Here is a 57,671-nt window from a genome sequence, read left to right on the forward strand (position 1 = left end):
TGGTTAAATTGGTTCTTAGTTTTTTTTTAGGCTTGAAATCAAATAGTACTGAATCGAATAGAAATAGACACAACATATCCACTTATTGGATTGAGTAGTCTTGAAAAAAAATAGATTCCATTAAAATAGGAATACCGTTCTCAAATATAAGGATTTTTTTAAAAATCATTTTGTCTTACATCTCCATTCTCGAAGTGAATTTAGAAGGACTTTGACTTTTTATATCCCCCCTAAACAGCTACTAACATTGGAAATTAATGCTATTTACATCAAAAGGCCAGTTTGACTAAAATTTTAGACACAAACAACAGTCTCGATGTAAGCCTGTTACATACTTTTTTTGTAAATAAATACTTAAACAGGTAAATATTTGATCTGAATTGCTATTTTTGCATCGAATTCTAAAGGCAGTATCTTCAAAAAAGGAGATTGTTTTTTTAATAAACGGGCGTAGTTCAAGGGTAGAATAGCGGTCTCCAAAACCGTTGATGGGGGTTCGAATCCCTCCGCCCGTGCGAATAAAGTATTTCACAATATTCGGATTGGAGTTTTAAAAACATAAGATCAAGATCAATATACTGATAAAAGACTTAAGTAAAATTCAGAAATACTAGCACATAGAAGAGACTGTTCGAAAAGTAATTTTCGGACAGTTTTTTTTTGCTCCTTAATTTGCTTTTCAATACCCACAACCACCTACGTTAATACCTACATAGCCTAATATTCACCTAATTGGAATTATCAACTCACACCTTTTTCATTGCATTTAATGATTTAATCTCAAGAATCATTTGACTAATTTCAGAGACAACACCTTTGACCTCATTGGTCCTTTCGGGTACACTAGCACAATCTAAAGCTAGCCTAAGATTGAGTTAATAGCCCAAAACATTACTTAGAACAGGAACACTTCATCATAGCATCAAAAGCGATTAAGAACCTTTTTTAAGTTCCAATAAAGTACTGCGAATCCACTATTCTTTAAAACAAAAAGAGGCTGTCTTTTCAGACAACCTCTTCTTAATATATAACAAGATAAAATTAGATTTTAAATCTTTTTCTATCAGTTTCTGTCAAGTAAATTTTTCTTAAACGAATAGATTTTGGAGTAACCTCTACATATTCATCTTTTTGAATGTACTCTAAAGCTTCCTCTAAAGAGAAAATAATCGGAGGGATAATTCTCGCTTTTTCATCATTTCCAGAAGAACGAACGTTAGATTGTTTTTTCTCTTTCGTTACGTTTACACACATATCATCACCACGAGAGTTTTCTCCAATTACCTGACCTTCATAAATTTCAGCATTTGGCTCAACAAAAAACTTACCACGATCTTGTAATTTATCAATAGAATAAGGAATAGCTTTTCCTTTTTCCATAGAAATCAATGAACCTTTGTTACGTCCAGCAATTTCTCCTTTGTAAGGCTCATATCCGATGAAACGGTGTGACATAATCGCTTCACCAGCAGTAGCTGTAAGCAATTGATTACGCAATCCAATAATTCCACGAGATGGAATGTTGAATTTAATAATCATACGTTCACCTTTAGTTTCCATACTCAACATTTCACCTTTACGAAGTGTTACGAACTCAACCGCTCTACCTGAAAGATTTTCTGGTAAATCGATTGTTAATTCCTCAATTGGCTCACATTTTTTACCATCAATTTCTTTGATGATAACTTGCGGCTGACCAATTTGTAACTCATACCCTTCTCTTCTCATTGTTTCAATAAGAACAGACAAGTGAAGTACTCCACGACCAAAAACCATGAATTTATCTGCAGAATCAGTTTCACCTAACTTCATCGCTAAGTTTTTCTCTAATTCTTTTGTCAATCTTTCTCTAATATGACGAGAAGTTACAAATTTACCTTCTTTACCAAAGAAAGGAGAGTCATTAATTGTAAACAACATACTCATTGTAGGCTCATCAATAGCAATAGAAGCTAATGCTTCAGGGTTTTCGTTATCAGCAATAGTATCACCGATTTCAAAACCTTCAACACCAATAATTGCACAAATATCTCCAGCAATTACTTGTTCTACTTTTTTACGACCTAAACCTTCAAAAGTATGTAATTCTTTAATACGTGATTTTATAACTTTACCATCTCTTTTTACCAAAGAAATTGCCATACCTTCTTTCAATACACCTCTTTCAAGACGACCAATAGCGATACGACCTGTAAAAGCAGAGAAATCCAAAGATGTAATTAACATTTGAGGTGTTCCTTCTGATACTTTAGGTGCAGGTACATTAGCAATTACCATATCTAATAAAGGCTCAATGTTATCCGTTTGGTTTCTAAAGTCATCAGACATCCAGTTGTTTTTAGCAGAACCATAAACAGTTGGGAAATCTAATTGTTCTTCTGAAGCACCTAATTCAAACATTAAGTCAAAAACTTTCTCATGAACTTCTTCAGGAGTACAGTTTTCTTTATCAACTTTGTTGATAACAACACAAGGTTTTAAACCTAAGTCAATAGCTTTTTGTAATACAAAACGTGTTTGAGGCATCGGCCCTTCAAAAGCATCCACTAGTAAACATACACCATCGGCCATGTTTAATACACGTTCTACTTCACCTCCAAAATCCGCGTGGCCAGGAGTGTCAATAATATTGATTTTTGTTCCTTTATATTGAACAGAAACGTTCTTAGAAGTAATAGTAATACCTCTCTCACGCTCTAAATCGTTATTATCAAGAATTAAATCACCTGTGTTTTCGTTATCGCGAAATAACTGACAGTGATACATAATTTTATCAACCAAAGTGGTTTTACCGTGATCGACGTGGGCAATAATTGCAATATTTCTAATAGATTCCATCTGAGATTTTTAATGGCTGCAAAGGTACACTTTTTTTTGATATAAAATACGTTTCTGCGATAGTTTGCGTATATACAACCAATTAGTTAATTCCCAAACCCTAAATTCCCAGCTCAAAATGACCTTGTTTATTGCTTAATTATAGTTAATTTAACTATATTTGAGTGATGAAAAGTAAAACGCTCCAAATTACTCTAATATATATTATCATATCGCTGTTTTTGGCAATAATTTGTCATAAATTGCTCGTTAACTACTTCTCAAAAGAAGACTATTTCTATTTATTCCTTGCAAAAGACATTCTTTTTATCCTTATCACAGGGCTCGTTTTCAAATACATACTATCCAATAACGAGAAAAGAAACATTTCTGTTTTCGAAAAACTAAAACAAACCAACGAAGAAATCAAAGAATCGAACGAAAAATATGATATCGTAGCAAAAGCAACAAGCGATACTATATGGGATTGGAAAATTCAAGAAGACAGTATTGGATGGAACAAAGGAATCGAAAATGTTTTTGGCTACAACCCTGCAGAAGTTGGGAAAACTTCAAAATGGTGGTTTGACAAAATTCACCCAGAGGACAGCATTAGAATGTCCATCAAACTCTATTCGTTTATTGAACAAAAAACTGAAAAATGGCAAGATCAATATCGCTTTAGATGCGCTAACGGAACTTACAAATACGTTTTAGATCGTGGTTTTTTACTTACTGATGAAAACGGAAGAGCCATCAGAATGATTGGAGCCATTCAAGACATTACCAAACAAAAAGAAGAGGAACAGCGTTTAAAACTTCTAGAGACCGTAATTACACAATCCAAGGATTCTATTTTAATTACAGAAGCCAATTCCGTCAACGGAAAAATCCCAAAAATAGTCTATGTAAACCCTTCTTTCTCACAAATGTCAGGATATCAATCCAGTGAAATAATTGGAAAATCTCCCAACATCTTCAAAGGACCTAAATCGGATTCAGAGGAACTAAAAAAACTCTTAAGGGCAATAAAAAACAAAGAAGAGTGCCTAATTGAAATCATTAGCTATACCAAACAAAAAGAAGAATACTGGGTCCGTTTTGCTATGATCCCTATTTTCAATAGCGAAGGTATAATTTCACACTGGATCTCCATACAACGAGACATTACCGAAGAAAAAAAATTAGAAACTGAAAAAGAACATCTTATTCGAGAACTGACCCAAAACAATAAGGACCTTAAACAATTCTCATACATTACATCACACAACTTAAGAGCCCCCTTATCTAATTTAATTGGACTTTTAAACCTCATAGAAGACATTCCGATTGAAAACACCGAACTCAAAGAAATATTAACCGGATTCACTAAATCAACACATCTCTTAAACGAAACAATCAACGATCTTGTAAAAGTCATTATCATTAAGGATAATCCTTCTATGCAAAAAGAAGAAGTCTCCCTAAAAGAAGTATTCGAAAATGTCTTTAGCCAATTATCATTTCAAATCGAATTACACAAACCGATCATTAAACTAAAATTCGACAGAGTCCCTTTACTCAACACAAACAAAGCTTATATGGAAAGTATTTTACTGAACCTATTAACTAACTCCATAAAATACAAATCTGAGAATCGAAAATTAAAAATCTCCATTACTGCAGAACAAATTGACCATAAAGCTGTCTTAACCTTCAAAGACAACGGAATCGGCATTGACCTAGAAAGAAATCGCGATAAGGTCTTTGGACTATACCAAAGATTCCACAATTACCCTGACTCAAAAGGACTAGGTTTATACCTAGTAAAATCTCAAGTAGAAACTATGGGCGGCACCATTAGCATCGACAGCCAAGTCAATATAGGAACCACATTTACCATAACGTTTAAAAATTAAGACCATGCTAGAGCAAATCCTATGCATCGATGACGATCCCATCACCTTGATGCTAAGCAAAAAAGTAATTCAAAGATCATCCTTTTCAAAAGAAATCATCACCGCTCAAAATGGCGAAGAAGCCTTACACCACTTCAACACCCTAAAATACACCAACAATAAAAACAAGGTGAATAAAAAACCAGAATTGATTTTTTTAGATCTCAACATGCCCGTAATGGGAGGCTGGGAATTCTTAGACCATTTCACTTCTCCAGATTACGCTGATTTCAACAATGCTTATGTGATCGTATTATCCTCAACCATTGACCCAGAAGACCTGATCAAAGCTAAAAAATACCCCATAATCATCGACTTCTTATCCAAACCTATCACACAATCTATGTTAGAATACCTTAAAAACAAAATAGATATTTAACCCCAGAAAACAAAAACAATAAAAAAAACACCAATCTGAAAGTTTCAAATTGGTGTTTTTTTTTACCTCACCCACGCTCCTTTTCCAAGGCAACTGATCCAAACCCACAACCCTCCAGCACAAAGCGCAGCTAAATAATAAACAAAAAAAAAAGACCCTCTTTAGAGGGTCTTTATATATTTAGGAAATTGTAATTAATTACAATTTAGCAACATGTTTCGTTAATTTAGACTTCAAGTTAGAAGCTTTATTATCATGAATGATGTTCTTTTTAGCTAACTTATCAATCATAGAAATTACAGTTGATAATTTTGAAGCAGCATCAGCTTTATCAGTAGCTATTCTTAATGCTTTAATAGCATTACGAGTAGTTTTGTGTTGATATCTGTTAAGAACTCTTCTTTTTTCGTTGCTTCTAATTCTTTTTAATGCTGACTTATGATTTGCCATTTTTTTTAATTTTAGATGTAATAATTATTATAGATACTAGTTAAAAAAGAAAAACCTCCCACAATTGCAAAAACAATCACTTTGGTTTTAACTAATAAAATAAACACCGAGACACCAGTCCTTATTTTACAAAACTTATTCACAACTAATTTTAGTAGTCCGTAAGGGAATCGAACCCCTGTTACCAGGACGAAAGCCTGGAGTCCTAACCCCTAGACGAACGGACCATTATCGTTCTAAGTTTTTCTATATTTAAATAGAGGTATTATTGTAGCCCGTAGCGGAATCGAACCGCTCTTACATGGATGAAAACCATGCGTCCTAACCGATAGACGAACGGGCCATTTTAATTCTCAATATTTCAAGAAAATTTCGCAATAAAAGTAGTAGCCCGTAGCGGAATCGAACCGCTCTTACATGGATGAAAACCATGCGTCCTAACCGATAGACGAACGGGCCTGCTTTGTTATTGCGGTTGCAAAGATACAACTCTTTTTAAGATGCGCAATACCTAAAGCAAAAAAAAGTTATTTTTTTTAATAAGCCTTAGCAAAAAGAACTCTTTTTGAAGAAGGATTCCCAGTAAACACGCAGGTTCCCGCCTCCTCCACTGCATCCAAAGGAATACAACGAATGGTCGCTTTTGTCAAGTCTTTTATCTTCTCTTCAGTAGCAGCTGTACCGTCCCAATGAGCCGACACAAACCCTCCTTTTCCATCTAAAACTTCCTTAAACTCCTCAAAGCTATTTACTTCCGTAATATGTGTATTTCGATACGTTAATGCTTTATCAAATAATTCCTTTTGAATCTGTTCTAACAACTCATTCACATAATTCACAATTCCGTCAGCAGAAACAACCTCTTTTGTCAAAGTATCACGTCTTGCCACCTCAAAAGTTCCATTTTCTAAATCTTTTGGACCAACAGCAATTCGAACAGGAACCCCCTTCAATTCCCATTCAGCAAATTTAAATCCTGGCTTCTGAGTCGTACGATCATCATATTTAACTGAAATTTTAAGCTTTCTCAATTTCACAGTCAATTCATTAACCGCAGCAGTAATAGCAGCAAATTGCTCATCCGACTTATAAATCGGAACAATCACTACTTGTATAGGCGCTAAATTCGGAGGTAAAACCAATCCTTGATCATCGGAGTGCGTCATCACTAAAGCCCCCATTAAACGAGTCGAAACTCCCCATGAAGTCCCCCATACATATTCCTGTTTTCCTTCAGCATTAGCAAACTTAACATCAAAGGCTTTCGCAAAGTTTTGTCCTAAAAAGTGAGACGTACCTGCTTGCAAAGCTTTTCCATCTTGCATCAAAGCTTCTATACAATAAGTTTCATCAGCACCGGCAAAACGTTCCGTTTCGGTCTTTAAACCTTTCACCACAGGAATTGCCATGAAATTCTCAGCAAAATCCGCATAAACGTTCATCATCTTTTCAGATTCCTCTATAGCCTCCGCTTTGGTAGCATGAGCAGTATGCCCCTCCTGCCATAAGAATTCAGCAGTTCTCAAAAACAAACGCGTGCGCATTTCCCAACGCACCACATTCGCCCATTGATTAATTAACAAAGGTAAATCTCTATAAGACTGCACCCATCCTTTATATGTTGACCAAATAATTGCCTCACTTGTTGGACGAACAATAAGCTCTTCCTCCAACTTAGCATTTGGATCCACCATTAACTTTCCAGGTTTGTCTGGATCGTTTTTTAATCTATAATGTGTTACGATAGCACACTCTTTTGCAAATCCTTCCGCATTTTTCTCTTCAGCCTCAAACATGCTCTTAGGCACAAATAAAGGGAAGTACGCATTTTGATGTCCTGTTTCCTTAAACATTCTATCTAACTCAGCTTGCATTTTTTCCCAAATAGCATATCCGTACGGCTTAATCACCATACATCCTCTAACTCCTGAATTTTCGGCTAGATCCGCCTTTACAACCAGCTCGTTATACCATTTTGAATAATCTTCTGATCTTGTAGTGAGGTTCTTACTCATATTGAATAGTTTGGCACAAATTTTGTTTTAATAATTTTAACTAAATAGTTTGACAAAACTAACTATTTTTGTAATGTGCAACAATAAAAAACACCACAGATATGAAAACTAATATTTCTCTTCGCCGAAATTCAGCCCATTTTTACCTAATTGGATTACTGAGTTTTTTAGCAGCATCGTGTGGTTCATACCAAAACACTTCTTATCATGACAATGATGGAGTATATGGCAATACAACCACCGTATATGCTCGATCCAACAATAATAACAACAATAATAATCAATATAAGGATTACTTTAGATCATTACAAGATGACAACCAACCAACTGAAATCTTTACAGACGTAGACAGCTATGGCAATTACGCAGATAATGACAGCATACAAACTGCCTCTACAGCTTATCCAGCTTGGGGGAGCAGTAATTCTGAAGTAGCCGTTACTTTTTACACCAACCCAACTTGGTCTTTAGGCTTTGGTTTTGGCTTTGGATACCCTTATTATGGATGGGGTGGTTATGGAGGTTATTGGGACTATCCTTATTATGGATGGGGCTATCCTGGATGGGGTTACCCTAGTTGGGGCTACCCAGGTTGGGGAAGACCTAATTACGGATACAACAACTACAGCTATAACTATGGAAGAAGAGGTTCTGCAGCGTATTACGGAGGCAGAAATTATACTTCAAACAGAAACTATACTTCAAGTAGAGACTACTCCAATAGAAATAGCACCAATAGAAATTATACAAACAGAAATTACACCAACAGAAGCTACAGCACTACAGGTAGACAAAACAACTACTCCGATTACAGAAGAAGCTCTTCTACAAACGGACGAACCTATAACTCTAGCCCAAATTTCACAAACAGAAGAAGTGCTACTCAAAACAACAGTAATAATTACAACTACAGAAGAGGCAATTCAACAACTACAAACAGAAGCTACAATAACAGCAATAACAGCACCCCTTCGAGAAGCTACACACCTAGCCCATCCCGTTCATACAATAATACGGGAGGCGGAAGCATGAGATCATCATCATCTAGCAGCGGTAGCAGCAGCGGTGGCGGTGGCGGAAGATCATATAGCGGCGGTGGCGGTGGCGGAAGAAGATAATTCCTTCTTCCACCTATCAAAAGATTCACATTAAAACTTATCTAAATGAAAAAAATATTCTTCCTATTTATTACAGGATTAACTTTTAGCGCCTCGTATTCTCAAGAAGTTTCTGATGCTGTCCGTTATTCACAAGACAATCTGACTGGAACAGCCCGATTTAGAGCAATGAGTGGCGCATTTGGAGCAGTTGGAGGAGACTTATCATCATTAACTGTCAATCCAGCAGGGTCAGCTATATTTTCAAACAATCAAATGAGCGTTACTTTTAGTAATCAAGACACTAAAAACAACTCCAACTATTTCGGTACACAAACTAGTGACAAAGACAACACCTTTACACTAAACCAAGCAGGTGCCGTTTTTGTTTTTCATGACCGCAATCCAAATAACAATTGGAAAAAAATTGCCGTTGGAGCAACATTTGAAAACACCAACAATTTCAATAACAATATTTTCTCAGCTGGGACAAACCCAACAAACTCTATAGACGGTTATTTTCTAGCTTACGCTAACGGAATCAGCCTTGGAGATATTACCAAAATAGCCTACAAAGATCAATTTTTTGACGAGCAACAAGCTCACATGGGGTATTATGGTCACGTAATTAATCCCGTTAGCGACACTGATGGCAACACACAGTACACTAGCAACGTTCCTGCCGGCGGTAACTACTACCATGAAAATGAAATCCACACTACTGGATACAACAGTAAATTAAGTTTCAATATCGCGACATCATACAAAGACCGAATTTATTTAGGAGCCAACCTAAACGTTCATATTACCGACTTTAGAAGATACCACAGCTTCTATGAAGACAATGCAAATCCTTTACAAGCCAGCGAAACCATATCGAGCTTACGTTTTAACAACGACCTCTATACCTATGGAAATGGATTTTCTTTCCAACTTGGAGCCATTGCAAAAGTAACAGAATCATTCCGACTTGGTTTAGCTTATGAATCAAATACTTGGTACGAGCTTTACGACGAAACATCTCAAAGCTTAAACTCGACAAGACAAGCCAATGGAGGCGAACTAATTAACGCCGTGGTCAATCCAAAAATCGTAAACGTATACGATTCTTATACTTTGCAAACACCCGGAAAAACTACTTTTAGTGCAGCTTATATCTTTGGAAAATCAGGATTAATCAGCGTTGATTACGCAATTAAAGATTACGGAAACAGCACATACAAACCAACAACCGATGCTGGTTTTAGCGCATTAAACAATGATATTAGCAACCAATTAACCAACAACGGAGAGCTGCGAATTGGTGCGGAATACAAAATAAATCAACTAAGCTTACGTGGTGGATACCGTTACGAAGGAAGCCCTTATAAAAACGGAACAACAATTGGAGATTTAACCAGTTATTCTGGTGGTTTAGGTTATAGTTTCGGAGGAACTAAACTAGACCTTGCCTATTCTTATCTAGAAAGAGAATCAAATCAAGGTTTTTTTAATACTGGATTTACCGACGGCGCGAACATTACATCAAAACTAAACAACGTCACACTTACTCTATTATTTGAATTGTAATTAGAAACAAATAGATCAATGAAGATTTCCGTTATGCTTTGCCTAACGGATTTTTTTTACCCAATCTAAAGCAATACCTTTTTTACCACAGCCTTCTTTACAATATCCAGCACTAACCACAGCATTAGCTTCATAAAAAACACCTAAAAGAAACCGAAACAAGCGGTGTTTGAATAAAAAAGCGTAATTTTGCACTCCAATTTATAAAAGTATGAGAACCAAGTCTTTAAAAAAGAACAAAATTAACGTAATCACTCTTGGATGTTCTAAGAATGTGTATGATAGCGAAGTATTGATGGGACAACTTCGTGCCAATGGAAAAGAAGTAACACATGAAGCACCAGCAGCAGAGGAAGGAAACATTATCGTAATCAACACTTGTGGTTTTATTGATAATGCAAAGGCAGAATCAGTAAACATGATTTTGGAATATGCTGATAAAAAAGAGAAAGGGTTAGTTGATAAAGTTTTCGTAACAGGATGTCTATCCGAGCGTTACAGACCTGATTTAGAAAAAGAAATTCCCAATGTAGATCAATATTTTGGTACAACAGAGTTGCCTCAATTATTGAAAGCGCTAGGGGCAGATTATAAACATGAATTACTAGGAGAACGTTTAACCACCACTCCAAAAAACTATGCTTACTTAAAAATTGCAGAAGGTTGCGACAGACCTTGTAGTTTTTGTGCTATTCCACTTATGCGTGGAAAACACGTTTCACAAACTATTGAAAAATTAGTTAAAGAAACAGAAGGCTTAGCTAAAAACGGTGTTAAAGAATTAATTCTTATCGCTCAAGATTTAACCTATTATGGTCTTGACATTTACAAAAAGAGAAATCTTGCAGAACTTCTAGAAGCTTTGGTAAAAGTAGAAGGAATTGAATGGATTCGTTTGCATTATGCCTTCCCTACTGGATTCCCGATGGATGTACTAGAAGTAATGAAACGCGAGCCTAAAATTTGTAACTACATTGACATTCCATTACAACATATTTCGGATGCTATCCTAAAATCAATGCGTCGTGGTACTACCCAAGCCAAAACAACTCAATTATTAAAAGATTTCCGTGCTGCTGTTCCTGGAATGGCTATCAGAACAACTTTAATTGTTGGATACCCTGGTGAAACTCAAGAAGATTTTGAAATTTTGAAAGATTTTGTTCAAGAAATGAAATTTGACAGAATGGGATGTTTTGCTTATTCTCACGAAGAAAACACTCATGCTTATTTACTTGAAGATGATGTTCCAGACGATGTTAAACAAGCTAGAGCTAATGAGATTATGGAATTGCAATCGCAAATTTCATGGGATCTTAATCAAGAAAAAGTAGGCCAAGTTTTCAAATGCATCATTGACAGAAAAGAAGGTGCCCATTTTGTTGGTAGAACAGAATTTGATAGCCCAGATGTTGATAATGAGGTTTTAATCGACGCTTCTAAGCATTATGTAAAAACAGGAGAGTTTGTTAATATTAAAATAATTGAAGCAACAGAATTTGATTTATACGGAGAACCTGCTTAAATTTACGCTGAACTAGTATCCACTTTTGATAAAAATACTTTTATGAAACCTATTCCATCATTATTCCTTTTAGTTTTCACCTTATTATGTTTTAATACTGTTTCTGCCCAATACGGCTACGGGAACGGATATAACAACGGTTATGGCGGAGGCGGTTATGGAAGAAATGGCGGAATGGGCATGGATAGAAGTATGATGCAAGGTCAACAAAGCACCCCTAGCAAACCTAAAGAAGTTCCTGTTGAGGAAACAGCTGCTCTACTTGTAGAACAAATGAAACCAGTAGTGAATTTAGATGAACTTCAAGCTATTGCCGTAGCCAATGTCTTAGCAGATAGCATGAGAGAACAAGGTATCCTATTGAAAAACGAAAGTAGCAATCAAGAGCAAAAATTTGAACAAATAAAAGCCCTTAGAGAAAGCACTAATAAAAAAATAGCCGCCTTCTTGAACCCAGATCAAGTGGAGAAATACACCGCTTTTATGGCTGATTTTAAAGAAATAAAAAAAACGAAGTCAAAAAAGAAAAGAGATTCTAAAGAAGAAGTGAAAAAAGAAGAAGTAAAAAAAGAAACTGAAGCAATAAAAGCACAACAATAATTGTTTTAACTTCATTCCATACACCTCTAACCAACTAAACATGGCTAAAAAAACTTTTTGTTATCTAATTCTAGCAATCATTGTTGCCTCTTGCTCGACTAATCCTTACAAATCAACCGAAAAAGTTTACGATCAACAACTTAAAACTTTTGAAACCCAAATTACCAGCAAGCAACCTCAACCAATTCCAGCAATTAGTCCTGTAGTTATTGATACGTCTTATGCACAGCAATTGGGTATTATAAAAGATTCTATATCAAAAACAGGATCAACAGCTTTACAAAATGGTATCAATACAGAATGGATTGGCACGGTTAATTTCAACCTAAGAAAACCTAGCTTTGTTATTATCCACCATACTGCTCAAGATTCTATACAACAAACAATCAATACGTTCACCAAGACCAGAACTCAAGTAAGCGCCCATTACATCATTTCCGAAAATGGAAAAGTTGTTCAGATGCTTAATGACTACTTAAGAGCTTGGCATGCTGGGAATGCCTCTTGGGGTAAAAACACAGATTTAAACTCCTGCTCTATTGGAATAGAACTAGACAACAACGGCTTTAAACCCTTTACTGAATCACAAATCAGCAGCTTAGTAGCCCTTTTAACTAAACTAAAAAAAGACTACAATATTCCGACTCAGAACTTTCTAGGTCATGCTGATATTGCACCAGGAAGAAAACAAGACCCTAGCGCTTTATTTCCTTGGAAAACACTAGCTGAAAAAGGATTCGGAATTTGGCAGGATGAATATTTAGAAGAAGCTCCATTTGATTTTAAAATCGAGCCTGCTTTGAGAATTATCGGATACAACACTAAGAATCTTTCGGCGGCGATAATGGCTTTTAAACTACATTACATTCAAACCGATACCAGTGCTCTTTTAGATCGGAAAACAATAGATACCATCTATTCCATTTACAAAAAACAGATTCAATAGCAACATCGAATCTTACTTATACTTAAAAACGCGTTTCCTATATCTTTAGAAACGCGTTTTTTATTGGTCGTCTTTTCCAAGACTCTCCCGTAGGCAAGACTCTTTACTTCAGCATCAAATAACAGCAAGCCAACCACTGCTCAGCCTAAAAGACATCATCGCTAGTTACCAATAGAGCCCCATCAATATAATGCCTTTGCTCTTTAAACAAAAAACTGCCGAAATACCAATGTATTTCGACAGTTCCAAAAAAAAAAAATATCAATCTTAATTTCTAGAAAGAATAGGTGGTCGCAATTAAGCCAAAGAATGACCCAGCTGTTGCTAATGTGTTTTTATTCAAAAAGATGTCTTCCGAAGCAGCGTCGTATCTTAATTCAGGAATTATGGTCAATTTCCCTACTTTATAATTTAGTGATATCGTATTGGCAAAAACATTTGACCCAGCTAGAGTACCTAAACTTGATGCTGCATCTTTAGCATCAAAATACTCCATTCTATACGCTAAACTTAAAGAGGGTTTAAAGGCGTAATTAGCATAGCCAACTAAAGCAAACCACTCTCCGTCGTCCAGATTTGAAAGATCATTCTTTGTTTTAGCATAAGTAGCATTAAATCCAAGTCCGAAACGATCATTGATCGCTTTCGAAGCAACTAAATCAAACTGGGTTTTATTCTCTAAAGAAGAGGGATTACTACTCCCTGAAGTAAAGTTTAAATAAGCACTACCCGTTTCTCCTATATACCCAACTTGCCCTATATAGGTCTTCTGACTCGAGCCCGCATCCATGGCCGATTTAAAATCCGTCGGATTAGTAACACCCAACATAGCGGTAAATTTCCCAGAAGTATACTGTGCTTTCACCCCAGTATTAAAAAAGGGACCATATGAAAATGCATAAGACATACTGTAATTTTTATTATCGACTGCATCTAGTACTTCATAACCAATATGCGTCCCAAAACTACCTGCCACCACTTTAAATTTATCCGTAATCTGGTAGGTAAAAAACAACTGTTTAATTAAGAATTTCGAGTTAACATCTTTATCCGATGTTTCGTTATAAGAAAACTCTCCAGCTCTTTTTCCGAATCCTAAATCTACAAAAACTGACGCTTTCCCAAATGTATGACTCGCTTCAATCGAGGCCATCCCTAACTCAAAAGAATCCTGTGAGTTCGTAAAGCTTGTTAATCCATTCATTTGTTTGGAAAAATCATATTTATAATAGACATCTGCGGATCCTCCCCAAGTAGTCGCTGGCGAAACCGAAGCCTCTTTATCATCTTGAGCAAAAACAAAAGAGCTCGTTAACATCGCAGCTAAAATGTGTACTACTTTTTTCATGTTTTAATTGGTTTTTAGTTATTAATTGATTTTGGTTAGTTAATCTTTTATATCGCTATTGAACAGCATAAGTCTTTTCTAAAATCTACAATCCCCCCTTAAACCTCTTCATTTTCTTAAGCGAATTTATTAACTTTTATACGAGCAAAAGAATTCAAATACACTTATTTAATGTTTTACACGAAGAATTATGGATTACAAAAATTAACTCCACTATAATCTTAATTTGATATTTATCGATATTCGTTTTTAAAAATACAATAATGGTATTACCCCCTAAAAAATACAATCAAAATAAAAATTACACACAAAAAATCACCAACACAACAACAAAAACACAACAAATAAAAACTACACCCCTATTAAAACACACAGTAACAACCTAAATAAACAAAAATACAGTTTCAACATCCTAAAACAAAACATCCTAAAAGCTACAAAAACAAGCTGGCAAATTCCTACAAAAACAAAAAGCAAAAAGAAGCAACTAAGACCTATAATCACCTACTGTAAAATCAAAAGAAAACAAGATCATCTATTACTACCGACCCTTTACCTGACACCTCAATATGCCAGCTTCCCTTGCGCTGAACAGAACTACACTGCAGTGGATTCCTCCACTATAAACGTTAGTAATTGCGTATAAAAGAAAAAACATTAGCTAAGTACTCCGCACGCCCAGCCCAATCCTTTTAAATCGGCCAATCTTAGTATTATTTGGGCAAAAAAAAAGACGCACTAGTGCGTCTTTCTCTTTTGCTGTATTTTACTTTATCTTAGGATTTTTTCAATTTCATTTAATTCATCTGCTGTAAAATCCAAATTTTGCAAGCACTCAATATTATTATTTAATTGATTTACAGAACTTGCCCCGATTAAAACAGAAGTAATTCGTTTGTCTTTTTGCAACCAAGACAAAGCCATTTGTGCTAAAGATTGATTTCTATTTGTAGCAATATCATTCAACTGAATTAACTTCGAAATGCGCTCCTGCGTCACTTCATCTTCCTTTAAATGCCCATTTGGATTATGTGCTCTTGAATTCTCCGGTATTCCTTTCAGATATTTATCTGTTAAAAGACCTTGTGCTAATGGTGAAAATGCAATACAACCAACACCTTTCTCTTCCAGAACATCCAATAAACCATCTTCCACCCAGCGCTCTAACATGGAGTATTTGGCTTGATGAATTAAACAAGGTGTTCCCAACTGTTTTAAAACATCAACGGCTACTCTTGTTTGCTCTGCCGAATAATTACTAATCCCCACATACAAAGCTTTCCCAGATCGCACTGCATAATCTAATGCCATCATGGTTTCCTCAATAGGTGTTTCTGGATCAGGGCGGTGAGAATAAAAAATATCGACATAATCAACCTTCATTCTTTTCAAACTCTGGTCCAAACTTGACAATAAATACTTTCTAGATCCCCAATCTCCATAAGGTCCATCCCACATGGTATACCCTGCTTTGGTCGAAATAATAATTTCATCTCTGAGATTCCCCTGAAAGTTATGCCATAGAATTTTACCAAAATTAGTTTCAGCAGAACCCGGAACTGGCCCATAGTTATTGGCTAAGTCAAAATGAGTAATTCCTTTATCGAAAGCTTCGACTGCAATACTTTCTGCATTTTCAAAATTATCTACCGAACCGAAATTATGCCATAATCCTAAAGAAATCTGCGGTAACAATAAACCGCTCTTTCCGCATCTGTTGTATTTCATTATTGAAAATTAAATGTTTAAAATTAAATAAACCCAAGCGCTATAAAAGCACTCAGCTTTGAATATCGAAAGGTACTTATTTTTTCATTTCCTTTCCAAATTATAAACTCCAGTAGCTTGTCCATAAGGGAAGACATAGCTGCTTTCTTACTGAGAAACAAAACAAGAAGCTGGCAAATTGGCTTTGTTAAACAAATCCGATTGCAAGGTATTGCTCCAAGCAAAACGAGCTCTGAATGGCTCATCCACCTTTTCACTAGTCAAAATCACTTGTTCATCTTCAATACTAGCCGCTGCTAAGTAAAAAACACCATCCCTCCCCGCCAATTCAAACTGGGTTGATTTCCCACCTTTAAAATACAGTCCATCACTATAATCAAATGAAATAATAGCTTTGTTCTGATCTATTACCATACCCGAAAAAAGCGGACTATTTACTAAATCAGTTATGGCTTTATACTTATGCACTAAAGCCAAACTAGCCAACCGAATACCGACTGACTTTTTATCCTTCGGGTGAATATCTACCGTATCAGAAACATCACTGATCACTATCATTTCGGTATTGGAAACTGCTGCAAGTACTTTACGCTGTGCATCCCTTATCAAAGCATTAGCAACATTATTACGTCCTGTTTTACAAGGAGCAATTTGAACAAAATAAAACGGAAAATCGTCTTCCCAAACCCTCCTCCAAGATCGAATCAAAGCCGCTAAGGTTTTATCGTACACTAATGATCCAACATTGGATTCTCCTTGATACCAAAGTACACCCGCCACACTAAACCCTACCAAAGGATAAATCATTGCATTATAAGCACGTCCTGGTTGCCGTGGTTCATATTCTTGCCCATTGAGTTTAATGGCACTTTCTAATAAAACAGCATCCTGCTTTACAACTTCTTCGGGTATCCATATTTCAGCTGGCGTTCCTCCCCAGCTTGAAGAAATTAATCCCACTGGCACATCAATCAATTCTTCTCTTAAACGTTGGGCAAAAAAATACCCTACTGCGCTAAAATACTTCATGGTTTCCGGACTTGATTCGGTCCAATTCCCCAGTAGATTATCTTGAGGAGTTGAAGCCGTCAATTGTGGAACTGTAAAAAAACGAATAGCCGCAGCGGAGGCATTGTTCACTTCCTCCTCCGCATTATCGATTCCCCAACTTGCTGACATCTCCATATTGGACTGCCCAGAACAAACCCAAACTTCCCCAAGTAAAACATTATGAAGTATCACTTCGTTATTTCCCTTTATCCAAATAGTGTAAGGTCCCCCTGCATCAAGAGTTTTAATTTTTAACTCCCATTTTCCCCGATCATTAGCCTCCACTTTGTACTCCTGATGGTTCCAACTAGAAACCAATTTAATTTCCTCTGTTGGATTCGCCCATCCCCAAATTTTCACTTCAGAATTACGCTGTAAAACCATATTATCACCAAAAATATTGGGAAGAGAAACTTTTGCCATCATAGTACTGAAAATCATTAAATGAAAACAAACTTAAATATAATATTTTTCATTTAGTACTATTTAAATAGCAAACCAATTCATTATTCAAAACCTAAGCATTGGCCCGATTCAAGTACCGCATCCCCTTTAAGCACTTCAGGATCAAAACCAACTTCAGCCCAAAAAAGACATAAAAAAAACTCCAAATACATAATATACTTGGAGTTTCAACTTTATAACTAACCTAAACTTTTAAATCACCGTTCCTTTTAAGGTAAGTACCTTTGGAGTAGTTTCTGCGCTTGTTGTTACCGTAACTGTTTTACTAAACGCACCTTTATTTGCTGCATTATAAGTCGCTGTAATTTTCGCTGATTTACCAGGAAGAATTGGTTCTTTTGTATAATCTGTTGCAGTACATCCGCAAGATCCTTGAACAGTTGTAATCACCACTGCCGTTTTTCCCGTATTTTTAAATTCGTACACAATTGCTTTTGGCGTTCCTTGTGGAATCTGCCCTACATCAATGGTTTCTGCTTTCCATACAATAGTGGCAGCTGCTAGCTCCACTTTTGCATCTACTTTTGCATCTGCAGTTAAAGAGTTAACTGGAGCAATTGCTGAAAAAGACATTAAACCTAAAGCCAATGCCAGCATTGAAATTTTGATCATTTTCATAGTTATTTATTTTTAGTGATTTATGGTTCTTATTTTCTATTTCAAAACTAACTCAGATAAAATTAAATCGCTGTTAAGTGGTTTCAAATGTTTGTTAATGACTTGTTAATACATCATTATAACTATAAAATTGATTAATATTACACTTTAATAAATTCCTGTTTTTGAAAATAAACAAACTCAATAGTATCATTATTTTAGGACTAGTAGCCATTGTCAGTATATTGGTTGCGCAACTGCTTTGGACCAAAGAAGCCTTTACTTTAGAGCAAAAAAAACTAAGTCAGAAAACCCATATTGCCTTACTAGAAGTAGCTAGAAAATTATACGAAGGCACCAATCACGAACTTCCCGCTCAAAGCCCCATCCAGAAAATTGCCAACGATTATTATATTGTCAATGTCGATAATGACTTTGAACCGGATATTTTAGAATTCTATTTAAAAACGGAATTTAAAAAAATGAACATCTCAACTGACTTCGAGTATGCCATGTACAATTGTCAGAGTGACGAAATGGTTTATGGAAACTACGTCTCATTGTCGGACAAAGGAAAAGCAAAACAGTCCGTTCATTTTCCTAAGCACAAAAATTTAGTGTATTATTTTGCAATTCGCTTCCCTAATGAAACCTCCTATCTGTTCAGTTCAATGCGCTTTTGGTTTGTACTTTCGATCGCCTTGATCCTTATTCTTCTGATTTATGTTTATTCGATTTTTACACTTTTACAGCAAAAGAAATATTCTGAATTGCAACGTGACTTTATTAATAATATGACACATGAATTCAAAACACCCTTATCCTCTATATTAATTGCGTCCCAGTACTTAATTGAACAAAAACCGATTAAAGAAGACAAGAAGTTATATACCTATACCGATATTATCATTAATCAAAGCCATAAACTCAACAGCCATATTGAGAAGATTTTAAACATTGCAAAAGCAGATCACACTCCTTTGGAATTAAAAAAAGAAAGCGTTTTACTTGTTCCCATTATAGAAGAAACCATAAGAAACATCCAATTAAAATACCCTACAGCCAAAATCAACTTAACATCAGATTCAGCTCAGTATCAAATTCAAACAGATGTTTTTCATTTATCGAACTTGATTTACAATTTATTAGACAATGCTGTTAAATATTGTACCGAAGAACCTGAAATTACCGTAGCCATCACTGTTGAAAATCAAATTTTAAAACTAGCCTTTATTGATAATGGAATCGGAATACCCTCCAAAAACATTCCTTTTATCTTTGATAAATTCTATCGCATTCAAAACGAAAAAAGCAACGAAGTCACTGGTTTTGGGTTGGGCTTATATTACGTTAAAGAGATCTGCAACCTACAAAATTGGAAAATAAGCGCTCAAAGCAATCTAACAAGCGGCATTACTATAACCTTGTCAATTCCTTATAAAAAATGAAAAATTGCAAAATCCTTTATACAGAAGATGATGAAACCTTAGCGTTTCTTACCAAAGATAATTTAGAGCAAAACCATTATGAGGTTACACATTGTAGCGATGGAAAATCAGGGTTAGAAACCTTTAAAAAAGAGAATTTCGATATTTGTATTCTCGACATTATGATGCCCAAAATGGATGGCTTTGAGCTAGCAACACGAATAAGACAAAACAATAACGATATTCCCATTATTTTTCTATCTGCCAAAACATTAAAAGAAGATCGAATAAAAGGCCTGCGACTTGGCGCTGATGATTATCTGGTAAAGCCTTTTAGCATAGAAGAGTTACTTTTAAAAATAGAAATTTTCTTGAAGCGTTCGCAAAAAATTCTTCCAACAGAAAAATCATTTTATGAAATTGGCAAATACCAATTTGACATTAACAATTTCATTCTCTTCAATGAAAATGAAAAAATTACACTCACCCAACGCGAGTCCGAACTTTTAAAATTGTTTCTGGATAATAAAAATTCTGTTCTAAAAAGGGAACAAATTTTAACTTCACTTTGGGGCGATGATGATTATTTTATGGGACGCAGTTTGGATGTTTTTATTTCTCGTTTGCGTAAAATTCTAATTAACGAAGAAGGGATCTCCATAGAAAACTTACATGGAATCGGATTTCGATTTACCATTTAAACTATTGGCTTAAATCAATTCAAAAATTCGTATTTTTAATATCTAATTTTTCTTGATATGAAATTACACCATTTACGTAACGCTACTTTTGTTATTGAAACAGATCAGCATATGATTCTGGTCGATCCCATGTTAGGAAAGAGAAAAACACTCCCGCCTTTTACACTCTTTCGTTACAAACCCAAACGAAACCCACTTGTAGGTTTACCCAAAAACAGCAGGGAAATTTTGAGTCAAGTAACCCATTGTTTGATTACACACTTACATCCTGATCATATTGACAAAGCAGGCGAAATTTTTTTAAGACGAAAAAGCATTCCTGTTATTTGCAGTAGCAAAGATGAAAAAAGACTACAACAAAGAGGTTTACAAACCATTCAAGCTTTGAATTATTGGGAACCTCAAGCTTTTTTAGATGGGAAAATAACAGGAATTCCAGCGGTTCACGGTTATGGCTATATTGCTAAACCAATGGGAAATGTAATGGGATTTTACATCGAACTGCCAGAGGAAAAATCCATCTACATCAGTGCAGACACCATTTTTACACCAGCTGTAGAGAAAGTTTTAACGCAATTCAAACCACAAATTGCTGTGGTGGCTTGTGGCACCGCCAGATTAGATTTTGGCCAACCTTTATTGATGAGAATGAATGACATTTTGAAATTTGTTACCCTAGCTCCTGGTCAAGTATTCGCCAATCATTTAGAAGCCTTAAACCATTGCCCAACTACCCGATCCGAATTAAGAACCGCCCTTAATGAACAGCATCTTCTCTCAAAGGTATCCATCCCAGAAGATGGAGAAAGTGTTTTGTATTAGTTTTACAAAACCAACAAGCCAAATTCACGCAAAGTATTTATTGGTTTTGAATACCAAAACAATTCAAAATCCACTAAGGTTGTTTCAAAATCATTCTTTACTTCTTGGAACGTATAATTTTTAGCATTTGAAATCGTAATTTTTGTTAAGATTTCAAGTAACCATTCTCCTTCGTTTTTATTGGTTTGAATCGTAAAACTTTCTTTTTTGTCGTGGAAAGTAAAGGTCATCATTTCCCAACTTTGTCCTTTTTTAGATTTCGTAAAGTACTCCACTGAAGGTTTACCACCTAACCACACTACTTTTGCATTGGGCTTGGTATTAAAATCATTTCCTTCTTCTAGGGCATTAAAAATAAAATCGGGGTCAATTTTAGTCTTCGGGATCTTAAATTCAAACCAGTCTTGCAACTCATAGTCCAGACAAATTCCGTGCATAAAATTAAAGAGTGATTTTTTTAATCCGAAACTAAACTTATCATGATTGATACCAGTGGCATCCGTATACTCAATATCGTTATTAGCAAAAGTACCAATGGATTCTGTTGTTTTTTTAACCCCAAATTGCTCCGGATACAATCCCACAGGACTGTGAGCCGTCATGGCAAATTGATGCCAAAATCCAGATTGTAACGTTCCAGCCTCAAACAACTGACGCACCATTTCCAAACTATCTACGGTTTCTTGAATGGTTTGTGTGGGATAGCCATACATCAAATAGGCGTGAACCATGATTCCAGCCTCGGTGAAATTCCGAGTTACTTTAGCTACTTGTTCTACAGTTACTCCTTTATCAATTAACTTCAATAGTCGATCAGAGGCCACCTCTAAACCACCAGAAACAGCAATGCATCCAGAAGCTTTCAAGAGCAAGCATAAATCTTTACTAAAGCTTTTTTCAAAACGAATATTCGTCCACCAAGTCACGGCTAATTTTCGGCGTAAAATCTCCAATGCCAAAGCTCTCATTAAAGCTGGAGGCGCTGCTTCATCAACAAAATGAAAGCCATTTTGTCCGGTCTGCAACATCATTTCTTCCATTCGATCACAGAGCAAATTGGCGGCAACAGGTTCGTATACTTTGATATAATCCAATGAAATATCACAAAAAGTACATTTCCCCCAATAACAGCCATGAGCCATCGTAAGTTTATTCCAACGGCCATCACTCCACATTCGGTGCATAGGATTTACAATTTCGATCACCGAAATATAGTGATCCAAAGGCAAATCGGAATAATCTGGTGTACCTACTTGGGCTTGCTTATAATCTTGTTTTAAAGAGTTGTTTTTATACACTACCGCTCCGTTTTCCAGTAGAAACGTTCTTTTGTACTGCTTCTCTACTTCAGTAGAAGTCACCGCACGAATCAGTTCCTCTATTGGCACTTCACCATCATCTAAAGTGATGAAATCAAAAAACTCAAAAACGCGTGCATCGGAAAGCGAACGCAATTCGGTATTAGGGAAACCACCACCCATAGAAATTTTTACTTCTGGATAATGTTGTTTAACCCATTGTGCACATCGAAAGGCGCTATATAAATTCCCTGGAAAGGGAACGGAAATTAAGAAAAAGGTTGGCTTAACCACTTCTATCTTCGCTTTTAAAAGAGAAATTAAAATCGAATCGATATAGGTAGGTTTCTGCTGTAAGGCTCCATACAATTCATCGAAAGAATTAGCACTTCGTCCTAAACGTTCGGCATATCGGCTAAAACCAAAATTTTCATCGACACATTCCACAATGAAATCAGAAATATCTTCAAGATATAAAGTCGCCAAATGTTTGGCCTTATCCTGTGTCCCCATACTACCAAAAGCCCAATCAAGCTCTTCCAACTGTGCAAAGCGAGAAGCTTCAGGAAGAAAATCTTCTTGACAGATCTGTAAAGCTAGCGTTGGATTTTTTCCTTGTAAAAACTGGATTATGGCATCAATGGTTTTGATGTACTCCTCCTGTAAAGCAAAAATACGTTTGGAGTTATCTGATATTTCAGCAGCAGCACCTGAGGCAGAAATCCAAGTGGGCGAAGCAAAGCTCGCACTTGAAAACTCAAACAAATCAGTCAAACCTTTCTTGGAAAACAACTGTAAAATCACGTCAATACCCAAATCTGCCTGAACAGATTCGATATTTTTAGTATTCAAAAATCCTTTTATATAAGCCGTTGCTGGATACGGTGTATTCAGTTGCGTAAAAGGTGGTGTGACGATAAAGAGTTTGGTTTCCAAAAGAAATATTTTCTGCAAAAATAAGGCATATTTAGGGACTTTCTATGAAAAGATTCCACTGGCTCATTTAAGTTTTATTTTTTAGACCGTTACTTAAAAATCTACTCTGATTGAAATCTACACGACAAATCAAAGAAGACGCAAAAGCTTCAAACTAAAAAACAGTAGCAAAAAGGCTTTTGCTACTGTTTACTTATTTTAAATTTTATCCAAATTTGCATCACTTCTTTAGAAAGATACAAAAGAAATTGAGTACTAAAACTGATGTACTTTTTTAGAAATCACTAAAAATGAAACTAAAGATATTAAAGCCGCTGCAGTCAAATAAAACCCAACGTAACTCAAACCATAAGTAGTGGCCAACCAAATGGCAATCATTGGCGCAAATGCTGCACCTAAAATACCTGCCATATTAAAAGTCAATGAAGCTCCTGAGTAACGAACTGTGGTTGGAAATAACTCTGATAAGAAAGTCCCTAAGGGTCCGTAAGTAAAGCCCATCAATGACATGCCCATACAAACAAAAGCAGTCACCATTACTGGATTACCTGAATTAAGGAAATACGAAAAGAAAAATCCAAAAGCAGCAATAGCTGCAGTGGTAATAATTAATATTTTTCGACGACCAATTTTATCGGCAACCAAAGCCGATATCGGAATAAAAAGAGCAAAAAACAAAACCGAAAACAATTGGATTAACAAAGCATCTCTTTTGGTAAAACCTAAGTCAGATGTCGCCCAACTAAGGGTAAATACCGTCATGAGATAAAAAACCAAAAAGGTAGTGATAGCACATAAGGTTCCAAAAATCAATTGATTTTTATAGGATTTCAGTAAGGTAAAAAACGGAACTTTCACTTCTTCTTGTTCCATTTTAGAGTTTTCAAAAGCTGGAGTTTCACTTATTTTCAAACGAATATAAAAACCCACTAAAACTAAAAGAGAACTTGCTATAAATGGAATTCTCCATCCATAATCCATAAAAGCTTCAGCGCTCATACTGTCTGTTAAAATCAAGAAAGTACCACCCGAGAGCAATAAACCTATAGGTGCTCCTAATTGTGGAAACATTCCATACCAAGCACGTTTGTGCGGTGGTGCATTTTCAATAGCCAACAAAACAGCGCCACCCCATTCACCTCCTAAACCAACTCCTTGACCGAAGCGACACAACATCAACAAAATAGGTGCTGCAATTCCAATACTGGCATAACTCGGTAAAAAACCAATGGCTATAGTCGATAATCCCATGGTCAATAAGGCGACCACTAAAGTCACTTTACGTCCTATTTTATCTCCATAATGTCCGAAAACGGCAGAACCCAAGGGTCTCGATAAAAAGGCAATGGAAAAAGTAGCCAATGATTCAAGTGTCGAATTCGTACTATCGGCTCCAGGGAAAAACAATTGAGGAAAGACCAATACCGCAGCATTGGCATAAATATAAAAGTCGAAAAATTCAATAGTGGTACCGATTAGGGAACCAAAAAGAATATGTTTTAAGGAATTCTCCTGATTAGGTTTAGTCTTCATGTAAAATAGATATAACTTTTTTTTTTGCAAAAATAGAATTTCATTATTAATTAATCAGTTTTTCAATATTTAGTTTCCGAACCATAAGGCTTTTTAACAAATTATACTCATTTTCAATTTTTAAAAATTACTCCAAAACAAAAAACCATTAAAAACTTGGTTATAAGGCTTTTATAACAAAAATCATAAATCACATCATAAGCAATCGTTAAAACGATTTTTAACTCCATATTTTCCTTAAATTTACCACTATCAAAAAATAAATTTTAAATTATGCCTACAGACTGTATCAGCTATCAAACCTCAGGATATTTCTCTAAATTAATACAAGATTATTTAGATCAAAAACCAGAATTACAACCGCTGTACAATCATTTCCCAAGCTTGGAGAACTTTGAAAAACAAATCACGGAAAAGCAAGTAAACTTTGACCAGGCCAACCGAATCCCCTTGGTTGCCACCTTAAAAAAACAATACCAAGATCTTGATATCTCCGATTCGACAAAGCAAAATATCGAGCTTCTATCGCTTTCCAATACGTTTACTATAACCACTGGCCATCAACTAAATTTATTTAGTGGTCCCTTGTATTTCTTATATAAAATTATCTCAACGGTTAACCTAACCAAGGAATTAAAATTAAAATATCCCAGCTATAATTTTGTTCCCATTTATTGGATGGCAACCGAAGATCATGATTTTGAAGAGATCAATTATTTTAATTATAAAGGAAAAAAGTTCAGATGGAACCAAGACAGTACAGGTCCAGTTGGAAGGCTTTCCACAGAAGGTTTGGCTGATTTTTTTGAAATTTATTCTTTAGAACTAGGCTCAAGCACAAATGCCAACGCCTTAAAAAAATTATTCGAAGAAGCCTACCTAAAACACCCCAACCTAGCCGATGCTACTCGATTCTTAGCCAATCATTTATTTGCTAATAATGGCTTGGTCATTTTAGATGCGGATGATGCGAATTTGAAACGTGCCTTTATTCCCTATATCACAGAAGAATTAGAAAATCAATCGTCTTATAAAGCCGTTGAGCAAACCATTACAAAACTTAAGGATTACGCCATCCAAGTAAATCCTCGTGAAATCAATCTATTTTACATCGAAGATGAGCTACGTGAGCGCATCATTTTTGAAAACGGAAAATATAAAGTAAACAATACTCGAATTGAATTTGAAGGTAGAGCCATCTTCGACCTTTTAGAATCTAACCCAGAGAAATTCAGCCCCAATGTGATCATGCGTCCTTTGTACCAGGAAATTATTCTACCTAACTTATGTTACATCGGTGGAGGCGGAGAAATAGCTTATTGGTTGGAATTAAAATCGTTCTTTGACCAGGTAAACATCACCTTCCCCATGCTTTTAGTGCGAAACTCAGTTCTAATCAGCACTGAAAAACAAGCCAAAAAAGCAGACAAATTAGGATTGAGCTGGCAAGATCTGTTTACCAAACCCGCTGAACTAGCCAATGCTATCACCCATAAATTATCTTCATTTCCAATTGACTTAACACCTCAAAAAGAAATTTTAGCCAAACAATTTCAAGAGCTCTCAGCCCTAGCGTTAAAAACGGACAAATCCTTTATTGGCGCAGTAAAAGCACAAGAAGTCAAACAAATTAAAGGTTTAGAAAACTTAGAAAAACGTTTACTAAAAGCGCAAAAAAGGAAATTACAGGATGAACTTCAGCGCGTAGCTGATTTACAAGCTGAATTATTCCCGAACCAAAGCCTTCAAGAACGTCAAGCTAACTTTTCAGAATTTTATTTAGAAAAAGGCGAGCAATTGATTCCGCTACTATCGCAAAAATTAAAACCATTAGAAACGAACTTTAACATCATCACGATATAAAAAAAACAGCCTAGCATACCGTAATAATTTCAAGAATAAATAACCACTTGCTTCTTTAATTATTGCCTCTCTAAACCAAATAGTAACTTTTTAAAAACAAAAACTAACCTATTTTCAAAAATTATGACCAGAGAGCGCTTGATATCTTTAGATGTCTTCAGAGGATTAACGATTTTATTAATGACCATTGTGAACAATCCTGGAGACTGGGGATCTGTTTATCCCCCCTTACTCCACTCACCATGGCATGGCTGTACCCTCACCGACTTAGTATTTCCGTTCTTTATATTTATCATGGGCGTAGCCATCCCACTAGCGATGCCTACCAAAACCTACAACAACGCTACTTTTAATAAAATTGTGGTGCGTTCTTTACGCATGTTCTGTTTGGGTATTTTCTTTAACTATTTTGGCAAAATACAGCTCTTTGGATTGGAAGGCCTACCGCTTCTTATGGGGCGATTAGCCATAACCATAAGTGTTGGTTACGCCTTAATGGGAGATTTTAGCCCGAGGATAAAAAACGCATTAGCCTTTTCTATTCTTTTTATTTACCTGTTTTTAGCCTATAGTGGTATCGAAGCCTACCGAGATGTTCGCTTACCAGGAGTCTTACAACGAATTGCCATTGTCTATTTAGTGGTTTCACTTTTGTATTTAAAAACAACCCAAAAAACACAACTCCTAACAGGCGCTTTTCTGTTATTGGGATACTGGACCCTGATGACACTAATTCCTATACCGGGCATAGGAGCCCCAAATCTTGAAATAGCCACCAATTTAGGCGCATGGATCGATAGTGTTTTCCTTAAAGGTCATATGTACCATGCCACCATGACTTGGGACCCAGAAGGCATCCTAAGCACATTACCATCGATAGTAAATGGAATTATAGGGGTATTCATTGGACAAGTACTACAAGGGACAACAACAAAAACTCAAAAAGCTAAAAAAATGGTAATCCTTGGAGTTGCACTTATTGTTGTAGGCTTACTCTGGAATAGCGTTTTTCCAATCAACAAATCACTTTGGACCAGTAGCTATGTTTTATACACTACCGGCTTAGCCACTGTTTCTTTAGCCTTACTCTATTATGTAATTGACATCCAAGGTTACACTAAAGGATTCAAACTCTTTTTAATCTGGGGAGTTAACCCCATGATTGTATTTTTCTTTTCACAGATTATTCCCCAAGGATTGGTCATGATTCAAGTACAAAACCCAGCCAATCCAGCAGAACAAATCAACCTTCTAAGCTATCTATATCGCTTTGGAATCGCTCCATTCTTTTCCAACCCAATGACCGCTTCACTCGCCGGAGCCTTAGTTTATGTGGCGATCTGGACCTTCATTTTATGGATATTCTACAAAAACAAACTCATCTTTAAAGTGTAATTATCACTATTAAATGATCTAACTTTTACCAACAAAGACGCACAGTAGTGCGTCTTTGTCTTTTTAGAGGAAATGCTATATTTTTGATGTTTTGTAGCAAACAAGCATCAATTTCTAGTTTTCTTTACCATAACACCATTTCGTTCAGCTTAAATTATGAATTTATTAAAATCAATTCATAAAAAAAGTATACTTTTGCACCAAATTTAATAAAAACAAAATGGCAACTAATAGAACGTTTACAATGATTAAACCAGATGCAGTTCAAAACGGACACATCGGTAATATCTTAGCAATGATTACTAATGGAGGATTCAAAATCGTTTCATTAAAATTAACTCAATTAACTGTAGCTGATGCTAAAGCATTTTACGCAGTTCACGCAGAAAGACCTTTTTACGGTGAATTAGTTGAATTCATGTCTCGTGGACCAATTGTTGCTGCAATTTTAGAAAAAGAAAACGCAGTAGAAGATTTCAGAACTTTAATTGGCGCTACAAATCCTGCTGACGCTGCTGAAGGAACTATTCGTAAAGCATATGCAACTTCTATCGGAGAAAATGCAGTTCACGGTTCTGATAGCGATGAAAATGCAGCTATCGAAGGTGCATTCCATTTTGCTGGAAGAGAGCAATTCTAATTTAGACTTCTCATACTGCTAGCTTTTTAAACTAGTGGTTACTAAAAAAAGTAAAACCCACTTCAATGAAGTGGGTTTTGCTTTTTATACTATTTTTTAAATATTTCCGAACTCTCCTGTTTTGAGATCTACTTTTTCACACCTAAATCACGAACTTTTTCTTTTAAACTGGCTTTCAAACTATCAAAATTATTATGATAAAAGCTAGAAATACAACCTACTCTTTTTCCTTCTTCAAGTATAAAAAGATTCTCCGAAACACCCAGTCTCCCCGATTCGAATAAAGTGATATACCCCTCTAATTTACTAAAATCATATACTTTCGATTTCCCTAAACCAAAATAACGATTAACCTGTATACTATCCTTTGCAATTAGCACTCTATTTGCCCTTGTCTTTAACACAGTTAACCAAAAAAAAATAATTAACACTAAACATACAAAAGGTCCTACCCTATCTGTTTTTGGAGAATTAAAACTCATACACATTGCCAAAAGTGGAAAAAGCAGCAAAACAGTTGAAAAAACTATTAGCAAAATTGGAAAAATTTTAAACCTCGAGCTTATACCTATCATTTAACAACTATTAAGTCTAATACTCTATCTTAAAACCACTTCCTTCACAACTTCACGACCTAGCTCCTCATTAATCATCTTCACGATTTTAGATTTACCGTGACTTAATTCCTCTCTTAAAACAGCAGATCCAAGCTCAACGTATAATGTACTCCCCTTCAAAACTACATTTTTAGTATAGGTATTCACACCATTACCCATAAGCTGTCTCCAAGCCTCCTTAACATCAATCTGATCCATTCCGGCTCCTAACTTGTTCACGTGAATGATCTGTTGTAAAACCGCTCCTATCGTACTCTGATTATTTAATCTTTTCGCCATCGTTTCCTAAGTTTATTGGTCCTGCTTTTTTATAATGATATTCTTTATTCTCTTGATTTTTCACCACCATCTCCTGATCCGAAATTGAAATCAATTCCTCACTCCACTTGGCATAATCCGTTTTGTAATCGAGATAGACTTTTTCTCCTGTAAAACGAACAGTCACCTTTTCAAAAGAATCACTAGTGAGAAAAGTTCCGTCCAATTGTGGCATTACCTTTTTTCTGATTCCTTGATTGTCTTTCATTTTAAAGAAATCAAAACTCTCATTCATCTTATACTCTTTCTCTTCGCCTTTATCAAAAACCACTTTGGCGATTTCCCAGTATCCATTCAATTTGGCAATATCCGCCGGCTTAATCTCTTGTTTACAGCTTATCATCAAAAGAGATAAAACCAAAATCATAAAAGTTTTTTTCATCATATCTGTATTAAAATTTCGTTACTTTCTCACTGTTCTTAAAACAAGTAACAGCAGTTAGCAACACCCAAAAAATGCATCCCCTCTTGCTTGTAGTCCTTTTATTCTTGTCAGTAGAGAAGTCAGAAAAACACTACTACGCATTAGCACTACTAAAACAGATCATCATTAAGAATAGTTCACTTCTTACAAAGTTAACCTTATAAAGTTCAAAAGAAATAAAAATTCACAAAACAAAAAATAAGATTTTGATCAAGTTATAAACAAAGCCAAAAATAGCCTTGCACACTTGATAAAACCTTATGAGAAGAAAATTATTAAATTGTAATTGACTATTGTTTTGTACGCAATCTTTTTAGGATTCCCATAAAAAAGAAGATCAATCCTAAGACCAATAAAACGTAATAAAAAGACAAACTGTTATCTCGGATTAGATTTGCCAAAACAAAACACACCACGCTTCCAAAATAAAAGCTAAGTGGCGTTATATTTTTAAAAGAAGAAAAATTCATTTGATATTATTTAAAAAAACTATCTACAAATTCATATTTATTGAAAACCTGTAAATCCTCAATTCCTTCACCAACTCCAATATACTTTACTGGAATCTGAAACTGATCTGAAATACCAATGACAACACCACCTTTTGCAGTACCGTCTAATTTTGTTACCGCAAGTGAAGTTACCTCGGTAGCAGCAGTAAATTGCTTAGCTTGTTCAAAAGCATTTTGCCCTGTAGAACCATCTAAAACCAAAAGTACATCGTGAGGCGCATCAGTAACAACCTTTTGCATCACTCGTTTTACCTTTGTAAGTTCGTTCATCAGATTGACTTTATTATGCAAACGTCCAGCAGTATCTATAATCACCACATCAGCATTTTGAGCTACAGCTGACTGCAGGGTATCAAATGCTACCGAAGCAGGATCGCTACCCATATTTTGTCTTACAATTGGCACACCAACGCGATCTGCCCAAACTTGTAACTGATCGATAGCAGCAGCACGAAAAGTATCTGCAGCACCTAACACTACGTTATAGCCCGCTTTTTTAAACTGATAAGCTAATTTACCAATGGTAGTGGTTTTCCCTACTCCATTTACTCCAACCACCATTAAAACGTATGGTTTTTTATCTTTTGGGATTTCGAATTCAGTTGCCTCACCAGTATTGGTCTCAGACAACAAAGCTCCAATTTCTTCACGAAGAATTTGATTCAATTCATCAGTTCCTAAATATTTATCTTCAGCAACTCGTTTCTCAATTCTAGCAATAACTTTCAAGGTAGTATCTACGCCCACATCGGAAGCCACCAAAATTTCTTCTAGAGAATCTAATACATCCTCATCGACTTTAGATTTACCAGCGACAGCTTTGCTTAACTTTGAGAAAAAAGTAGTTTTTGATTTTTCAAGACCTTTGTCTAAAGTCTCTTTCTTATCAGAAGAAAATAATTTTTTAAAAAAACTCATTTTTATAGGTTGTTAGTTTTTAGGACCAGAAGACTTTTTGACGATCTACTTAATCCTACTATTTCAAGAAGCTTAATTATTACGCAATAAAACACTAAATATTGTGCTTCTTTAAAATTTTAGACAAATATAAAAATAAAAAAGCTACTTCCGAATGAAAGTAGCTTTTCTATATACTGTAATTGTTATTATTTCTTTTTCAAGAAAGTATCAACTTCTTCAGGAGCCATAATAGATTCTACGAATGTATATGCACCAGTTTTAGGAGATTTCACCATTTTGATGGCTTTTGATAATCTCTTTGAAGCTGTTTGTAACGATGCTACGGTTTTCTTTGCCATGACTTAATTATTTAATTTCTTTATGAACAGTTACACGTTTCAAGATTGGATTAAATTTCTTAATCTCTAATCTATCTGGAGTATTTTTTTTGTTCTTAGTTGTTATGTATCTTGAAGTTCCTGCAACACCAGTAGTCTTGTGCTCAGTACATTCTAAAATTACCTGGATTCTATTACCTTTCTTTGCCATCTTGCTATATATTTATTTAGGAAAGATTATTTGATAAATCCTTGTGACTGCGCTTTTTTCAAAACAGCAGAAATTCCATTTTTATTAATTGTTTTTATCGTAGATGCTGCTACTCTAAGAGTAATCCATCTATCTTCTTCTGGAAGATAAAAACGCTTTTTAACTAAGTTTACAGAAAATTTTCTCTTAGTTTTGTTCATAGCGTGAGAAACGTTATTTCCTACCATCGCTCTTTTACCTGTAAGGTCACAAACTCTTGACATTATACTTATCTTTTATCGTTATTCAAAATCAGGGTGCAAAGAAAAGAAAAATAAACGATTGAAACAAAAAATTAGCGCACATTTTTTAAAATTTCTTTCTGTAAAATTTCTAAACTCTTAATTGTGGCTCTATCTATCACTTTTTCACGTGGTTGGCCAAAATTAAATTCTTCAACAAATATTTCGTTTTCTGTAGCCAAAGCGATAAAAACAGTTCCAATTTCCGCATTTGACTCTCCTTTTGACGGTCCGGCGTTCCCAGTTGTGGCAATTGCATAGTCTGTCTTAAGTATCTCTTTCGCCTTCAAAGCCATAGCCGAAGCAACTTCTGCACTTACGACCGAATATTGATCTATTAAATCTTGCGAGACGCCTAAAACATTAACCTTAACCTCGCTTGAGTAGGCAACCACACCACCTTTAAAATATTTCGAAGCACCAGGAATAGCTCCTAAAAGCGAAGCAATTTTTCCCCCGGTACAACTTTCCGCTGTCGCAATGGTTTTATTCTGCCTAGTAAGCAGTTTAGCAATGGCATACTCAATTGTTTCTTCTTCTTCGTAACCCACTATAATATCATGAATAATAGCATCTAAGGACCGAACGTTAGCTTCAATAGCCGCTTCCAACATCGCCTTATCGGTTCCTCGGGCAGATAAGCGCAAACGCACTCTTCCTGGATTCGGCAAATAAGCCAACTTAATAAAATCAGGCAAATTATTCTCCCAATCCTCTATACGCTCTGCCACTAAGCTCTCTCCTTGACCATAAGTTAAAATGGTCTTATGAATAATATACGGGCGTTTGTATTGCTGAACTATTTTAGGAATTACCTCATTTTCGACCAAATACTTCATCTCATAAGGCACTCCCGGCAGTGAAATAAAAACAGTATTTTCCTTCTTCATCCACATTCCTGGCGCAGTCCCTACCTGATTATGAAGCACCGTACAAGTGGAAGGCACTAAAGCCTGGTCTTTATTCAGTTGCGAAATAGGTTTCTTGTAAAAACCTTCAATGATCTCAGTTACATGAGCCAAAACAACTGGATCAACCACTAAATGATCATCAAAATATTCGCAGAAGGTTTTTTTAGTCACATCATCTTTGGTCGGGCCTAAGCCTCCCGTTACAATGACCACATCTACTTTATTCTGCAAAAGCAAAAAGGTATCTAAAATGTGTTTTTTGTCATCACTTATCGAAATCATCTCATTGATTTCAACTCCTATTCTATCGAGTGATTTTGCAATAAAACCTGAATTGGTATCTACAATTTGACCAATTAAAATCTCATCTCCAATAGTAATTATGGTTGCTTTCATATCAGTACACTATTTCGCTTACAAGACCGTAAGCCATTATTAGAAAGGAAGTTATTCTTACATTCATTTTGCCCGAACCAAGCATAAAAATCGTTCCTTTGAATAAAAGAACGATTGGTCGCACAAATTTTTTTGTCCTCGTAGCCATAAAGGACTCCACTAGTATATAAAAAATAGATCTAAAAAAACAGACCCAATTCTAGCCTTACGAATAAAGACGAAGAATTGGGTCAGCTGTATATCTTACAAATCAAAGTCTTTCTTAATTTCTTTGACTGCTTCTTTAACTTGGTTTTTTATGCTCTTAAAAGTCTCCTCTATAGCCTTCTTCTTGCCTTCAGCCTTTGTCCAAGCCTCCACCTGAAGAATCTCTTCAAAAGCGACATTAAGTCCCAACAAATCAAGCGTTGGTTTTATTTTATGAGCATACGCATACGCATGTTTATAATCTTTCTTTTTAATCCCCTCTTTGATTTCTTTTATATCTTCAGGAACTTCGGTTACAAATAATTTCAGAATCTCATTCACAAATTCCGGATCATTGTCTGAAAGTGCATAGACTTTCGAAAGGTTGTATTTTAAAGCCATTATTTTACTTGTATTCTGAATAATTTTTTATCTTCTAAGAAGCCTTCCAAAACATCATTTGGTTTAACTGCAGCAACTCCTGCTGGAGTTCCTGTAAAAATAATATCACCAATTTTTAAGGTAAAATATTGCGACACATAAGAAATAAGCTCGTCAATATTCCAAAGCATTAAACTGGTATTGCCTTTCTGAACCACCTCAGCATTACTTCTTAACTCAAATGTAAGATTTTCCACAGAAACAAAATCACTTTTAGGTAAAAAATCTCCCACAACGGCCGAACCATCAAAGGCTTTTGCTATCTCCCAAGGCAATCCTTTAGCCTTCAATTTTGCTTGTAAATCTCTAGCAGTGAAATCAATACCTACACTTATTTCCTCATAATATTTATGAGCAAACTTAGGTTCAATATATTTTCCAACCTTGTTAATTTTAACAATTACCTCTAATTCATGATGAATTTCCTGAGAAAACTCAGGAATCACAAAAGGATGTTGCTTCAACAGCACTGCCGAATCCGGCTTCATAAAAACCACGGGCTCAGTTGGTCGCTCGTTTTTTAATTCTTCAATATGATTGGCATAATTTCTGCCGATACAGATTATTTTCATGCTTTATTTAAGTTGCTAAGCCAAACCACCATCTAATTTAAGAAATCCGGCACGAAAATACCAAACTCCTAAACTCATGACTTGTTTGTACTTTATTTGGTATTTAACTTTCTTAGTTTAATAGCCGTTAACACTTTTTTAGTATACAGCGGAAAATCGGCATTTTGAATCCAACTAAAATAACCTGGCTCCGTTTCCAAAATTTTATCCACTTTAGCGCCTTTGTGTTTCCCGAAGGTAAACACCTCTTCATTATCTTTATCAAAAGCGATCATCCCAGCAAAATCAGCAATTTTTTTACGAGTTGAAAATTCAGACAGCAATTTCATATCATTCTCCAATGCAGGATAACGGTCTAATTGTGCTTTTAAAATTTCGTAAGTCGCCATAGTATCGGCTTCAGCCGAATGCGCATTTTCCAAACTTTTCCCACAATAGAATTTCAATGCAGCACTTAAGGTACGCTCTTCCATCTTATGAAAAATAGTTTGCACATCTACCGAAACTTTATTCTTCATATCAAAGTCAACTCCAGCGCGAAGTAATTCTTCTGCTAATAATGGAATATCAAAACGATCAGAGTTAAATCCACCCAAATCACTATCCTTAATCGTATTATAAACCTGTAGTGCTAACTCTGAAAAAGTAGGCTCATTTGCCACCTTCTCATCAGTGATACCATGTACAGCAGTGGTTTGCGGAGGAATTGGAATCGTTGGGTTCACCAACCAAGTTTTACTTTCTTTATTTCCGTTTGGAAAAACTTTTAATATTGAAATTTCTACAATTCGATCTTTTCCGATGTCAATTCCGGTTGTTTCAAGATCAAAAAAGCAAATTGGTTTATTGAGTTTGAGTTCCATTTTTAAATTTTATAAGGCTACAAATGTAATTTTTAAAGCGGAATTTCCTCTTTTATTCTTCACTTTTTTAGTCAAAAACACCTTCATTTTTACGATTTTAACTTTTTTTACCCCATCCCAAAAGAAGCTCTAATTAAATCACACAACTTTTTCCTACAAAACAGTATAAAAAAACCCGACTAGTTCTTCAACTAGTCGGGTTCAACATTTTTTTATTACGATTTTAGAAATCTCTATCTACATCAAAAGCTTCTAAATATTCTGCTACTCTTTTTACAAAACTTCCTCCTAGCGCTCCGTCTACTACTCTATGGTCGTAAGAGTGAGACAAGAACATTTTTTGACGAATTCCGATAAAATCTCCTTCTGGGGTTTCAATAACCGCAGGCACTTTACGAATAGCACCAAGAGCTAGAATTCCCACTTGAGGTTGATTGATAATCGGCGTTCCAAAAACACTTCCAAAAGTCCCCACATTGGTCACGGTATACGTCCCGCCCTGTGTATCGTCTGGTTTTAACTTCCCTGCTTTTGCACGGCCACCTAAATCGTTAACCGCCTTAGCCATACCCACCAAATTCAACTGATCGGCATTTTTAATAACAGGTACAATCAAATTTCCGTTTGGCAAAGCTGCAGCCATTCCTAAATTTATATTTTTCTTTTTAATGATATAATCACCGTCAACAGAAATATTCATTCCTGGAAAATCCTTCAACGCTTTAGCAACCGCCTCCATCATAATCGGAGTAAAAGTCAACTTCTCACCTTCTCTTTTCTCGAAAGCCGTTTTAACTTTATCTCTCCATTTTACGATATTGGTTACATCCACTTCAATAAAGGATTGTACGTGAGCCGAAGTTTGCACAGAAGCCACCATGTACCCTGAAATCAGTTTACGCATTCTATCCATTTCAACAATTTCGTCACCTCCATTTACAGAAACCGGAACTGCTTGTTGACTCTTTTGAACTACTGGTTCAACCACCTTAGCTGTTACCACTTTCGGAGCAACCACACCAGCTTTACGACTATCAATATAACTTAAAATATCTTCTTTTGTTACGCGTCCATCTTTTCCAGAACCCGCAATACCTTCTAATTCAGCAACAGAAATACCTTCTTCTTTGGCAATATTTTTCACTAGTGGAGAAAAGAACTTTTCTGAACCCGAAAAATCTTGCGGCACGGAAACTACTTCTTTTGCTGCATCAATTGTTTGTTCAATTTGTGCAACTTCTACCGGAGCAGCTTCCTCTTTCACTACTTTCGCAGTTGGCGCATCGCCCTCTGTTTCAATAATGGCAATGGTTTGCCCGACCTGAACTAAATCATCTTTACCAAACAATTGCTCCACCAAAATACCCGAAACTTCACTAGGCACCTCGCTATCAACCTTATCAGTTGCAATTTCTAGTACAGCTTCATCAGCTTCAATCTTATCTCCAACTTCTTTCAACCAGTTTGTAATGGTTGCTTCAGCTACACTCTCTCCCATTTTAGGAAGTTTCAATTCAAATCTTGCCATATTGTTAATCTAAAAGGTGATTTTGATTTTCAGATTGCGAAATTACTGAATATTTTAAATATAAATTACACTTAATATAATTTTTTACTCATTTTTTATATCCAGAGACCTAATATTTATAGAATCGCTTTCAATAATAAAATTGGTGTTTTTGGGGAAAAGTATAAAAGTAATACGCTTATCTTTAAGAGATTCTATGATATTGATACATTTTTTGAATGAAACATATTGATTATCTAAAACAATCTCCACTTTTTTACCCTTAAAAATTAGGGACGAATTTACCATTTTTTCTTTTTTGATCCCGAAAAAGAAGGCTTTATTTTTCAAAATAAATGGCAATTTTTCATACAAAACATTATTTAAAGGATAAAAATCACCTCTTTTAGGTCATGCTTTTAGGCTGATATTTCCTTGAAACATTCTAACAAACAAAACCTTTGGTCCTGAGGCCTCTCCTATCTTAAAGACAAAACAACTAAGTTGTGAAACTATTTTTTTTTCCTAATTTCCTCTTCTCATGATCCTAAAGGTTAAAACAAAAATGAAAAGGTAGCCCATTAAGATTAAATCTCTACTGTCCAAAGCTCAAATTTCACTGCTGATTCGTTTCTAAAAAAACTTATTTTTACAACCTATAAAAGAATCAGTACACTCTTATGAAAAACTCGCTGCTATTTTTTTTCTTATGTCTTGCTTCTGCCTCTGCCCAAATTTCAGGCTGCACGGACCCAATGGCCCTTAATTACAATCCAAACGCCACTCAAAATAATGGCAGCTGCCTTTACAAAACAGTAAAGCTAAAACCTATCTACACTCGAAAACTAAGTGATTCTATCAAAGAAACCTCAGGATTACTCCATTTCAACAATAACCTATGGACGCATAATGACGATCAAGACAACACCCTCTACGGACTAGACGATTTAGGGAAAATTCAAAAAAAGATTACTCTTAATCAAGCATCCAATCGGGACTGGGAAGAAATAGCACAAGATAGTACTTCGGTATATATTGGAGATTTCGGCAATAATAACACAGGAAACAGCACTGAGTTACGTATTTTAAAACTTGATAAAAAATCGTTTTTAGAAGGAAAGCCTACCATTTCCACCCTTTCTTTTTCCTTTTCCGATCAAACGGATTTCACAGCTAAAAAACCAAATAGCACACACTTTGATTGTGAAGCCTTTATCGTTTCCAAAGACAGCATCTATTTATTTACCAAACAATGGGACACCTCTACAACAAGTATCTACGCTTTACCCAATCAAGCTGGCCATCATATTGCCCAGCTCAAAAGCACTTTAGACACCCAAGGCTTAGTCACTGGCGCCACTTACCTAGAGGATAAAAAGTTAATCGTGCTATGTGGATACTCTAAGATAGGCAAACCCTTTTTATATCTTTTATACGACTATAAAAACAATGATTTTTTATCGGGCAACAAACGCAGGCTGACGATTCAACTTCCCTTTCATCAAATAGAAGCCATAACCACCCAAGATGGTTTACAGTATTATTTGACCAATGAAGCCTTAATCCGAAAACCCGTTCTCAACACCCCTCAACAAATCCATCGTATTGATTTAAGCAATGTATTAAGTCAGTACCTAAGCAAAACAGCTAAATAAGCTTGAAAAAAGACAGAATCGCCGATTGCTAATACTTCTCATCAACTCGTCTTCTACAGTGACTTGCATTCTGCTACAAAACAACCATGCCGTACCTACTAAAAAAGAGGTATTGCTATAGTGCAATGCCTCTTTAAAGTTTATCTCATTCAATAAATAGTAATCATCAATACCAACTGAAGTTGGTATCTAAAAACGATACAATAGATATATTACTCCATCGAAAGAATAATAAATTCGCTTCGTCTATTCAACTGATGATCCGCTTCAGAACATGAAACCCCATCTGAACAGTTGTTTACTAACTGACTCTCGCCATATCCTTTTCCAGTTAATCTATAAGGTGCAATACCATTTTTAATCAACCATTGTATCGTCGATTTAGCTCTTCTGTCTGATAATGACATATTGTATTTTGCTGTTTGGCGACTATCTGTATGCGAGCGAATATCCAATTTCATGGCTGGGTATTGATTCAGTACATCTAATATTTTTTCTAAATCTAATGCCGCCTCCTGACGTATATTCGATTTATCTAAATCAAAATAAATCCTTTGTATTCCAAAACACTTCCCTAAATCATCACCAACTTTTAGCTCACAAACTGTTTTTTCTAACGCAATTGGCAAGTTTGTTTTACCGCTTTCAGAGGCTATAGCTATACTAACTTCTGTAGTTCCATAATTTGTTTTTTCTACTCGTACACTATAGGTTTTTCCACATTCTACAGGAAAACTATAATATCCGTTTGCATCTGAAATTACATGTTTTTTTAATACCATTTGATTGTCATACAAAGAAACCATAGCTTCTGATAAAACAACTCCAGTCTTTCTATCGGTAATAATCCCGCCTAATTCTTGAATACATTGTAGCTTTCTTGTTTCTAAGAACGTATAAATATCATCTGATCCATGTCCTCCTTCCTTATTAGAAGAGAAAAAACCTTTACGAGATTTCGTATCCATTATATAGGCAAAATCATCATTCGGAGAATTAATATCAGCCCCCACATTTTGAATATTTCGTACCCCATTTTGATCTATTTCTCCAACAAAAACATCTAAACCACCAAGTCCAGGATGTCCATCTGACGCAAAATATATTTCATTTTCATCTGTTACATAGGGAAAGGTTTCTTTTCCTTCGGTATTAATTGTTGGCCCTAAGTTTTCCGGAGTTCCAAAACTTCCATCACTATTAATACTTACTTTGAAAATATCAGATTGTCCGAAGGTACCAGGCATATCTGATGCAAAATATAATATTTTCTCATCTGAACTGAGCGCTGGATGCCCAACACTATAACTATCACTATTAAAAGGAAGTGCCACTATATTGCTCCATTGGTTTTTCTCGAGCGTTGCTTTGTATATTTTTATCAAAGTAGTATTGCTTCCGTTTTTGCCTTTTTTTCCATCGATGTAATTATTTCTAGTAAAATAAACGGTCTTCCCATCTTTTGTAAAAACGGGAGTAGATTCGTGAAATTTAGTATTGATTTTTGATTTGAGCTTTTTAACCACACCTGCATTGAAGTTCTCATCGATATCCGCTTGATAAAGATTGGTAAAATGCTCTCCTGTCCAGTTGTGTTTTCTCTGATTAAAACTACCTGTATCTCTAGCCGAAGCAAAAACTATTTTGTTCAGATAGAATATCGTTCCATAGTCCGAGAATTTACTATTTACACCAGCATCTTCTATGTGGTAACGTCCCGAATTGGCTTTAATTAAATCGAGATAATTTCTATTGCTTTCATATAACTTTCCCCTATTGTCATTTTTTGACTTTTGATTGAATAACTCAAGCATCTGACTGGCTTTGGCTATATCTCCGGTTGATTTTAATGATTGTGCATAACGATAATAATATTCTGGTTCTATCTCAGTATCCAAGGCAAATAATTCACCGTACCATTTCGCCGCTTTGTTGAACTCAGAATTGAAATAAAACGAATTGGCCAGTTTTTGAAACAGCTCTTCAGATTTATAGCCTTTTTCAGCTATACGCTCGTAGGTTTTAATCGCATCTATATAAGCGAAATTATCGTATTTTTTATCTCCAGCTGTTGTTTTTTTCTGTTGCGAATAACCATTAAATAAAAAAACGCTTATTAATGTTATACATAGGAGTATTTTTTTTATCATAATAAATGTTTTTAGAAGAAACGTGGAGTTGTCATTTTACCATTATTTGTAAAGAATTCGTAACGCAGAAATATCTCGTGCGATCCTGAATTGTAATTGTTTAAACGAGTTGTTTCGCGATCATAAGCATACCCAATATAGAGTCCATCACTAACTTGAAATCCAACCATAGCACTTAATGCAGCACTCCATCTGTAGGCAATCCCAACAACAAATTTATCATTGAACATAAAATTAGCCGAAACATCGACTTGCAATGGTGCACCTTCTACCATTTTTGCCAATACCGCTGGTTTGAATTTTATGTACTGATAATGATCTAAATCAAATACATAACCTCCCATTAAATAATAATTAATTTTATCCTTATAAATCGCCACGTCATTATTATCATAACGATTGGTTTCGATGAAATTTGGAACAGATAAACCTATGTAAGCTTTGTTAGAATGCCAATAAACACCGGCTCCTACATTTGGAGAAAACTTACTTTTTAAGTCTTGAAATTGTGGATCTCCCTGATCCGCAGGATTTAATTTACTGATGTCCAGATTAAATAAATTAGCCGTCCCTTTTATTCCAAATGAAAGTTTAAAATCTGCCGATGTTTGAACCGTATAGGATAGATCTGCCGCTAAAGTGTTTTCATTTGTTGGTCCAATTTTATCGTTAACAAACGAAACCCCTACTCCTAAATTACTGTTATTTATTGGGCTGTTAACCGAAAAACTACTGGTTTCTGGAGCACCATCAAGACCAACCCATTGTGTACGATATAAACCAAAAACACTCAATGCTCCTCGAGATCCCGCATAAGCAGGATTGATACTTATGGTATTGTACATGTATTGTGTGAACTGGGCATCTTGTTGTGCGGTACACAGAAATCCCGTTAACATAACAATTACTGTCAAAAATTTTATTCTCATGTTTTTATTTTTAATAATTCACCTTTCTTCAATCATCCTTTTCTTAGAGGAAAAAATGCACAAAATTCAGGCGTATTATAATTATCTATTGAAATTTCTAGTGCCTTTTAAACAAAACTAATCCCTACTTAAGTAGAGATATCCCGCTTTTTTTCCGGCTTGCGTTTTAGCTTCCGAATTTTTAAAATGCAAAATATAGAAATAGGTTCCTGTAGGCAACATTTCATCTTTGAGTACGGTTACACGACCTTCAGAATAGCCTTTAAAAACATTTCCGTTAGTGTCATAATTATCTGTTTCAAAAACTTTTACACCCCAACGATTGTATATTTCCACCGTATTCTCTGAAGAACATTCTGTTAAGCCATCAATTTTGAAGTAGTCGTTTTTATCATCTCCGTTTGGTGAGAAGGCATTATGAACGATTAACTTACTGCAGACCGCACCAACACTATCATCGATTCTTGCTGTAGTAAAGACATTGTATCCCGAAACATTTAAAGGTGTTGTAACCGTTTTTTTATCACTATCGACTATCCCTCCTTCATCGATCCAAAGTTTTTGAGCAGCATCCCAACGAACAATGTGGATAGAACTTTGTGGAGCGATTATAATATCTGCTGGTGTTGTTGATGTTTCATCCCAGCTCAAGGTCAGCATAACATCTGAATTTCCGGCTGTTTTATCTAAGGTCCAGTATTCCTGATTATTGATAAGGGCTATTCCCTCAACTTTATTGTTATGCGAATAAAGTGGAGCGGAATTTTCATAAAAATATTTTCCTTTAAAACTACTCAATTGCTCAGCTGGCGCTGAAATTCCTGCAAATCGGTATCTGTTTTTATCGCCTATTGGATACACAAATCCTGATTTACCATTTTTCCTAACTAGTCCATCCACATGACTTTCATCATCCGTATTGCTGTGTGTTGCGTCATTTTCAAAAACCATTAACCCATCAAAATCATCGTCTTGTACAATTCCTTTAGAAAAATCCACATTACCCCCTACTCTCATTTCTCCATACAAATGAAAGGCAGGTTGCGAGCTTGGATTATTAAAAATGACATTGTAAAATTCAGAAGGAACTGATCCTTCAATTTTTTGTGAAATTGTTCCTTGGAATCGGGTATATCCTTTCTTTCCTTGAGTATAACTAACCAATCCATCATTATTGAAATGAGAATAAAGAAATAATTCACCGTCATTAATAAAATCAGCGCTCTCTTTATTGTCAAGAGTTTGAACAGTTGACATAATGGTGTTGGGAAGTATAGCAACTTCGCCTATGTTTGTGGTTTGTCCAACCATTATCTGTCCGACAATTAGCGTAAAGGCCATTGTCAATAGGTGTGTCGAAAACTTCATGTTTTAAATTTTTATATTTATAAATGACAAAGCAAATCCTATATTTTATCTTTAGTTTATTCTACCTAACTGACAGATTTTTTCTTTCTATAGATAATAAAATCTTACGATATCATTAAATTCTTGAAGCGTATAAAGCGGTTTGTATTTACTATAATTCAGAACTCATATAGCCCTAGTTTTTCCAAACAAACTAAAAAAATAGCACAACTATGTTTAAACTTCAAGACTATTTCTTTATTTTACTCTTGTTAGGTAACATCGAATTCGTCATTACTGGAGTCAATATGTAAATTCTATGATCCTCTACTTCCCCAAAATTCACACTATTGGTTGGACTTGTAGCATCTTCACTCTTGTCAAAATATCTTAAACGTACATAAGTATTATAAGGTACTCGCGTTGCTGGAACTGTCCACTGCAGAATTAAAGAGTTATTACCGGCAGCAGTGACTGTTTTAGTGACTATTTCATCTGCATCAAAAGTTCCATTTAAATTAAAATCTACCCAACCCGAAATTTTATCGTTAAGCTCAGCATTTTTGTAAGCAATTGTTGCTGTTATCTTATTGCCCACCATATAATTTGCTTTATACGAAAAACGCCTGTATTGCACTGGCCAAGCATCTTCTTCATCAGATCCAGCCGTACCACTATTATCATCACCTTTTGCATCTTTTGAAGACGCCGGCTTATTTTCTGTATCTGGAGCTTTAGTACCTAGATGTTTCCCTTCAGAAATTTTTAAGTCTCCAGAGTTATATGCTATTGCATTTATATTTGTGGGATTCGTAGCTACGTTTTCTGTACCAGTGAATGCAGCGGTACCGGCTGCAATACCATCAGAAGTAACGTTCAAATCTTGTAGTAAATGTATCGGAGCACCATAGGATTGAGGAGCATCACCTAAATCAGCATTAGGTGTTAATAAACCAATGGCTACAGCCTGATTACCTTCACCTTTTAAAACTGTAGTAAAGGTCACAGCATAATCAGTGCCAGCATAAGCAGCCTCATCAAAACTTAATAATGCTACTGCTCCAGTATTTGAATTATTACCTTTTTCAAAGCTGATCTGTTGATTGCCAGTCCCCGCTAGATTGGTTTTGCTGACATTATAAGCTGTTGATCCTGTATTTTTTTGAACATCTATTAGATTCCATATTCCTTTAGCGGTTGAATAAATATATTCCTTATCGCTTAATGATTCGGCATCCGCAACTACTAAACCTGAAATTCGAATAGGAGCAGGAGGAATAGCAGAAGAAACTCTATTGATTGTTCCTTTTGCCTTAATTGTGATAGTAGATCGCCCACCATTAACGGTATTAACAATACCAGATATTAATTGATTAACCTTACCAGAACCTCCTATATTATAAAGATTATCTAAAAAATCTCCTGTTCCGTCTGTTTTAGTATACTCCCCAGGCCTATAACTCCCTACCTCTCCTGTAATAGCAGTTATCTCCGCCTCAACACAAAGATAAACCCCTTCCCCTAATTTAATTGAGGCATAGGACTTAGCACCAACGGATAATGGTTCGCCATGTTTACCATAAGGATCAGTCTTTTGGTTTGTAGAACCCCATGTTAACCACAATACTTGATTTATATATGGACTCGTACCACCAGTTGCGTAAGCAGCAGTTACTATTTGAGTTGGATAACATTGGGCCATGCCTTCTGGTGTAAAACCCAAAAAGACAAGAAACAAAGTCATTATTTTAATATATTTTTTCATTAAATTTTTTATAAAAATTAAGGTGTTGGTCGTACTGCAAAAACAATATTCATAAATGTCCCTACCGTTACTTCAGGGGTAGGTTTTATTGTATAAGTCAATACCCCTAAATCACTTATAGTTACGTTATCAAATACGGTTTCATCATACCATGTAATATGATAATCTAATTCCATTGCAGGCAAAACAGGTAACGTAGTCACTTTAGCAGCATTCGATTTTTTTGGAGATCCAAACTGAGTATTATATCTATCGTATAAATTAACAGTAAATACACCTCCAGCTTCTGAAAACCCAGATCCATCTCCTATAACAAATTGGTCATTTGCAGTTGGCATCACAATAGAAGGCATATAGAAGAACTTCGGCATTGCTGCTTTTAATGCTCTAACAACTCCCGCATCATTAACAGCCATTAGATAGTCTTTAGTTGCATCTGTATTTTGTACTTTTTTGTTATCCAAACCAGTTATAGCTAAAGTTTTTGTTGCGTCTGTTATAATGGTAGTTTCTTCGATTAAGGCACCACCTAATTTAATGTCTAAACCATCTTTATGTAAACCGTTTTTAGCAGTTACAGTTACTGTAGATTGATCTATCCATGTTGGAGCGCCTGAGATGTCAGTTGTAAGCACTTGATTTGGACCTCCATTAGCAATCTTATCAGTAGTTACCGCATCATTAGCAATTTTACTTGTTATAACTGCATTAGCAGCTAGTTGAGTAGAAGTAATTCCTCCAGTAGCAACCTGAATACCTGCATCAGCTAAAAGCTTTGCAACTCCGTCTGTACCAACTGTAAACTCTAATCCACCTGCAACTGTTAAGTTCCCTTTATCAACTAAGTTCGTAGTTGAAATATCTTTGTAAGTAACTGTTCCGTCTGCATTAACGGTAGCAACTTTTCCTACTTCCCCTGCTGTAGCAATTAATTTGTCAGCAGTTACAGCACCTGTAGCTAGATCTGCTGTTTGAACTTCTCCATCTAAAATTTTATCAGAAGTAATCGCATCTGCTCCAACTTTTGTATTAGTAACTGCACCAGCAGCAATTTTATCAGTAGTTACCGCATCAGTAGCCAATTCATTAGAAGTAATTCCTCCTGCAGCGATTGACAACGCTGCATCAAGTAAAACAGATTCTGTTAATGCATTTACTCCGTTTACTTTTATAATTCCATCTGTAGTAACTCCTTTTTTATCAACTAAGTTCGTAGTCGAAATATCTTTGTAAGTAACTGTTCCGTCTGCATTAACGGTAGCAACTTTTCCTACTTCACCTGCTGTAGCTATTAATTTGTCAGCAGTTACAGCACCTGTAGCTAGATCTGCTGTTTGAACTTCTCCATCTAAAATTTTATCAGAAGTAATCGCATCTGCTCCAACTTTTGTATTAGTAACTGCACCAGCAGCAATTTTATCTGTAGTTACGGCATCAGTAGCCAATTCATTAGAAGTAATTCCTCCTGCAGCGATTGACAACGCTGCATCAAGTAAAACAGATTCTGTTAATGCATTTACTCCGTTTACTTTTATAATTCCATCTGTAGTAACTCCTTTTTTATCAACTAAGTTCGTAGTCGAAATATCTTTGTAAGTAACTGTTCCGTCTGCATTAACGGTAGCAACTTTTCCTACTTCACCTGCTGTAGCTATTAATTTGTCAGCAGTTACAGCACCTGTAGCTAGATCTGCTGTTTGAACTTCTCCATCTAAAATTTTATCAGAAGTAATCGCATCTGCTCCAACTTTTGTATTAGTAACTGCACCAGCAGCAATTTTATCAGTAGTTACCGCATCAGTAGCCAATTCATTAGAAGTAATTCCTCCTGCAGCGATTGACAATGCTGCATCAAGTAAAACAGATTCTGTTAATGCATTTACTCCGTTTACTTTTATAATTCCATCTGTAGTAACTCCTTTTTTATCAACTAAGTTCGTAGTCGAAATATCTTTGTAAGTAACTGTTCCGTCTGCATTAACGGTAGCCACTTTTCCAACTAGAGTTGCATCAGCAGATAATTTATCGGCACTTACAGCACCAGTTGCTAAATCTGCTGTTTTAACTTCTCCGTCTAAAATTTTATCCGAAGTAATTGCATCTGCTCCAACTTTTACATTACTTACTGCACCATCAGCAATTTTAGCAGTAGTTACCGCATCGTTAGCTAGTTGAGTTGAACCAATTCCTCCTGCAGCGATTGATAACTGAGCATCAAGTAAAACAGATTCTGCTAATGCATTTAATCCATTTACTTTTATAATTCCATCTGTCGTAACTCCTTTTTTATCAGCTAAGTTAGTGCTTGAAATATCTTTATAAGAAACTGTTCCATCTGCATTAACGGTAGCCACTTTTCCTGCTTCACCTACTGTAGCAATTAATTTATCAGCACTTACAGCACCAGTAGCTAAATCTGTTGTTTTAACTTCTCCGTCTAAAATTTTATCCGAAGTAATTGCATCAGTTCCAACTTTTACATTTGTTACTGAACCATCAGCAATCTTATCTGTAGTAACTGCATTATTAGCTAGTTGAGTAGAAGTAATTCCACCTGCAGCGATTGACAAGTCAGCATCAAGTAAAACAGATTCTGCTAATGCATTTACTCCGTTTACTTTTATAATTCCATCTGTAGTTACTCCTTTTTTATCAACTAAGTTAGTACTTGAAATATCTTTATAAGAAACTGTTCCATCTGCATTAACGGTAGCCACTTTTCCTGCTTCACCTACTGTAGCAATTAATTTATCAGCACTTACAGCACCAGTAGCTAAATCTGTTGTTTTAACTTCTCCATCTAAAATTTTATCCGAAGTAATTGCATCAGTTCCAACTTTTACATTAGTTACTGCACCATCAGCAATTTTAGCAGTAGTTACCGCATCGTTAGCTAGTTGAGTAGAAGTAATTCCACCGTCAGCAACCTGAATACCTGCGTTAGCTAATAGCTTTGCAACTCCATCTGTACCACCTGTAAACTCTAATCCACCTGCAACTGTTAAGTTACCTTTATTGGTTTTGATTGTTGTAGCTAACTCATCAATAGCACTTTGAACATTAGAGGCCGTTAAGCCTGAAGCAGTATTATTATATCCACTGGCATTGGCATTGGTATCAATTGTAGTGATTGTAACTCCTCCAGCATCTGTAAACGTGTAAACGCCGTTTGCAACAGTAACCTTAGTCGTGTTAGCATCAATAATAATTACCTTACCATCAACGGTAGTATGTGTATACGTTCCATTGTTGTTGTTCACTAAAGCATCTGTTGTATTGCCGAATTTAGTCACCAACTCATCGATAGCACTTTGAACGTTAGAGGCTGTTAATCCTGAAGCACTATTGTTATATCCACTGGCACTGGCATTAGTATCAATTGTAGTGATTGTATTTCCTGCGGCATCCGTAAACGTGTAAACGCCGTTTGCAACAGTAACCTTAGTCGTGTTAGCATCAATAATAATTACCTTACCATCAACGGTAGTATGTGTATACGTTCCATTGTTGTTGTTCACTAAGGCATCTGTTGTATTGGCTAATTTAGTCACCAACTCATCGATAGCGCTTTGAACATTAGAGGCCGTTAATCCGGAAGTAGTATTGTTATAAATACTTGCACTTGCTTTAGTATCTATCGTTGTGATTATATTTCCTGCAGCATCTCTAAAAGTATAAACACCATTTACAACAGCAACTGCCGTGGTGTTGGCGTTAATAATAACCGCAGTACCTGCTTCGTTGGTGTAGGTATAAGTTCCATCATTATTACTCACTAAAGTGGTTACTACCTCGAATGCTTGGACAATTTCTTGAAAATTTATTACTTGTACATTTCCTCCGTTGTTACTATAAGAAAAATCCTTGGTAACAGGATTAAAAATAACATTCGATTGCGATGCTATTACATCAGTAGAAATACTGATTCTATTCCAACGATCTTCAAACCAATAATAATAACCTGGTGTAATATCGGTAGTTGTCGCAGTATTAAAAACCAGTAAGCTATTGACATTTCCACTTGATATCGTTGAAACATCTCTAGTACTTGTTAGTTTGAGTCTTGGTATAAGTATTCCTTTATTTCCTGCTACAATATCCAATTGTGATGAACTATCAGGCATAGCTGTACCAATACCTACTTGCCCGTAAGCACTTGTCATAACTACAAGAAATAATAATTGAAGTAATTTTCTTTTCATATTTTATTATATTTTAAAAATTTCTAGTTTTTTCCAAGAGAAAAAAACCTGAGTGCTTTTTAATTCGGCACTTTTTGTCCTATGAAAAAACGTGAGAAATCAATAAAAAAATTTTGATCTTTTTATAATTTTTCACGTTTTAAGTCCGCAAAATTAAATCCTAAGTCGTAGAATTAAGTGCCAAATTATTAGCACGGACTACAACCTAGAAATATGAACCAATCATAAGCGACTGAAAATCTCTAAATTAACAGCCTATAGTTGGAGTTTTTTTTTAGAAAACCTTCAAGTCATAAAATACAATGCAATAAACTACTTATTCAACTAATAAATAATTTTACTACTTTTCTGGGAGGAATATTCAGAAGGAGAAATTTCCATAATCATCTTAAAGTGACGATTGAAGGATGTTTTAGAATTAAAACCACATTCGGAGATTAGTGTCTCTATTTTAATATTTTCATTGCTATCGATCAAAGCACATGCAAAATTGATTCGATAAGTATTCACAAATTGATTAAAATTTTTACCGATACGCAAGCTAAATAACTGAGTCAAATGATAACTTGGAATTTTTATTTCTTTGGATAATTTAGTCAATGAGAGATCTACATCTAAGAAAATCTTACGTTCATCCATAAAACAATACAGCTTTTGCTCATAAATATCCAATTGTTCTTCGGAAATTTTAACTTTTTTATATTTATTTTCATTCGAAACTAGGACAGAATTCGAAGATAATTTTTCCATCCCTTTTTGATCAATTTCCCCTTTTTTCTTTACGAGAAAAACAAAAATATAAATCATCAATAACAACATACTAAAATAGACAACCAATCTCGCTTCATACATACGATTGCCTCCTGTAACTCGAACTACATAAAAAAAAAGGGCAACAAAAACTAAATAAAATCCCATTGTCATCGCAAACTCTTTTATCTCCGCTACAGCAGCCTTATTGATAACTTTTCCCTTTTGAAAAATGGAAGCCGCCACATAGCTTAAAAAAGAAAGCGGTATTACTTTATCAAGAATTTTTATATCTAACGCTTGGTAATACAATCTTAATTCATCATTAAATAAAAAAACATAAAATAAAACATAAAATACAAAAAAAGGAATGAGATGGATCAGCCAGGTATACGGCTTCAAAGATTTACCCTTTACTTTTAAGATTAGAAAATAGAACAATGGTCCATATAATAAAGTATAAGACGCAGTGGTACTTAAATAAACGATGTCGGGTACAAAAAATTCACATAACAAAACATGAAACCACTGTATAAAAAACAAAATCAAATAAAGAGCTAATATTTTATAATAAAAATAACTCTCTTTATTTTTTACAATATACCATAAACTAGCACTACAGAAAAAAAGAACAAGTATTAAACTAATTTTTAAAATCATTGCAAATGTTTCTTATGAAATATTTAAAGACGACCTATATTCAGAAGGCGAAGAGCCCGTGAACTCCTTAAAATACTTATTAAAAGTAGACTTGCTATTAAAACCACATTCGTAAGCGATTGATTCGATAGTCAAATTATTACTTTCTTTGAGAAGTTTTTCTGCATATTCTATCCTATACTCGCCAATTACCAAATAAAAACTTTTGTGCATATACGAATTAAATAATATTGACAATTGGTGTTTTGGTATCTTTATTTTTTCAGAGAGTAGTTCTAGAGAAATGCCCTGTTCCAGAAATAATTTAGATTCAGCGAAATAAACACCTACCATTTTTTCATATTCGTCCATTATCTTGGAACTTTCTGTAGGAAATGCAAATGTATTAGCACTTTTTCTGGCATCTTTCTTCTTTTCTACAACATAATACAATACAATGAGTAAAGTAACACCAATCAGTAAATGAATGAAATAGAGTGGATTGAAATTTAATACTTTAATGACATCAATACTTTCCAAAAATAAAACAGTAATAAAAACACCACATATGCCATAAATGAGCCATAATAAATATGATAATTCGTCTTTTAGTAAAATACCTTCCCTTTTTTGATGCTGTCTTTTAAAATAAATAGCCGTATAATATCCTATCATAGAGATAATAGTGAGCAAATAATAAATACTCGTAAACAATTCTAAAAAATCGTTATTCTCCCCCTCTATTTGGTAATTAACGAGTAAATAGCAATAACCAATTAAAGGAACAATAAGATGAGTCGTAAACGTTTTTATTGATACCCTATAAGTAATAGCATACATGATTGGTCCATACATAAGCGCCAACGGTACCGGTAGCAAATAAAAACTAACAAAATGCAAAAGTAAAAATACCAAAGAAAATTTTATGTATGTAGCTGATTCTTGCATTTGTAGTAATGAAATTATTAAATGTACACACAATTTCTTTTTGCATGCTTTACAGTGATTTATATTGGCGTACTATTCTAAAAACAAAATCCCTTACTAATTACTAAAAGCCATTTTTTTTATCCATTCTAATTCTCAATCAAAAACAATTCTTAATTATTGAATTTTAAAAAAATCTATTACAAGTTTTAAAATATTATAATAATCGACAACCAGTACTACCTAGTAGACCATATAGCATTTTACCGCCTTATATTTTTTAAAAATACTACTCACAATCAGCTAAAATGACGCTTAAGTAAATTTTCTGTAGTTGATAGGATTACATCCTAATTATCAACAATTTCTTAAATATATTAGATAGTGTTACTAGATCGCCGCAAAAAAAAAGAGTTCGAAAAACCTGAATCAAACAATTGAAATAGAAGTCTTGGAAAAAGACTTTTCGAAGTTTAACGAAAAAGGATAATCATCATAAATAGTTTAAAATTCTCCTCAAATTCTCTTACAAAGAGAAAAAAGTAGGAAATTAATTGCGGCAAAAGTACAAAAATATACTACAAGCCGGCATGTAAATCGACAAAATACCTATTTTAACGGTGAACTGCATTTTTATTGCGTAACAAGGATAGATTTCGATGAAAAAAAGGGGAGACCGATTGCATCTCATGGCGTTTTACTAATTGCGTAATTTGAACAATTATTCTGATAATATATAAATCAAAAAGACAATAAAAACATGAATAACACCAAAGCAATGATGACCACTAAAAATAAAATTAGAATCTAAAGAACCTTTAGTAATTGAAAGAAATAGAAAATCAGTGAACTAGTAAAGATTCAAAGTAAAAGATAGCTTCGTGCTATCTTTTTTTGTTACGATCAAAAGGGTATCTTTGCCGCTTAAACAAAGAAAACCAGTCTTTTTTAAGAGAAAGACTAGATTAGAGACCTGTATGTTTAAAAACATTACAATTATTTGATTTTAAACAAGTTAACAACGATGAATTACCTATCTGTAGAGAACATATCCAAGTCATTTGGCGAAAGAACCTTATTTGACAACATTTCTTTTGGCATCAACAAGGACCAAAAAATTGCTTTCATTGCCAAAAACGGCTCTGGAAAAACCACTATCATGAGTATTATCAATGGTTTAGAAGAGCCCGATACAGGTCAGGTAGTACTAAGAAAAGGAATCAAAATGGCTTTTCTTTCGCAGAACAATAATCTGCAAGAGGAATTAACCATTGAAGAAAGCATCTTTGCCTCAGACAATGAAACTTTAAAAGTGATTGAAGCGTACGAAAAAGCGTTAGAGAACCCAGAAGATGAAGAGGCCTATCAAAAAGCTTTCGACGGAATGGACCAGCATAATGCTTGGGATTTTGAAACGCAATACAAACAAATTCTGTTTAAACTAAAACTAGAAAACTTTAAACTAAAAGTAAAAAGTCTTTCTGGAGGTCAGAAAAAACGTTTGTCACTGGCCATTATTTTGATCAATCGTCCCGATTTATTGATTCTGGATGAACCTACCAATCACTTGGATCTTGAAATGATCGAATGGTTAGAGAGTTATTTTGCTAAAGAAAACATCACCTTATTCATGGTGACACACGACCGTTTCTTTCTAGAACGTGTTTGTAATGAAATCATTGAATTAGACAACGGTAAACTATACCAATACAAAGGAAATTATTCTTACTACTTAGAGAAAAAAGAAGAACGAATTGCTTCTGAAAATTCTAGCGTAGACAAAGCCCAAAACCTTTTTGTAAAAGAATTAGAATGGATGCGTCGTCAGCCAAAAGCGAGAACGACAAAATCTAAGTCACGTCAAGATGACTTCTACGATATTAAAGAAAAAGCACAAAGTCGTCGTCGTGAAAACAAAGTCGAACTTGAGATCAACATGGAACGTATGGGAAGCAAAATTATTGAGCTTCACAAAATCTCCAAAAAATTCAAAGACCACGTTATTTTAGATAATTTTAGTTTTGATTTCCAACGTGGAGAACGTATCGGAATTATCGGTAAAAACGGAACTGGAAAATCAACTTTCCTTAATTTACTGACCGGAACACTTCCTCTTGATTCAGGAAAAGTCGTAGTGGGAGAAACCATCAAAATTGGTTACTATACCCAAAGCGGAATCAATCCAAAACCTGGACAACGTGTCATCGACGTTATTAAGGAATACGGAGAATACATTCCACTGATGAAAGGAAAAATCATTTCGGCTTCACAATTACTGGAGCGTTTCCTTTTTGACGCCAAAAAACAATACGATTTCGTAGATCGATTAAGCGGTGGAGAATTAAAACGTTTGTATTTGTGTACTGTTTTGATTCAGAATCCTAACTTCCTTATTCTGGATGAGCCGACCAACGATTTAGATATCGTAACGCTAAACGTCTTAGAAAGCTTCCTTTTGGATTATCCTGGCTGTCTACTAGTGGTTTCTCACGACCGTTACTTTATGGATAAAATTGTAGATCACTTGTTCATTTTTAGAGGACAGGGTGTTGTAGAAGATTTCCCAGGAAACTACTCTGACTTTAGAGCCTATGAAGACAGTTCTGATGTAGCCCAAAAAGAAGAAAACAAAGCAGAAAAGAAGGATTGGAAACAAAACAATCCAACTGGAAATCTTACGTTCAACGAGCAAAAGGAATATCAAAAACTCGAAAGAGAAATTAAAGATTTAGAGATCGACAAGACTAAAATCGAACAATTGTTCTCTGAGGGAAAAGTAGCCGATGCTGATATTGAGAAAAAGGCCAACGAATTACAAAACATTATCAATAAAATAGATCAAAAAGAAGAACGCTGGTTTGAGCTTTCTGCTAAGATCGAAGGATAAAATACCACATCAAATACATAGCACCACATTCAACACCTAGCGTTTCTAAACCTACGTATTGAATGTGGTGCTTTTTTTAATGCGTTTATTCTGAGCAAATTCTACGTCACTTTTTTAACTTTTAGAATCCTATCCTCTTCCTGAATTCTCTTGCATATTTTTTTATATTTGCGCTTTAAAAATTAATTTTATATGAAACATTTTTTATCTGCCCTACTGGCTTTGACGCTTTTTATTTCTTGCTCAAAGGACAAAGAATCAAATATTGATTATGTTGCTAAAAACGAAAAAGAAATTACAGACTATATCGCAAAAAATGGCTTAACCGCTCAAAGAAGCGCTTCTGGTCTATACTATATTATTACGGAGCCTGGAACAGGAGACCAACCTACTGCTACATCAAATGTAACAGTAGCCTACAAAGGATACTACACCAACGGTACTGGATTTGACAAAAGTACAGATGCAGGAATTTCTTTTGGTCTGAATCAAGTTATTCAAGGCTGGACAGAAGGAATCCCTCTTTTTAAAACTGGCGGTAGCGGTATACTATTAATACCTTCTCATCTAGGTTACGGAAGCTACAACTACAATGGTATCCCTGGAGGTTCTGTACTTATTTTTGAAGTAAAATTACTTTCGGTAAACAAATAAGCAATAGCTAGTATTGCACTACGCTTATACTACCTCATATAAGGAAAATTGCCTTTTGGCTTTCCTCAAAACAAAAAACACAACAAAATTATTTCTGTTGTGTTTTTTTTTGTTTTATATATCACTAAAAACTCTTTTCTATCTAAAAGAAGCTTACCAAGGAATAGGATTGTAGTCTTTCAAGAACTTACCGCACCAATGCTTACCTGTATTGATTCCATCAAACAAAGGATCCATTACTCTGGCAGCACCGTCCACTATATCTAATGGTGGTTGAAAATCTTCCAACTCTTGTTTCTTTTTGGCTAATTCAGCAGGATCTTCGTCTGTTACCCAGCCCGTATCCACAGCATTCATAAAAATACCATGTTTGGCTAAGGTTCCCGATGAAGTATGGGTTAGCATATTTAAAGCCGCTTTAGCCATATTGGTATGAGGATGGCGATCTTCTTTAAAAAAGCGATGAAATTTTCCTTCCATGGCCGAAACATTGATAATGTGCTTTTGCCCCGTATTGTCTTTTTTCATTACCTCTGAAAGACGATTACACAATACGAAAGGCGCTACCGAATTCACCAGTTGTACTTCGATCATTTCCGTAGTTTCTATTTGTCCTAATCGCAAACGCCAGCTGTTTGTTTTACGCAAATCCACTTGCTGCAAATCAGCATCAAGTTCTCCTTCTGGAAAAACTTCATTAGCTACTAATGCATTATCAAAAGAATACGGAATTTGAGACAGTTGAGCCGAAGCACGCAAACCAATACCCGGTTCAGGACCATGCCAGGTTACGGGCATGTTTTCATTAGAAGAGGCGCCAGAGGTCAATACTTTTAATTCATCCAAACAACTCGTATGATCTAACAATAATTCTTGGGCTTGTTTTGGAAGTGCATGAAGCGGCAATTCTTCATTTTCCATTAAATGTGTATAAAAGCCTGCCGGCCTTCTCACGGTTTGAGCCGCATTATTAATTAAAATATCCAGACGCTCGTACTTTTGCTCTATAAAATTACAAAAAATCTCAACGCTGGGAATATGTCGTAGATCTAGACCATGAATTTTCAAACGATGTCCCCACTGCATAAAATCAGCCTCTTTAGAAAATCGCAAAGCAGAATCAACAGGAAAACGCGTTGTCGCAATAACGGTCGCTCCACCACGCAATAACATCAAAGTGATATGATAGCCTATTTTTAATCTTGAACCCGTAATGATCGCAATTTGCCCTTCGACATTTGCCGTTTGAAAACGTTTCGCATAATTAAAATCACCGCAATCCGTACACATTGTATCGTAAAAGTGGTGCATTTTTGTAAACTCCGTTTTACATACATAGCAATTTCTAGGGGTTTCCAATTCTAATTGTTCCTTATGAGCCAGATCCGTGTATGCCAATAGTTTTGGCGCCACAAACACACTAGCCTCACGAGCATGACGAATCCCCGTTTCTTTACGAGCGGTTTTATCTTTCTTTTCCTTTTTACGCTTGGTAGCTAGTAGTCCGTCTTTAACCCTTCTAGAGAATTCATCTCTATCGGGTCTAGAAAACATTCCCGCCTGCTTAAGTAAAGCAATTCGTTGCCCTTTAGGTATATCAAATATTTGATCGGTATCGGTATTCAATCGAGCCAAAACAGCAATGCATTGATCAATTTCTTCAGGAGTTACCACACTCTTGCTTTCGCATTCTTCCTTCAACATCATAAAACGTATTACTATTAGCTTTTCTTTAAAGTTCGCAAATATAGTCTTTTTGAGATCCAAAAATCCCAAAGTTGGTCCTAGTAAAATCTTGTTTTTGACTAGAGACTTTTGACTATCGATTAATATCTTAGTATCTTCGCAGCTACTTGTAAATCCTACTATGCTATTTCAAACAAAAGCTTATCTCAAATTCCTTTGGAACTCTAAAAACCAGCACGGGGTGCATTCTCCCTTTGTATTCCATTTATTAACAAAGTGTTTTTACGACAAAAAGCCAAAGCCCGCCTATTCGATCCTTAAAAATTACCCGCAAACATCACCAATCAACAAAGATCTTATTACAATCACAAAAACGGCGGAGACTAGCCCAAAACGTGCCAAATTATTATTTAAGATTAGCCAATATTTTCAACCTAAAACCATTTTGGAAATAGGAACCTCATC

46 protein-coding genes and 4 tRNA genes (1 of these 50 running past the window's edge) are annotated in these 57,671 nt (G+C 35.2%); 18 read left to right on the forward strand and 32 right to left on the reverse strand.

Annotated elements, in window-relative coordinates:
* Positions 1-444: 444 nt before the first annotated feature.
* Positions 445-515 (forward strand) — tRNA-Trp (locus AC51AA_RS08950).
* Positions 516-1,041: 526 nt separating this feature from the next.
* Here the strand turns inward: AC51AA_RS08950 and typA are convergent.
* On the reverse strand, positions 1,042-2,838 hold the full coding sequence (typA, locus tag AC51AA_RS08955) for a translational GTPase TypA (RefSeq protein ID WP_500701781.1): 1,797 nt from the start codon (positions 2,836-2,838) through the stop codon (positions 1,042-1,044).
* Positions 2,839-3,080: 242 nt separating this feature from the next.
* On the opposite strand from typA, the gene AC51AA_RS08960 reads away from it, so the two are divergent.
* Together AC51AA_RS08960 and AC51AA_RS08965 are read left to right on the forward strand one after the other, a co-directional pair.
* Positions 3,081-4,715 (forward strand): PAS domain-containing sensor histidine kinase, encoded by a 1,635-nt coding sequence (locus tag AC51AA_RS08960; RefSeq protein ID WP_500701782.1) that lies wholly within the window; start codon positions 3,081-3,083, stop codon positions 4,713-4,715.
* Between the two features lie 4 nt (positions 4,716-4,719).
* On the forward strand, positions 4,720-5,133 hold the full coding sequence (locus AC51AA_RS08965) for a response regulator (RefSeq protein ID WP_500701783.1): 414 nt from the start codon (positions 4,720-4,722) through the stop codon (positions 5,131-5,133).
* A 198-nt stretch (positions 5,134-5,331) separates the two neighbouring features.
* Here the strand turns inward: AC51AA_RS08965 and rpsT are convergent, their stop codons facing one another.
* The 5 genes from rpsT to proS form a co-directional block, all read right to left on the reverse strand.
* Positions 5,332-5,583, reverse strand: a complete 252-nt coding sequence (gene rpsT / locus AC51AA_RS08970) for a 30S ribosomal protein S20 (RefSeq protein WP_500701784.1) — start codon at positions 5,581-5,583, stop codon at positions 5,332-5,334.
* 155 nt (positions 5,584-5,738) lie between these two features.
* Positions 5,739-5,810, reverse strand: a tRNA-Glu gene (locus AC51AA_RS08975).
* 44 nt (positions 5,811-5,854) lie between these two features.
* Positions 5,855-5,926 (reverse strand) — tRNA-Glu (locus AC51AA_RS08980).
* Between the two features lie 44 nt (positions 5,927-5,970).
* Positions 5,971-6,042, reverse strand: a tRNA-Glu gene (locus AC51AA_RS08985).
* Positions 6,043-6,119: 77 nt separating this feature from the next.
* On the reverse strand, positions 6,120-7,598 hold the full coding sequence (proS, locus tag AC51AA_RS08990) for a proline--tRNA ligase (RefSeq protein ID WP_500701785.1): 1,479 nt from the start codon (positions 7,596-7,598) through the stop codon (positions 6,120-6,122).
* Between the two features lie 101 nt (positions 7,599-7,699).
* Here proS and AC51AA_RS08995 point away from each other — a divergent pair, with 101 nt between their 5' ends.
* The 5 genes from AC51AA_RS08995 to AC51AA_RS09015 all read left to right on the forward strand — a co-directional run bounded on the left by AC51AA_RS08995 (position 7,700) and on the right by AC51AA_RS09015 (position 13,335).
* Positions 7,700-8,716: a hypothetical protein gene (locus AC51AA_RS08995; RefSeq protein ID WP_500701786.1), complete on the forward strand. Its 1,017-nt coding sequence runs from the start codon at positions 7,700-7,702 to the stop codon at positions 8,714-8,716.
* Between the two features lie 45 nt (positions 8,717-8,761).
* A complete protein-coding gene (locus AC51AA_RS09000) occupies positions 8,762-10,264 on the forward strand; it encodes an OmpP1/FadL family transporter (RefSeq protein WP_500701787.1) in 1,503 nt (500 codons plus the stop codon).
* A gap of 211 nt (positions 10,265-10,475) precedes the next feature.
* Positions 10,476-11,789: a 30S ribosomal protein S12 methylthiotransferase RimO gene (gene rimO / locus AC51AA_RS09005; RefSeq protein WP_500701788.1), complete on the forward strand. Its 1,314-nt coding sequence runs from the start codon at positions 10,476-10,478 to the stop codon at positions 11,787-11,789.
* Positions 11,790-11,831: 42 nt separating this feature from the next.
* A complete protein-coding gene (locus AC51AA_RS09010; protein ID WP_500701789.1) occupies positions 11,832-12,389 on the forward strand; it encodes a hypothetical protein in 558 nt (185 codons plus the stop codon).
* Between the two features lie 40 nt (positions 12,390-12,429).
* Positions 12,430-13,335, forward strand: a complete 906-nt coding sequence (locus AC51AA_RS09015; protein ID WP_500701790.1) for an N-acetylmuramoyl-L-alanine amidase — start codon at positions 12,430-12,432, stop codon at positions 13,333-13,335.
* A gap of 274 nt (positions 13,336-13,609) precedes the next feature.
* Here AC51AA_RS09015 and AC51AA_RS09020 read toward each other — a convergent pair whose 3' ends face one another.
* From AC51AA_RS09020 to AC51AA_RS09035, 4 genes are all read right to left on the reverse strand, one after another.
* Positions 13,610-14,683 carry an outer membrane beta-barrel protein gene (locus AC51AA_RS09020; protein WP_500701791.1) on the reverse strand — a complete coding sequence of 358 codons (1,074 nt, stop codon included), beginning with the start codon at positions 14,681-14,683 and terminating at the stop codon, positions 13,610-13,612.
* A gap of 771 nt (positions 14,684-15,454) precedes the next feature.
* Positions 15,455-16,411: an aldo/keto reductase gene (locus AC51AA_RS09025; RefSeq protein WP_500701792.1), complete on the reverse strand. Its 957-nt coding sequence runs from the start codon at positions 16,409-16,411 to the stop codon at positions 15,455-15,457.
* Positions 16,412-16,558: 147 nt separating this feature from the next.
* Positions 16,559-17,902: a sialate O-acetylesterase gene (locus tag AC51AA_RS09030; protein WP_500701793.1), complete on the reverse strand. Its 1,344-nt coding sequence runs from the start codon at positions 17,900-17,902 to the stop codon at positions 16,559-16,561.
* A gap of 216 nt (positions 17,903-18,118) precedes the next feature.
* Entirely contained in the window at positions 18,119-18,544 is a 426-nt protein-coding gene (locus AC51AA_RS09035) for a DUF1573 domain-containing protein (protein ID WP_500701794.1), read from the reverse strand.
* A 164-nt stretch (positions 18,545-18,708) separates the two neighbouring features.
* Here AC51AA_RS09035 and AC51AA_RS09040 point away from each other — a divergent pair, with 164 nt between their 5' ends.
* The 3 genes from AC51AA_RS09040 to AC51AA_RS09050 are packed head-to-tail and all read left to right on the forward strand — an operon-like array spanning position 18,709 to position 21,473.
* Positions 18,709-19,971, forward strand: coding sequence for a sensor histidine kinase (locus AC51AA_RS09040; RefSeq protein WP_500701795.1), 1,263 nt, complete (start codon positions 18,709-18,711; stop codon positions 19,969-19,971).
* Positions 19,968-20,651, forward strand: coding sequence for a response regulator transcription factor (locus AC51AA_RS09045; RefSeq protein WP_500701796.1), 684 nt, complete (start codon positions 19,968-19,970; stop codon positions 20,649-20,651). The genes AC51AA_RS09040 and AC51AA_RS09045 overlap by 4 nt, the downstream gene beginning before the upstream one ends.
* A 57-nt stretch (positions 20,652-20,708) precedes the next feature.
* Positions 20,709-21,473: an MBL fold metallo-hydrolase gene (locus AC51AA_RS09050; protein ID WP_500701797.1), complete on the forward strand. Its 765-nt coding sequence runs from the start codon at positions 20,709-20,711 to the stop codon at positions 21,471-21,473.
* Positions 21,474-21,475: 2 nt separating this feature from the next.
* Here AC51AA_RS09050 and AC51AA_RS09055 read toward each other — a convergent pair whose 3' ends face one another.
* Together AC51AA_RS09055 and AC51AA_RS09060 are read right to left on the reverse strand one after the other, a co-directional pair.
* Positions 21,476-23,707 carry a B12-binding domain-containing radical SAM protein gene (locus AC51AA_RS09055; RefSeq protein ID WP_500705625.1) on the reverse strand — a complete coding sequence of 744 codons (2,232 nt, stop codon included), beginning with the start codon at positions 23,705-23,707 and terminating at the stop codon, positions 21,476-21,478.
* Positions 23,708-23,962: 255 nt separating this feature from the next.
* Positions 23,963-25,240 carry an MFS transporter gene (locus tag AC51AA_RS09060; RefSeq protein ID WP_500701798.1) on the reverse strand — a complete coding sequence of 426 codons (1,278 nt, stop codon included), beginning with the start codon at positions 25,238-25,240 and terminating at the stop codon, positions 23,963-23,965.
* A 273-nt stretch (positions 25,241-25,513) separates the two neighbouring features.
* Here AC51AA_RS09060 and bshC point away from each other — a divergent pair, with 273 nt between their 5' ends.
* The 3 genes from bshC to AC51AA_RS09075 all read left to right on the forward strand — a co-directional run bounded on the left by bshC (position 25,514) and on the right by AC51AA_RS09075 (position 29,138).
* On the forward strand, positions 25,514-27,103 hold the full coding sequence (gene bshC, locus AC51AA_RS09065) for a bacillithiol biosynthesis cysteine-adding enzyme BshC (protein ID WP_500701799.1): 1,590 nt from the start codon (positions 25,514-25,516) through the stop codon (positions 27,101-27,103).
* Positions 27,104-27,226: 123 nt separating this feature from the next.
* Entirely contained in the window at positions 27,227-28,498 is a 1,272-nt protein-coding gene (locus AC51AA_RS09070; RefSeq protein WP_500701800.1) for an acyltransferase family protein, read from the forward strand.
* A gap of 220 nt (positions 28,499-28,718) precedes the next feature.
* Positions 28,719-29,138 carry a nucleoside-diphosphate kinase gene (locus AC51AA_RS09075; protein ID WP_500701801.1) on the forward strand — a complete coding sequence of 140 codons (420 nt, stop codon included), beginning with the start codon at positions 28,719-28,721 and terminating at the stop codon, positions 29,136-29,138.
* A 128-nt stretch (positions 29,139-29,266) separates the two neighbouring features.
* Here the strand turns inward: AC51AA_RS09075 and AC51AA_RS09080 are convergent, their stop codons facing one another.
* From AC51AA_RS09080 to AC51AA_RS09135, 12 genes are all read right to left on the reverse strand, one after another.
* Positions 29,267-29,518 carry a hypothetical protein gene (locus AC51AA_RS09080; RefSeq protein WP_500701802.1) on the reverse strand — a complete coding sequence of 84 codons (252 nt, stop codon included), beginning with the start codon at positions 29,516-29,518 and terminating at the stop codon, positions 29,267-29,269.
* A gap of 219 nt (positions 29,519-29,737) precedes the next feature.
* The gene (locus tag AC51AA_RS09085; protein ID WP_500701803.1) at positions 29,738-30,034 is read right to left on the reverse strand and encodes a DciA family protein; all 297 of its coding nucleotides are present in this window, start codon (positions 30,032-30,034) and stop codon (positions 29,738-29,740) included.
* Positions 30,015-30,458: a lipocalin family protein gene (locus AC51AA_RS09090; protein ID WP_500701804.1), complete on the reverse strand. Its 444-nt coding sequence runs from the start codon at positions 30,456-30,458 to the stop codon at positions 30,015-30,017. Before AC51AA_RS09090 ends, AC51AA_RS09085 begins: the two co-directional genes overlap by 20 nt.
* A gap of 515 nt (positions 30,459-30,973) precedes the next feature.
* On the reverse strand, positions 30,974-31,927 hold the full coding sequence (ftsY, locus tag AC51AA_RS09095; RefSeq protein ID WP_500701805.1) for a signal recognition particle-docking protein FtsY: 954 nt from the start codon (positions 31,925-31,927) through the stop codon (positions 30,974-30,976).
* Between the two features lie 188 nt (positions 31,928-32,115).
* Positions 32,116-32,268, reverse strand: a complete 153-nt coding sequence (locus tag AC51AA_RS09100; protein WP_072961632.1) for a DUF4295 domain-containing protein — start codon at positions 32,266-32,268, stop codon at positions 32,116-32,118.
* A 7-nt stretch (positions 32,269-32,275) separates the two neighbouring features.
* Complete coding sequence (rpmG, locus tag AC51AA_RS09105; protein WP_007805817.1) at positions 32,276-32,458, reverse strand: 50S ribosomal protein L33; 183 nt, start codon at positions 32,456-32,458, stop codon at positions 32,276-32,278.
* A 26-nt stretch (positions 32,459-32,484) separates the two neighbouring features.
* Positions 32,485-32,721, reverse strand: a complete 237-nt coding sequence (gene rpmB, locus AC51AA_RS09110; protein WP_072961635.1) for a 50S ribosomal protein L28 — start codon at positions 32,719-32,721, stop codon at positions 32,485-32,487.
* Between the two features lie 71 nt (positions 32,722-32,792).
* Positions 32,793-34,046 carry a competence/damage-inducible protein A gene (locus tag AC51AA_RS09115; protein WP_500701806.1) on the reverse strand — a complete coding sequence of 418 codons (1,254 nt, stop codon included), beginning with the start codon at positions 34,044-34,046 and terminating at the stop codon, positions 32,793-32,795.
* Between the two features lie 243 nt (positions 34,047-34,289).
* The gene (locus tag AC51AA_RS09120; protein WP_500701807.1) at positions 34,290-34,634 is read right to left on the reverse strand and encodes an Hpt domain-containing protein; all 345 of its coding nucleotides are present in this window, start codon (positions 34,632-34,634) and stop codon (positions 34,290-34,292) included.
* Positions 34,634-35,245: a fumarylacetoacetate hydrolase family protein gene (locus AC51AA_RS09125; protein WP_500701808.1), complete on the reverse strand. Its 612-nt coding sequence runs from the start codon at positions 35,243-35,245 to the stop codon at positions 34,634-34,636. Before AC51AA_RS09125 ends, AC51AA_RS09120 begins: the two co-directional genes overlap by 1 nt.
* A 92-nt stretch (positions 35,246-35,337) precedes the next feature.
* Entirely contained in the window at positions 35,338-36,108 is a 771-nt protein-coding gene (locus AC51AA_RS09130) for an exonuclease domain-containing protein (protein WP_500701809.1), read from the reverse strand.
* 223 nt (positions 36,109-36,331) lie between these two features.
* Complete coding sequence (locus AC51AA_RS09135; RefSeq protein WP_500701810.1) at positions 36,332-37,636, reverse strand: dihydrolipoamide acetyltransferase family protein; 1,305 nt, start codon at positions 37,634-37,636, stop codon at positions 36,332-36,334.
* A 659-nt stretch (positions 37,637-38,295) separates the two neighbouring features.
* Between AC51AA_RS09135 and AC51AA_RS09140 the strand changes: the two genes are divergently transcribed.
* The gene (locus AC51AA_RS09140; protein ID WP_500701811.1) at positions 38,296-39,270 is read left to right on the forward strand and encodes a T9SS C-terminal target domain-containing protein; all 975 of its coding nucleotides are present in this window, start codon (positions 38,296-38,298) and stop codon (positions 39,268-39,270) included.
* 212 nt (positions 39,271-39,482) lie between these two features.
* On the opposite strand, the gene AC51AA_RS09145 is transcribed toward AC51AA_RS09140, so the two are convergent.
* The 7 genes from AC51AA_RS09145 to AC51AA_RS09175 all read right to left on the reverse strand — a co-directional run bounded on the left by AC51AA_RS09145 (position 39,483) and on the right by AC51AA_RS09175 (position 52,000).
* Positions 39,483-41,420, reverse strand: a complete 1,938-nt coding sequence (locus AC51AA_RS09145; protein ID WP_500701812.1) for an OmpA family protein — start codon at positions 41,418-41,420, stop codon at positions 39,483-39,485.
* 11 nt (positions 41,421-41,431) lie between these two features.
* The gene (locus tag AC51AA_RS09150) at positions 41,432-42,349 is read right to left on the reverse strand and encodes a PorP/SprF family type IX secretion system membrane protein (RefSeq protein ID WP_500701813.1); all 918 of its coding nucleotides are present in this window, start codon (positions 42,347-42,349) and stop codon (positions 41,432-41,434) included.
* Between the two features lie 117 nt (positions 42,350-42,466).
* A complete protein-coding gene (locus AC51AA_RS09155; protein WP_500701814.1) occupies positions 42,467-43,717 on the reverse strand; it encodes a T9SS type B sorting domain-containing protein in 1,251 nt (416 codons plus the stop codon).
* A 229-nt stretch (positions 43,718-43,946) separates the two neighbouring features.
* Positions 43,947-45,461 carry a CshA/CshB family fibrillar adhesin-related protein gene (locus AC51AA_RS09160; protein ID WP_500701815.1) on the reverse strand — a complete coding sequence of 505 codons (1,515 nt, stop codon included), beginning with the start codon at positions 45,459-45,461 and terminating at the stop codon, positions 43,947-43,949.
* A 17-nt stretch (positions 45,462-45,478) separates the two neighbouring features.
* Complete coding sequence (locus AC51AA_RS09165) at positions 45,479-49,663, reverse strand: beta strand repeat-containing protein (RefSeq protein ID WP_500701816.1); 4,185 nt, start codon at positions 49,661-49,663, stop codon at positions 45,479-45,481.
* 324 nt (positions 49,664-49,987) lie between these two features.
* Positions 49,988-51,073: a helix-turn-helix domain-containing protein gene (locus tag AC51AA_RS09170; RefSeq protein WP_500701817.1), complete on the reverse strand. Its 1,086-nt coding sequence runs from the start codon at positions 51,071-51,073 to the stop codon at positions 49,988-49,990.
* A gap of 12 nt (positions 51,074-51,085) precedes the next feature.
* The gene (locus AC51AA_RS09175; RefSeq protein WP_500701818.1) at positions 51,086-52,000 is read right to left on the reverse strand and encodes a helix-turn-helix domain-containing protein; all 915 of its coding nucleotides are present in this window, start codon (positions 51,998-52,000) and stop codon (positions 51,086-51,088) included.
* A gap of 1,003 nt (positions 52,001-53,003) precedes the next feature.
* Here AC51AA_RS09175 and AC51AA_RS09180 point away from each other — a divergent pair.
* Together AC51AA_RS09180 and AC51AA_RS09185 are read left to right on the forward strand one after the other, a co-directional pair.
* Positions 53,004-54,866, forward strand: a complete 1,863-nt coding sequence (locus tag AC51AA_RS09180) for an ABC-F family ATP-binding cassette domain-containing protein (protein ID WP_500701819.1) — start codon at positions 53,004-53,006, stop codon at positions 54,864-54,866.
* Between the two features lie 192 nt (positions 54,867-55,058).
* Entirely contained in the window at positions 55,059-55,520 is a 462-nt protein-coding gene (locus tag AC51AA_RS09185; protein ID WP_500701820.1) for an FKBP-type peptidyl-prolyl cis-trans isomerase, read from the forward strand.
* Between the two features lie 153 nt (positions 55,521-55,673).
* Here AC51AA_RS09185 and AC51AA_RS09190 read toward each other — a convergent pair whose 3' ends face one another.
* Complete coding sequence (locus AC51AA_RS09190) at positions 55,674-57,224, reverse strand: SDR family oxidoreductase (RefSeq protein ID WP_500705626.1); 1,551 nt, start codon at positions 57,222-57,224, stop codon at positions 55,674-55,676.
* A gap of 163 nt (positions 57,225-57,387) precedes the next feature.
* On the opposite strand from AC51AA_RS09190, the gene AC51AA_RS09195 reads away from it, so the two are divergent.
* Positions 57,388-57,671, forward strand: partial view of an O-methyltransferase gene (locus AC51AA_RS09195; protein ID WP_500701821.1) — the 5' end (the start) only. 448 nt of this gene lie beyond the right edge of the window; only the first 284 of its 732 coding nucleotides appear in the window; the start codon lies at positions 57,388-57,390; its stop codon lies beyond the right edge, outside the window.

The organism is Flavobacterium sp. OHVDL-2026-0007, assembly GCF_059882335.1.

What these genes read in the sequence shown, in the direction of transcription:
- typA (WP_500701781.1), bottom strand. Translation starts at nt 2,838, where the DNA reads ATGGAATCTATTAGAAATATTGCAATTATTGCCCACGTCGATCACGGT.
- AC51AA_RS08965 (WP_500701783.1), top strand. Translation starts at nt 4,720, where the DNA reads ATGCTAGAGCAAATCCTATGCATCGATGACGATCCCATCACCTTGATG.
- rpsT (WP_500701784.1), bottom strand. Translation starts at nt 5,583, where the DNA reads ATGGCAAATCATAAGTCAGCATTAAAAAGAATTAGAAGCAACGAAAAA.
- proS (WP_500701785.1), bottom strand. Translation starts at nt 7,598, where the DNA reads ATGAGTAAGAACCTCACTACAAGATCAGAAGATTATTCAAAATGGTAT.
- AC51AA_RS08995 (WP_500701786.1), top strand. Translation starts at nt 7,700, where the DNA reads ATGAAAACTAATATTTCTCTTCGCCGAAATTCAGCCCATTTTTACCTA.
- AC51AA_RS09000 (WP_500701787.1), top strand. Translation starts at nt 8,762, where the DNA reads ATGAAAAAAATATTCTTCCTATTTATTACAGGATTAACTTTTAGCGCC.
- rimO (WP_500701788.1), top strand. Translation starts at nt 10,476, where the DNA reads ATGAGAACCAAGTCTTTAAAAAAGAACAAAATTAACGTAATCACTCTT.
- AC51AA_RS09010 (WP_500701789.1), top strand. Translation starts at nt 11,832, where the DNA reads ATGAAACCTATTCCATCATTATTCCTTTTAGTTTTCACCTTATTATGT.
- AC51AA_RS09015 (WP_500701790.1), top strand. Translation starts at nt 12,430, where the DNA reads ATGGCTAAAAAAACTTTTTGTTATCTAATTCTAGCAATCATTGTTGCC.
- AC51AA_RS09020 (WP_500701791.1), bottom strand. Translation starts at nt 14,683, where the DNA reads ATGAAAAAAGTAGTACACATTTTAGCTGCGATGTTAACGAGCTCTTTT.
- AC51AA_RS09025 (WP_500701792.1), bottom strand. Translation starts at nt 16,411, where the DNA reads ATGAAATACAACAGATGCGGAAAGAGCGGTTTATTGTTACCGCAGATT.
- AC51AA_RS09030 (WP_500701793.1), bottom strand. Translation starts at nt 17,902, where the DNA reads ATGATTTTCAGTACTATGATGGCAAAAGTTTCTCTTCCCAATATTTTT.
- AC51AA_RS09035 (WP_500701794.1), bottom strand. Translation starts at nt 18,544, where the DNA reads ATGAAAATGATCAAAATTTCAATGCTGGCATTGGCTTTAGGTTTAATG.
- AC51AA_RS09045 (WP_500701796.1), top strand. Translation starts at nt 19,968, where the DNA reads ATGAAAAATTGCAAAATCCTTTATACAGAAGATGATGAAACCTTAGCG.
- AC51AA_RS09050 (WP_500701797.1), top strand. Translation starts at nt 20,709, where the DNA reads ATGAAATTACACCATTTACGTAACGCTACTTTTGTTATTGAAACAGAT.
- AC51AA_RS09060 (WP_500701798.1), bottom strand. Translation starts at nt 25,240, where the DNA reads ATGAAGACTAAACCTAATCAGGAGAATTCCTTAAAACATATTCTTTTT.
- bshC (WP_500701799.1), top strand. Translation starts at nt 25,514, where the DNA reads ATGCCTACAGACTGTATCAGCTATCAAACCTCAGGATATTTCTCTAAA.
- AC51AA_RS09070 (WP_500701800.1), top strand. Translation starts at nt 27,227, where the DNA reads ATGACCAGAGAGCGCTTGATATCTTTAGATGTCTTCAGAGGATTAACG.
- AC51AA_RS09075 (WP_500701801.1), top strand. Translation starts at nt 28,719, where the DNA reads ATGGCAACTAATAGAACGTTTACAATGATTAAACCAGATGCAGTTCAA.
- AC51AA_RS09085 (WP_500701803.1), bottom strand. Translation starts at nt 30,034, where the DNA reads ATGGCGAAAAGATTAAATAATCAGAGTACGATAGGAGCGGTTTTACAA.
- AC51AA_RS09090 (WP_500701804.1), bottom strand. Translation starts at nt 30,458, where the DNA reads ATGATGAAAAAAACTTTTATGATTTTGGTTTTATCTCTTTTGATGATA.
- ftsY (WP_500701805.1), bottom strand. Translation starts at nt 31,927, where the DNA reads ATGAGTTTTTTTAAAAAATTATTTTCTTCTGATAAGAAAGAGACTTTA.
- AC51AA_RS09100 (WP_072961632.1), bottom strand. Translation starts at nt 32,268, where the DNA reads ATGGCAAAGAAAACCGTAGCATCGTTACAAACAGCTTCAAAGAGATTA.
- rpmG (WP_007805817.1), bottom strand. Translation starts at nt 32,458, where the DNA reads ATGGCAAAGAAAGGTAATAGAATCCAGGTAATTTTAGAATGTACTGAG.
- rpmB (WP_072961635.1), bottom strand. Translation starts at nt 32,721, where the DNA reads ATGTCAAGAGTTTGTGACCTTACAGGTAAAAGAGCGATGGTAGGAAAT.
- AC51AA_RS09115 (WP_500701806.1), bottom strand. Translation starts at nt 34,046, where the DNA reads ATGAAAGCAACCATAATTACTATTGGAGATGAGATTTTAATTGGTCAA.
- AC51AA_RS09120 (WP_500701807.1), bottom strand. Translation starts at nt 34,634, where the DNA reads ATGGCTTTAAAATACAACCTTTCGAAAGTCTATGCACTTTCAGACAAT.
- AC51AA_RS09125 (WP_500701808.1), bottom strand. Translation starts at nt 35,245, where the DNA reads ATGAAAATAATCTGTATCGGCAGAAATTATGCCAATCATATTGAAGAA.
- AC51AA_RS09130 (WP_500701809.1), bottom strand. Translation starts at nt 36,108, where the DNA reads ATGGAACTCAAACTCAATAAACCAATTTGCTTTTTTGATCTTGAAACA.
- AC51AA_RS09135 (WP_500701810.1), bottom strand. Translation starts at nt 37,636, where the DNA reads ATGGCAAGATTTGAATTGAAACTTCCTAAAATGGGAGAGAGTGTAGCT.
- AC51AA_RS09140 (WP_500701811.1), top strand. Translation starts at nt 38,296, where the DNA reads ATGAAAAACTCGCTGCTATTTTTTTTCTTATGTCTTGCTTCTGCCTCT.
- AC51AA_RS09145 (WP_500701812.1), bottom strand. Translation starts at nt 41,420, where the DNA reads ATGATAAAAAAAATACTCCTATGTATAACATTAATAAGCGTTTTTTTA.
- AC51AA_RS09150 (WP_500701813.1), bottom strand. Translation starts at nt 42,349, where the DNA reads ATGAGAATAAAATTTTTGACAGTAATTGTTATGTTAACGGGATTTCTG.
- AC51AA_RS09155 (WP_500701814.1), bottom strand. Translation starts at nt 43,717, where the DNA reads ATGAAGTTTTCGACACACCTATTGACAATGGCCTTTACGCTAATTGTC.
- AC51AA_RS09160 (WP_500701815.1), bottom strand. Translation starts at nt 45,461, where the DNA reads ATGAAAAAATATATTAAAATAATGACTTTGTTTCTTGTCTTTTTGGGT.
- AC51AA_RS09165 (WP_500701816.1), bottom strand. Translation starts at nt 49,663, where the DNA reads ATGAAAAGAAAATTACTTCAATTATTATTTCTTGTAGTTATGACAAGT.
- AC51AA_RS09170 (WP_500701817.1), bottom strand. Translation starts at nt 51,073, where the DNA reads ATGATTTTAAAAATTAGTTTAATACTTGTTCTTTTTTTCTGTAGTGCT.
- AC51AA_RS09175 (WP_500701818.1), bottom strand. Translation starts at nt 52,000, where the DNA reads ATGCAAGAATCAGCTACATACATAAAATTTTCTTTGGTATTTTTACTT.
- AC51AA_RS09180 (WP_500701819.1), top strand. Translation starts at nt 53,004, where the DNA reads ATGAATTACCTATCTGTAGAGAACATATCCAAGTCATTTGGCGAAAGA.
- AC51AA_RS09185 (WP_500701820.1), top strand. Translation starts at nt 55,059, where the DNA reads ATGAAACATTTTTTATCTGCCCTACTGGCTTTGACGCTTTTTATTTCT.
- AC51AA_RS09190 (WP_500705626.1), bottom strand. Translation starts at nt 57,224, where the DNA reads ATGTTGAAGGAAGAATGCGAAAGCAAGAGTGTGGTAACTCCTGAAGAA.